This is a genomic window from Kribbella sp. NPDC054772, assembly GCF_053611945.1.
This window is the reverse complement of the sequence record NZ_JBSHBJ010000002.1, coordinates 183,582-239,843: the sequence shown is the minus strand read 5'-3', so window position 1 is coordinate 239,843 and position 56,262 is coordinate 183,582. Positions and strand designations below refer to the sequence as shown.

The window sequence follows — 56,262 nt, the reverse complement described above, 5'->3', positions numbered from 1 at the left end:
TTCTCGTCATCCTGATGGGCTGGGGGATGGTGCGGCTCTTCACGCTGCCCAACGACATCGAGGCCAACGCGTCCAAGACCGCGACCGCCACGGCGACCGTCACCACACCGACCCCGAAGACATCGCCGAAGCCGACGGCCCAGCCGACCAAGAAGCCGGCGTCCCCGAAGCCGCCGGTCCTGAGGACCGCGCTGACGCTGACCGCGAAGAACGACGGCACGTACCTGACGATCCGCGACAAGAAGAACCGCCGCCTGTTCCAGGGCCGCCTCAGCCCCGGCATCGCGCAGTCCGTCACCAGCTCCGGCGACATCCGCGTGACGGTGGGCAACCCCGGGAACCTGATCATCGTCCTCAACGGCAACCGCCTCGACACCAAGCTCTACAAGTTCACCGCCCACCCGAACGGGACGCTCAGCAAGACCGCCTCCTGAGTTCGGGGTGTGAGATCGGTTGGTGAGTTAGGTCGCGGCGTGTACCGCGCGTCATACTCGTAGCGATGACTACGCCACCCACCACCGTCGCCCTGGTCACGCTGGGCTGTGCCCGCAACGATGTCGACTCCGAGGAGCTGGCCGGCCGGCTCGAAGCCGGTGGCTTCCGCCTCGTCGACGACGCCGCCGAGGCGGACACGGTGGTGGTGAACACCTGCGGCTTCGTCGAGGCCGCGAAGAAGGACTCGGTCGACACCTTGCTGGCGGCCGCCGACTACAAGGACTCCGGCCGCACCCAGGCCGTCGTCGCGGTCGGCTGCCTGGCGGAGCGGTACGGCGAGCAGCTCGCCGAAGCCCTCCCGGAGACGGACGCGGTCCTCAGCTTCGACGACTACGCCGACATCTCGGACCGCCTCCGCGCGATCCTGTCGGGTACGAAGCATCAGGCCCACGTCCCCCGCGACCGCCGCAAACTCCTGCCGCTGGCCCCCGCCGCCCGCCACACCACCGAGGGCGTAGCCATCCCCGGCCACGGCAACCCAACCCCCGCCGCAGATGCCCCAGCCACGAACTCTCCTGCGGGCGCCTCTGCTGCTGCCGCCGGCGACCTCATCACGGGCCACGCGGCTGCTGTCGCCGCGGATGCGTCCGCGACCGGCCGCGGCGCGGCCGCAGTTGCTTCCGGTGCCGCTCTCGGTGACGCAGCGCCGGCGCCGGTTCTGGGCGACCACATACCCGCCGCGCTGCGTCCGGCGCAGCCGGACGGCGCTGCACCCGAGCCCGCCGGCCTCAAGGGACGCTTCGTCACCGGCGCCCCCGAAGAACTGAAGATCGACGCCCCCGACCTCGAACTCGCCCCCGCCAGCGGCCCCCGCGTCATGCGCCGCCGCCTCGACGGCGGCCCGATGGCCCCGCTGAAGCTCGCCTCCGGCTGCGACCGCCGCTGCGCGTTCTGCGCCATCCCGATGTTCCGCGGCGCCTTCATGTCCCGCCGCCCCGCCGAGGTCCTCCGCGAGGCGGAGTGGCTCGCGGAGAACGGCGTACGCGAACTGTTCCTCGTCTCCGAGAACTCCACCTCCTACGGCAAGGACCTCGGCGACCTCCGCCTCTTGGAGACCCTCGTCGGCGAGATCGCCCAGGTCACCGGCATCACCCGCGTCCGCGTCTCGTACCTGCAGCCCGCCGAGATGCGCCCGACCCTCATCACCGCGATGACCTCCACCCCCGGCGTGGTCCCGTACTTCGATCTCTCGTTCCAGCACGCCTCGGGCCCGCTGCTCCGCCGGATGCGCCGCTTCGGCGACTCCGAGCGCTTCCTCGAACTCATCGCCCAGGTCCGCGCCGCCGCCCCGACCGCCGGCATCCGCAGCAACGTCATCGTCGGCTTCCCGGGCGAGACCGAGGAAGACGTCGACATCCTCTGCGACTTCCTGTCCCGCGCCGGTCTGGACGCGATCGGCGTCTTCGGCTACTCCGACGAGGACGGCACCGAGGCGGAGACCTACGACGGCAAACTCGACGAGGACACCATCGCGTCCCGCCTCGACCGAGTCACCCGCCTCGCCGAAGACCTCACCTCCGCCCGCGCCGAATCCCGCATCGGCGAACTCCTCGAAGTCCTCATCGAGTCCCTCGACCCCACCAACGAAGCCGTCAACACCGACGCCGGCGCCGACGCCGACGCCGACGCGGACGCTACCGACGCAGCGAACGCCTCGGCCGACGCAGCTGACGCGTCTGCGGACGCAGATGACGCCTCCGCCGAGGCCGCAGAAGCCGCTGACGCTGCACGCGCGGGCGCTGACTTCGGGCAGCGCCCGGCCGACGAGTTGGCGGACAGCGGACTGCTCGGCACCGGTCGGACGGCCGAGGGTCGCGCCGCGCACCAGGGTCCTGAGGTGGATGGGATCACGACGCTGACGGGTCTCCCGGACGGCATCAAGGTCGGCGATCTGGTGTCCGCGAAGGTGGTGGCGAGCGACGGTGTCGACCTGATCGCCGAATTCGCGGCGCTCGTGACGGCGCCGGACGCCCGTTCGGCAGTTAACCTGACCGCGTGACCAACCCGCCGACGAACCCGGCGCCACGCGCTGCCGGCAGTCATCTCCACGCGCCCAGCGCCTGGAACCTGCCGAACGCTCTCACGGTTCTCCGGCTGGTCCTGGTACCGCTTTTCGTCTGGCTCCTGCTCCGCGAGGGCGGCCACACCACCGACAACCGCCTGCTCGCCACGGCCGTGTTCGTCGTCGCGATCGTCACGGACCGCTTCGACGGCGACATCGCCCGTCGCTGGAACATGGTCACGAACTTCGGCAAGGTCGCCGACCCCATCGCCGACAAGGCCCTCACCGGAGCCGCCTTCCTGGGCTTGTCCTACCTCGGCGAACTCCCGTGGTGGGTCACCATCCTCGTGATGGTCCGCGAATGGGGCGTCACCGCCCTCCGCTTCTGGGTCATCCGCCACGGCGTCATGCCCGCGAGCCGAGGCGGCAAACTCAAAACCGTCCTCCAGGCAATCGCCCTGGGCCTGTACCTCCTGCCCTGGCAGGACGTCGCCATCCTCCACTGGACCGCCGTAACCATCATGGCCGCCGCAGTCCTGGTCACCGTGGTAACCGGCATCGACTACGTAGGCCGAGCCCTCCGCCTCCGAGCCGCCGCCAAACGCCCCCTCCCATAACCCGATAGCCCGGTCACGCCGGCCCCTCAGCGGCCCCGCGCCCTCCACCCAGCGCCCTCGCCCTAGCGCCACCTCGCCCCAAGGCCTGCGCCCACTGCACGCGCCCCAGCGCCCGCGGCTCGGCGCCCCCGGACCAGCGCTCGCTCGACCTAGCTCGCCATCGGTACCGCGCGGCTCCCACCCCACCCTCGGCCCGCACCGCCTGCGCCAGGCATCCTCCGTTCGCCTACCCCGGCATGCCTCGCCCGGCCGACTCCGCCTGGTTACGCTCCGCGTCGCGCACGTCGGCGCCTGCTGGTGGTGCGCCGCGCATCTCGGAACCCCGCCGTTGGGCGGCGCGGGCTGAAGATGCGTTTGTCAGCGGCTGGTTACAAGTGGGGTGGGGGAGAGGGCTATGAGTCCGCCAGCCAGGAGAGCATCTTGCCTCGGGACCAGGTACGGCCGACTGACTCGGTGTGTAGAGAGCCGTGTCTGAAGACTGCGAGGCTGATGATGCTGTGACCTGAGGCCCGGCGGTCGCCGAAGGTTGGGATCGCGGGGGCGACTCCGACGCCTTCCACCGAGACCCACGCGATCGGCCGGAGGGTTGCCGCGTCGTTCAGGTGCTGGAGGAACCGCAGCCGTCCCTCGAGCGGAACATTCGACAGTGCCCAGGTCGTAGTGACGACCGGCAACACACCAGCAGGCACCTGAGCGAGCGCATCGGGCAGGACATCAACAGGATCACCGCGCACCAGCGTTGGTGCCGTAGTGGCCGCCAGTTCGAGTTCGGCGCCGAGCAGTGCCAGCGCGTCCACCTCATCCGGAGGCAGACATGCACGCAACCACCGCGCCTGATCCACATCTGTGACGTCTACCGGATCAACGTCCACGACGGCTCGACTAACGACCTCAGGAATCGCCCGCGTCGGCACACCCCGGTCACCCACCATCGAAGCCGCCACCTGCAGCGACGAACCCGAGTCACCCAGCGACTGCCCGTCGCTGTAAGCAATCCCAACCCGATCGACAGTGAGATTGAGCCCAGCCGCCCGCCCCACATCGATCAGCCCGATCGCGTCCGCGCCGACCCGCTGAGCGACCTCCGCAATAGCCGGGTACAAGACGGCGTACCGCCCGCTCTCGTTCGAACGCACAGTCCGGCTCTCGGCAAGCGAGACCACCGAGTCCCGCATCCGCACCACGACATCGACCGCCACAGTCCCCGCCGCATCGCCCCGTTCGTGATCAGCTGAGGCGTTCGGTGCGGGGGCGAACGCCTCTGCTAAGTCAGGGGCTTGGCCGGTGAGGGCGAGATAGTGGAGGACCGCGAGGATGATCGTTGGACTGCGCTTGCGCGGTGACGCTGTCTCGATGACTGCGAGAGCCTCGTCGGACTCGCTCAAGGCGAGCGCGATCCGGGTGCTGAGCGGAGAGGTCTTACTCGCGTCGCTCTCTGCGAAGCGGCGATAGATCTGAGCGAGTGAGCGGCCGTGACGCTCCGGCTTGGATCCTTGAGCGGTCGGCATCGGCACCTCCAGGAGTTTAGCGATCGTCCAGCACGTCAGGGACGTGCTTGGGGTGTGTTGGTGGGGTGGGGCACGGGCGTTGGTGTTGAGTACAGGTACTGGTCGGAGTGAGGGAGGTGGCGGGTGGCTGGTGATGGGGTAGACGCGGCAGTTGGACGGTTCGTGGAGCTGCTCCTCGAGCGGGGCGTGACGGTTGCGACGGCTGAGTCGTTGACTGGGGGGATGGTTGGGGCTGTTCTCACGGACGTGCCGGGGGTGTCGGCTGTGTATCGGGGTGGCTTGGTGGTTTACGCGACTGACCTGAAGGCCAAGCTTGCAGGCGTGCCTGAGGATCTGTTGGCGGCTGTAGGCCCCGTGCATCCGGATACGGCTGCAGCCCTGGCCAATGGAGTGCGAGAGCGTTTGGAGGCCGATTACGGGCTCGCGACGACGGGTGTGGCCGGTCCGGACCCGCAGGCGGGGATCGAGGCCGGCACGGTGTACGTCGCGGCGGCCGGCGCGGGGTCCGTCCAGGTCCGGAAGCTGCAGGTCGCCGGTGATCGGGCGGTTGTACGCCGGGCGAGTGTCCAGGCTGTCCTCGAACTCGGAGCCGCAGTTGTGGCGGAAGAACTCGACTGAACGGGGTGTTGAGACCAGCATGGGACAGGTAAGGCAGACTGGCACGGCGCACCGAAGGTGGACATTGCGTCGGGGAGTGACCCAGCAACAGGTACCGTTGGTTCCTACGGTCGCGCTACCGTGCGAGTAGACGTGGCCGGACAGGTGGAAGGGAGAAACCCTATGGTGCTGGTTCGTGGCCTGTTGGGCGACGTGCTGCGGCGTAAGCGGCTGCGCCAGGGGCGCACTCTCCGCGAGGTGTCCGCTGACGCTCGGGTGAGCCTTGGCTACCTGTCCGAGGTGGAGCGCGGCCAGAAGGAAGCCTCCAGTGAGCTGCTGGCAGCGATCTGCATGGCGCTCGAGGTGCCGCTGTCGACGGTCTTCGCCGAGGTGAGCGAGGACCTGGCGCGCGAAGAGGCTCTGGTGCTGGCGCACCCGACCATCGAGTCCGAGGTCGTGGCCTCGGCCGCGTGAGCTCCGAGTCATCGGACACCGCCCTCGGGCGCTGGAGTGCTGCACGGCTGGATCAGTGCTGTCCGGCTCGGCCAGAGGAGCTGCAGCGCCGGCAAGGGCGGGAAGCCCGGCTGCCGGAACATCTGGTTCGCCGTGTATAGGTGCGTTGCTGAGTCGGGGAATCGGAGCAGTTCCGCCGTCTCGGGCGGTGGGAAGAAGGCGGACAGGTCGTCGCCCTCGTCGAACTCCGCGCCCTCCATCACCGCCCAGGCGAGCGGCTTGAGCCCGAGGTACGCCGAGCACGGCTCCGGGTCGAAGACGATGATCTCCGGATGTCGGTACAGGCTGAGACCGAGCGTGTACCCGAAGGCTGGATTACGGGCGCCGCCGCCCTCGACGTACTGCATCGTCCAGCCGTAGGTCCGGATGTTCTGCTCGATCTGCCGTGAGTACTGCTCGTCGGTCACACCGCCGCACGCCTCGCACATCGCCTCCTCCTCTCGCTCGAACATGTGTTCGATGTGTCAGAGAAGATATCGGTGTTCGATCCCGCCGCTGGGGTTTTCCACAGGGCAGTTCTGTGGGTCAGATTTCCGGCTGGCAGGCCGGGCACCAGTAGGTGACCCGCTCCCGGGTTGGTTCGCCGAGCATCGCGGAGAGGATCGTCGTACCGCAGCGTCGGCAGGATTTGCCGGCGCGTTCGAACACCCAGGAGCGTTGCCCGGGACGGTCGACGCCGGTACTGACCTGGGTGCCGTTGCGCACGTTGGCCTTCATCAGCTTCCGGCTCAGGTCGACCGCGGCAGGGACATCGACCGCCGAGACCGGACGCCACGGGTGCAGACCGAGCAGGAAGCAGACCTCGACGCGATAGAAGTTCCCGATTCCGGCGAGGTTGCGCTGATCGAGCAACGCCCCGCTGATCGTCCGTCCGGGATCGGACTCGACGTTGGAGATCGCAACCGATCGGTCGAACGACGGTGAGAGCAGATCGGGCCCGAGATGCCCGACGACGCTGTCCTCGTCGTCGGTGGCCACCAGATCGAGGACCGGCAGCCGGTAGCCGACGGCCGTCCAGGGAGCGGTTTCGAGCACCGCGCGGACCTGATGATCAGGCCCGCCGTGCCACCGTTCGCCGGGGCGGTACAGATGCCAACTCCCGTCCATCCGGAAGTGGCTGTGCAGCGTCAGGCCGCCGGAGATCCGCATCAGGATGTGCTTGCCCCGTGCAACGACCTCGTTGATCGTCCGACCGCTGAGGTCCGTCGTCGCGAGTGTCGGAACCCGGAAGTCGGTACGGACCAGTTCCTGCCCCGCCAGCGCCTGATTCAGCCGCTTGCAGGCCCGCCAGACGGTGTCCCCCTCAGGCATGGCTGACCGCCGCGACCGTCAAGCCCGCAGCCGCAGGCCGCGCGGCGTCGCGTGGAATCCGGCCTTCGCCAACGCATCGCCGAACGCGGTGTGCCGAACTTGCTCGCCGTCAGCTGTCTCCACACTCAACTTCCCGAGCTGCCCGTCCCGGATCGCCAACGCCAGCGCATCCACGGCCGGCTGCAGCAGGTCAGAATCCTCGGTGAAGCTCAGCACGGTCCGCCCGCCCCGCTCGACGTACACGATCAGTTGGCCGTCGACCATCACGACCAACGCACCCGCCTTCCGGCCGGGCCGATGACCGCCGGCGCTTTCACGCTCGGGCCAGGACAGCGCCGCACCATACGGGTTGGCCGGATCAGAAGCAGCTAGTACGACGGCGCGCGCGGTCAGCTCCTCGTCCTTTCGGGCGCGCCCACCGTTGCCGGGCCCGAAGCGACCAGGTGGACCAAACGGCCCGTCAGGCGTCGCCGCGGACGAGGTTGGCAGCTCGGCCAGAGCTCGCAGCCGATCGACCGCGCCTGGCAGTGCGAACTGTGCAGCCCCGAGTCCCGCTACGAAGTACCCGCGCCGGCATCGCCCGGACTCCTCGAACGCGCTCAGCACCTTGTAGACGGCAGCGAACCCGCCGGGTGTGCGCTCCGTGATCACCGACCCGCGCGTGACGATCCCGTAGCGATCCAGCAGCGTCTCGGCCGCCGCATGCGCCCGCCGAGTCGCGTCCGTACTGCGTTCCGGGAGCAACGACCATCGCCCGCCCGCCGTCGGCGGCCCACTCCGCGACGGCATCGCCGGCCGCCCGGGCCGCACAGGCCGCCCTGGTCGTGCACGCGGCGTCGCGCGGCGAGTCCGATGACTGCCACGGCCGCCACCGACGAGGGACCGGACAGGCGTCAGCGTGTCGTTCGTCAGGTACCCGGACCACACGAGATCCCAGAGCACCCCAACCAGCGCCTCGTCCTCGACGACTCCGGATGCGGCACCCACCGCGTCACTCAGTTGTCTGAAGAAGAACGCACCCCCACCAGACAGCGAATCAAGAACCGCCTGATGCGTCTCACCCAACTCGACCGCCGGGTCCGGATCAGGCAGCGTCAGGTCACAGTTGTCGGCCAGATGCAGCGAGACCCACCCATCTGTCCCGGGCAGTGAACCCGCGCCGGCCCAGATCACTTCACCGGTCGCCGTCAGCTCGTCCAGCATCGACGGCTGATATCCGGGCACGCGCGATGGCAGCACGATCGACTCGAGCGCCGACGCCGGCACAGCGCATCCCGCCAGTTGCTCGACCGCTCCGAGAAGTACGTCGTACCCGCGTCCGCGGCTGCTCGTGATCCCTTGCCAAGCCGGCAGGAAGCGGGCCAGCGCCGACGGATCGACGGGCTCGACCTCCTTCCGTAGCGCGGCGAGTGAGCGCCGTCGCAACAACCGAAGGATCTCGCTGTCACACCACTCGAGCGCGATCCCGCCCGGTAGGAATTCGCCCTCGACGACGCGACCGGCCGCTGCCAGTCGTCGCAGCGCCTCCGTGACCACCGCGACCCCGATGCCGAGATGCGTCGCGAGATCGATCGCCCGGAACGGCCCATGCGTGCGCGCATACCGCGACACCAGATCGCCAAGCGGATCGGCGACCGGCTCGGCGTGCGCTTCCGCGACGCCAGGCGGCAGCGGTACGCCGAGAGCGTCGCGCAATCGAGCGACATCCTCGACGACCGCCCATCGATGCTCACCGGCGATCCGAACCCGAACGACTCGGCGAGCCGCAGCCAATGAAGTCAGCCAGGATTCCGCATCCGAACCGTCGACGCAGCGCTGCGTTGCCTCGGACAACGACAGCGGCCCGATCAGTCGCAGTACGTCGAACAAACCCTCGGCATCGCGGGCGCGGCGGTCCTCGGCGAGCCGCTGCAGCTCAGCCTCAGTGCGCAGCACGACCTCTGCGTCTAGCAACTCGCGCAGCTCGGTCCGCCCGAGCAGCTCGGCCAAGAGGCTCTGATCGAGTGCCAGCGCCGCAGCACGCTTTTCCGCGAGCGGACTGTCGCCCTCGTACATGAAGGCGCCCACGTAGCCGAACAGCAAGGACTTCGCGAAAGGTGACGCCTCTGACGTCTCCACCTCGACAACCGAGATCCGGCGTTCACCGATCCCGGTCAGCAGGTCCTTCAACGCCGGCAAGTCGTAGACGTCCTGCAGAACCTCGCGCAACGTCTCCAGCACGATCGGGAACGACCCGAACTTGCTCGCCACGCTGAGCAGCTGGGACGCCCGCTGTCGCTGCTGCCACAGCGGCGATCGTCGCCCGGGATTCCGTCGCGGCAGCAGCAAGGCCCGCGCGGCACACTCGCGGAATCGCGCCGCGAACAACGCCGACCCACCGACCTCGGTGGTCACCAGATCCTCGATGTCCGCCGGATCGAACAGCACCAGATCCGCTCCCGGCGGCGCCTCGTCGGTCTCCGGCAGCCGCAGCACGATCCCGTCGTCGCCCGAGACCGACTGCGCATCCGTCCCGTACCGATCGCGCAGCCGTGCCGCGATCGCCAGCGCCCACGGCCCGTGCACCTGACCGCCGTACGGCGAATGCACGCACACTCGCCAGTCGCCGAGCTCGTCGCGGAACCGCTCGACGACGATCGTCACGTCGTCCGGGACCCGGCTCGTCGCTTCACGTTGCTCGGCCAGGTACGAGACGAGATTGTTGGCGGCGTACTCGTCCAGGCCAGCGGCTCGTGCGCGGTCGACCGCCTTGCCGGCTGGCAGTGACGCCATCTTGCGGACGAACGCGCCGGTCGCCGCACCGAGCTCGGCCGGGCGCCCGACCGCGTCGCCCTTCCAGAACGGCAGCCTGCCCGGCTGACCCGGCGCGGGGGAGACCAGCACCCGGTCATGGGTGATGTCCTCGATCCGCCAGCTCGAGGCGCCGAGCGTGAAGACGTCACCGACCCGCGACTCGTAGACCATCTCCTCGTCGAGCTCGCCGACCCGATGGTTCGTCGATTCGCCGACCAAGAACACCCCGAACAACCCGCGGTCCGGGATCGTCCCGCCGCTCGTCACCGCGAGCCGCTGCGCGCCCGGCCGACCCGAGACCTCGCCGCTGACCCGATCGAACACGATCCGCGGCCGTAGCTCCGCGAACTCGTCCGACGGATAGCGACCGGACAGCATGTCGAGCACCCCGTCGTACGCCGAGCGTGGCAGCGTCGCGAACGGGGCGCAGCGTCGTACCAGAGAGAAGAGGTCGTCGACGTTGACGGAATCGAGGGACACGATCGACACGATCTGCTGGGCGAGCACATCCAGCGGGTTGGCCGGAATGTGCAAGCTCTCGATCAGTCCCTCGCGCATCCGCTGCACGACGACGGCGGTGTCGATCAGATCGCCGCGGAACTTCGGGAACAGCACACCACGCGACACCGCGCCCACCTGGTGACCCGCGCGACCGACACGCTGCAGACCGCTCGCGACGGAGGGCGGCGCCTCGACCTGGATGACCAGATCCACGGCGCCCATATCGATGCCGAGCTCGAGGCTGCTCGTCGCCACGACACACGGAAGCCGACCGGATTTCAGGTCCGCCTCGATCAGCGCGCGCTGCTCCTTGCTCACCGATCCGTGATGCGCCCGCGCGATCAGTGGGGGAGCCGCGAGTGATCCGCCTGACTGCGCCATCACTTGTGCAGGTGATCCGAGCTCCTGCAGCTCCAGCTCGGCACGCTCGGCGGCGATCTCGTTCAGCCGGGCGGTCAGTCGCTCGGCCAGGCGGCGTGAGTTCGAGAAGACGATCGTCGACTGGTGCTGGCTGATCAGGTCGAAGACCTGCTCCTCGACGTGTGGCCAGATCGAGGCGTGCTGTTGTGGACCCGCCGCGGAGCCGGAGGTCTCGACCTCGGTCGCAGCCAGCTCCGCCATGTCCTCGACCGGTACGACGACGCTCAGATCCCATTGCTTGGTGAACTTGGGCTGCACAACGGTCACCGGTCGCTCACCGCCGAGGAACCGCGCGACCTCTTCGACCGGTCGCACGGTCGCCGACAGACCGATCCGTTGCGCCGGCTTCGGCAACAACTCATCGAGTCGCTCAAGGGTCAGCGCCAGGTGGGCGCCGCGCTTCGTCCCGGCGACTGCATGGACCTCGTCGACGATGACGGTCTCGACCCCGCGCAACGCCTCCCGGCCCTGCGACGTCAGCAGCAGGAACAATGATTCCGGCGTCGTGATCAGTACGTCGGAAGGTCGCGAGGCGAACCGCCGTCGCTCACCGGCCGGGGTGTCGCCCGACCGCACCGCGACCTCGACGTCGATCGGCGCCTCACCGAGCCGGCGCGCGGTCTCGCGGATGCCGATCAGGGGCGCGCGCAGGTTGCGCTCCACGTCGACAGCGAGCGCCTTCAGCGGGGACACGTACAGCACCCGGCAGCGCAGCTTCGGATCGGACGGCGGCGGGATCGAGGCCAGTCGGTCGAGCGCCCAAAGGAAGGCCGCCAGCGTCTTGCCGGAGCCGGTCGGCGCGACAACCAGCGCGTCCCGGCCCGCGGTGATGGCGTCCCACGCCTCGAGCTGGGCCGGGGTGGCCGCCTCGAAGACGTCGCCGAACCACGCCCGGGTCGCGGGCGAGAACCGGCTCAACGCGCTGGTTTTCTTCACGCCGACCATCTTGCCGGGTCCCGCCGACAGTTTTCACGGAGGCTTTATGGAGGCGGCCGCCGGCCCTCGTCGCCGACCGTGAGCACGCGCTTTCCGTCCGACGCCGAGCTTGTCCCCTTCGTCTGCAATGATCGGCCACATGATGAACCGCGTACGTGCAGCCCTCGTCGTCGTGGCCTGCCTCGTCGGGTTGACCGGGTGCGTCAACCTCGACGCCGACCTGAAGGTCGGGTCGAACGAGACGGTCTCCGGGACCATGAAGATCGGGGTCGACAAGCAGCTGCTGCAGTCCAGTGGCCAGTCCCTCGACAAGGTCCGCCAGCAGATCGAGAGCGGCATCAAGGAGACGACCACCGAGGGCGTCACCTGCAAGTCGTACGAGGACGACAAGTACGTCGGGTCCAACTGCACGTTCGAGAGCGTGCCGTTCGACAAGATGGGCAGCTCCAGCGGCGACGGCGTCAGCTTCCGCAAGGACGGCGACAAGGTCACGGTGACGGTCAAGGCAGACAACCTCGGCAACGTCCCGTCCGGCAGTCAGCCGCAGGTGAACTTCAAGATCACCATGCCGGGCAAGATCCTCGAGCACGACGACGGCGCGAAGATCAGTGGCCGGACGGCGACGTACGACAGCCTCGACAAGCTCGGGAAGATCTCGCTGACCTCGCAGGCCGGCGGTGGCTTCCCGACGTGGGCGCTGATCCTGATCATCGTGGTGGTGTTGCTCGCGATCGCCGCGGCGGTGTTCTTCGTGCTGCGCAGCCGCAAGGCGAAGGGGCAGCAGGGCTACGGGCAGCAGTTCCCGGGGCAGTACCCAGGGCAGCCGGGTCAGTACGGCGGTCCGGGGCAGTACCAGGGGCAGCAGGGATACGGGCAGCAGTACGGTCAGCCTGGTCCCGGTGGGCAGTACCCGGGCCAGCCTGGGCAGTACGGCGGTCCGCAGGGCCAGCCTGGTCAGTACGGCGGTCAGCCGGGGCAGTACCCGGGTCAGCCGCAGCAGGGCCAGCCGGGTCAAGGTCAGCCGCCGTACGGTGGTCAGCCTGGGCCGCAGGGACAGCCTGGTCAGCAGCAGTACCCTGGGCAGCCTCAGCAGGGCCAGGGCCAGTGGGGTCCGCAGCAGCAGCCGCCTCGACAGGGGCAGCCGCCGCAGCAGGGTCAGGGCGGCTGGGGACAGCAGCCCGGCCAGGGACAGCAGCCTGGCCAGGGACAGCAGCCTGGCCAGGGACAGCAGCCTGGCCAGGGACAGCAGCCTGGCCAGGGACAGCAGCCTGGCCAGGGACAGCAGCCCGGCCAGGGACAGCAGCCTGGCCAGCAGCCGCCGCAGCAAGGCGGTTGGGGACAGCAGGGTGGTCCGTCAGCGCCTCAGCAGGGGCAGCAGGGCGGTTGGGGGCCGCCGCCGAAGGATGACGACGGGCAGGCATGAGACTGACGGAATTCTGGGCACGGATGGATCACCATCTCGGGCCCGCGTATGCACGGACCTGGGCAGAGACCCAGGTGGTTCAGGAACTCGGCGGCCGCACGGTCGTCGAGGCTCTGGACGACGGTGAGGCGGCGAAGATGGTGTGGCGTGCCGTCTGGGCGCACCTCAACCTCCCCGCCAGCGAACGCTGATGCCTAAGGCAACAAATCGCTTCAGCCGGTCCAGCCGGTGCGCGCCGCCCATTCCTCGGCCGGCAGGTAGATGAGGTCGCAGACCGGGTCCTTGAGGTCGGAGTAGTCACCGATCTCGAGCCGGAGGGCGGCTGCGTGCTGCTTGAACGCGGCGTACGCACGCGCCGTCTCCGGATGACTGCGCAGGTAGTCGCGGAAGAGCAGTGCGTACCGCTGGTTGGCCCGGCCCGTCACACGGATGTGGAGATTGACCCGGCGCCGGTACATCGGCTCGACCAGCATCCGCTTCACCCACTGGGCCTCGTCCGTGGGCAGTCCGGGCACCGGGTGGTCACGACGCGGTGGACGGAGCTCCCAGTCCGCGGCGGCCATCCGTTCCGCCACCGCGTCCAACTCGGACTCCGTACCCACTGTCACCTGGATGTCGATGATGTCCTTGGCCGGCAGCCCGGGCACCGAGGTGGAACCGATGTGGTCGATCCGCTGGGCGAGCTCGCCCAGCAGTCCGCCGATCGTGTGGGCTGTCTTCTCGTACTGCGCCGGCCAGCTGTCGTCAGGGCGGGCGATGACGATCCCAGTCATGCCGAGATCATCCCAGGAGTCCGTGGGGTCAGACAGGCTTGAGCCGGAACGCACCGTTGGTGAGCAAGTCGGCCGCCTCGTACGCCGCCTTTCGGATCGCTTTGCGCTCGTCGAAGTACCCGCCGACCACCCCGACGCCTGGGAGCTTCCCGACGAACCGGGCAGCCAGACCGCCGCGTGGACGCTCCTCGAAGATCTCGTTGAGCCCACCGAACAGCTTGCTGATCCGCCAGATCATCCGGACGCCCTGACGCAGCCCCTTCTCCTCGGTCTCGTCGCCGAGGCCGAGTTGCTTCGCTACGTCCTGCCCAGCGACGGTCGGGTCGTCGTACTTGAGTACCTCGTCCGGTGTGATCGGCCGGTCGGTCAGTACACGAGCGATGATCGCCGTACGGTCGGCATGCGCCTCAACGCCGTACTCACGGCAGACCGCGCCGATCACCATCGCCTGGACGGCCGCACCGAGGGTGTCCTTGATCGGGAGCCGGTCGGCGGCCGCACCGAGGGTGTCCTTGATCGGGAGCCGGTCGGCGGCCGCACCGCTGAGCCGGGGGAGTGCCGCGACGACGGCCGCGAACCCGCCCAGCCGGGCCACCCACCAGTCGCAGCGCTTGGCGAGCGGCAGCATTGGCCACTCCGAGTGCCCGGGCACCTTCATCTTCAGCAGCCGATCGATCGCGAGGATCAGGGCCTTCTCCGCGAGGTTGGGCTTCTCCTGGCCGGAGTACTCCGTCAGGATGCTGCGGACGCCGAACGGGTCCTGGGTGCGGAGTGCGTCGAGTACGGTGTCGATGCCGAACTCGACCCGGCTGAGAGCCAGAATCACGGCTGAATCGGGCACGTCGGGACGGTCTGTCACGCCCGCAAGGGTAGGGAGCGCACGGGTCAGGATGGTTGCCCGGGCAGGGTTCGGCGTGTCAGTTGTGATTCGAACACGTGTTCGGGATACTTTGGTGCTCTGAAGGTGCGTGGACGGGCCGAGTTGTCCACAGATTCGAAGTCGCGACGAAAACTGTCGGTGCGGACGAATACCTTCTCTGGCGACAACGAAGTTCCTTCGGGCGGCCGGCTGGCGGCCCCGGATTATCAGATGGGTCAGGTGGCAGTCACATGGCGGGTGCAGCGAGCGCGGCGGCAAGTGCGGAGCGTGCGGCGGCCGATCGCGAGAAGGCGCTTGCGACCGCGCTGACGCAGATCGAGCGGCAGTGCGGCAAGGGATCGGTGATGCGCCTGGGGGAGCAGAACAAGCCCCCGATCGAGGTCATCCCGACCGGGTCGATCTCGCTCGACATCGCACTCGGGATCGGTGGTCTGCCGCGCGGTCGCGTGGTGGAGATCTACGGCCCGGAATCCTCCGGTAAGACGACGGTCGCCCTGCACGCGGTCGCGAATGCCCAGCGGGCCGGCGGGATCGCGGCGTTCATCGACGCCGAGCACGCCCTCGACCCGGAGTATGCGCGGAAGCTCGGTGTCGACACCGACGCGCTGCTGGTCTCGCAGCCCGACTCCGGTGAGCAGGCCCTGGAGATCGCCGACATGCTGGTCCGCTCCGGCGCGATCGACATCGTCGTGATCGACTCCGTGGCCGCGCTGGTGCCGCGCGCCGAGATCGAGGGCGAGATGGGCGACAGCCACGTCGGTCTGCAGGCCCGGCTGATGAGCCAGGCGCTGCGGAAGATGACCGGCGCGGTCAGCGGGACGAACACGACCGCGATCTTCATCAACCAGCTGCGCGAGAAGATCGGCGTGATGTTCGGCTCCCCGGAGACGACGACCGGTGGTAAGGCGCTGAAGTTCTACGCGTCGGTGCGGCTGGACGTCCGCCGGATCGAGTCGCTGAAGGACGGCACCGACGTGGTCGGTAACCGGACCCGCGTCAAGGTCGTGAAGAACAAGGTGGCCCCGCCGTTCAAGCAGGCCGAGTTCGACATCATCTACGGCCAGGGCATCAGCCGTGAGGGCAGCCTGCTCGACCTCGGCGTGGACCAGGGCTTCGTCCGCAAGGCCGGCGCCTGGTTCACCTACGAGAGCGACCAGCTCGGTCAGGGCCGGGAGAACGCGCGGAACTTCCTGCGTGACAACCCCGATCTGGCCAACGAGCTGGAGAAGAAGATCAAGGAGAAGATGGGCATCGGCCCGACGCTCGACGCCCCGGCCGACGAGGCCGCCAAGGCCGAGGTTGATGTCGACTTCTGATCGACCCACCGCGGGCGGCAGCGTGGGTCGGCAGTCGCCAACTGCCGACGACGCTGCCCCCGCGGCGCTGTCTCTACCCCACGAGGAACGCCTGGCCCTCGCCCGCAAACTCCTGGCCGAAGGCCCACCGTCGACCGCGTTGAGTTCATCAACGTGGCCATCGGCGTCTTCACCAACGTCATCGTCATCAGCAGCGTCAGTGTCTTCGGCCGCGAATCGGTCTGCAGCCGCGAAACGCGGGGCCGAGGCGTCGACGGGTTCTAGATCTGGCTCGGGCCGACGGAGTCGGCGTACCGGTGGTCGCAGCTCGACCGCAAAGCGGGGAAGTGCCCAGGACGACTCCGACGACTTTCTGTCTGCGGACGACTCGGGTTGGGAAACCTCGCGGCGTCCCGGCTCCATCAGGCGAACCGTCGGCACAGTCGACCCCTGGGACGAGCCCGACACCTCTCGCGACAGCATTCGAGAGTCTGAAGAAAAGTCTGCGCCCGGGGCTCGGTCCCGGCGAGTGCGGACCGAACCGTCCCCTGCTTCGACATCGTCCCGGGCGGAGAACGTTCGGCAGGTACCTCGGCGTGACGCCTCGCGCCGTAGCTCCGCTGTGAAAGCGGTCGATCCGTGGGGCGATCAGGACGAGCGCTTGGCCGAGGCTTTCGAAGCCCAGGCCGCCGACAGGCAGGCCGAGGCACGAGCTTTCGCCGATGACGCCGAAGCCCCTCCCGCACCCCGCGCCAACCGCGGTCGCTCTACCGGCAGCCGGTCCACCGATAGCGAGTCCATCGATCGCCAATCCACCGATCGTCGGTCCATCGGTAGCGGGTCTGCTGACAGCGAGTCCGACGACCGCCAGTCCGACGACCGCCAGTCCGCCGACGGCGAGTCCATCGATGGCGATTCCGTCGAGCGCCAGTCAGTGCATCCTCGATCCACCGATGGTCGGGTCGATCGCGGCCGGTCGAGCAAGAGTGGCTCAAGTTCGGGTCGCTCTGACCTAGACAGCTCTGGTCGGAGCCGTTCTAGGCGTGGGCGTTCCATGGGCGGCGATCGATCGGCTGACGCACCTGATGCGTCGGCTGACAGGTCGTCGACGACTGCGTTTGAGCGGAACCTTCGTTCGGCTGCTGGCGGACTCGATCCGTGGGGAGATTCGGACGACTCCGCGGCCAGTTCGCGTCGAGTTCAGCCGGCCAAGCCCGATCACACACTCGCCGACGCATCGAGCGGGCAGTCCTTTGCCCGCCACGGCGAGACCGCCGGCGATACGTCCAGCGAGACCTCACCTGAGACATCCACTCCGCCGTTGGGTGAGACATCCACTGACCGAGGCAGGTCTGCTGAACACAGCGGGTCTGCTGAACAGGCCGGGTCCGCTCAGCACGGCGGGTCCGCTGACCGCGGCGGGTCCATCGACCACGACACGGCCACTGAGCACGGCGGGTCCATTGAGCACGGCGCGTCCGCTGAGCACGGCGCGTCCGCTGACCGACGTGGACCCTCTGCGGTTAGCGCGTCTGCCGAGACCGCTCCGCCTGTTCGAAGTGCAGTGTCTGCTTGGGCTGGTGTGTCCGGTGTTGACCCGAGTGGTGAGGTCGCGGCTGAGGGTGGCCGGTCTGGGCGGGGTGCGGGGACCGGCGGGTCCAGTGGTGGAAGTGCGCGTCGGGGGACGGGGCGGCGGCGTGTTGGGGGTGGGTTCGGGCGGCGCGGGAGGTCGCGGTCCGCGGAGGGAGCCGAGCCTCGGGATTCTGCGTTGGATGGTGATTCGGATCCGTACGCGGTGGCCCGGACGATCTTGCTGGACAAGCTGACCGGCCAGCCGCGGACGCGGGCTGAGTTGGCCGATGTGTTGGCTGATCGGGAGATTCCGGACGACGTCGCTGATGAGGTGCTGGATCGGTTCACTGACGTCGGGTTGATCGATGATGCGGCGTTCGCGAAGGCGTGGGTGGAGTCGCGGCATCGAGGGCGCGGGCTGGGCAAGCGATCGCTCGCGCAGGAGCTTCGGCGGCGTGGCGTCGATGATGAGTTGACGCGGGATGCGCTCGAGGAGCTGGCTCCGGAGCAGGAAGAGGAGACGGCCCGCGAGCTGGTACGGCGGAAGTTGCGGTCGATGCGTTCGCTGGAGCGACAGGTGGCGATGCGCCGGTTGCTCGGAATGCTTGCTCGCAAAGGCTATCCGGGTGGTCTTGCCATGAGCATCGTCAAGCAGGAACTCGATGCGAGCCACGAGGAGTTCCCGATGTTGGATTCATCCGGGTTGGAGCCTGAATGAATCACGCTGAGTCTCGCGAGGGGGTGGTGGTGCGCGAGGCTGGGGCGGTTGATGCCGGGGCGATTCGGGTGTTGCTGCGGGAGTTGCATGGGGACGCGGCCGAGGCTGCCACGCTGCCGGCGGTGCGGCAGGAGGCTCGGACATTTGTCGCGGCTGATGGCGATGACGTCGTCGGGGTGATCGTCGCGACGTTTGTCGACTACGGGCACGAGCCGTACGGGATGGTGGAAGAGCTGGTGGTGGCTCCGGGTCGGCGTACTGCCGGAACGGGTGCGGCGTTGCTGGGGCAGTGCCGTCGGTGGTTGGCGGGGCTGGGGGCCGAGGTTGTGTTCGTGTCGGCGGTCAGGGATGAGGTGGCCGAGTTCTACCTGGCCGCCGGGTTCCAGCGCTGCGTCGGCCCGTGGTTGTGGGCCGGTTAGCCGGTAGGCAGGTTCCAGCGCTGCGGGACCGTGGGATGTCGGTTGTGGATTCACGAGGGTTGGGCGGGGCGGGGGTAGCGTCGGGGGATGGTGAGTTTTGGGGATGTGGAGCGGTTGGTGGGGGAGTTGCCGGGGACCGAGGAGACGAGTCGGTATGGGCAGCGGACTTGGGCGGTTGGGGGTAAGGGGTATGCGTGGGAGCGGCCGTTCAGTAAGGCTGATCTGAAGCGGTACGGCGACGAGACGCCGCCGGCTGGGCCGATTCTGGCGATCGTGGTGGAGGACCTCGCCGAGAAGGAAGCGGTGCTTGCAGCGCGGGCTGGGGACGGGTTTTTCACGATTCCACATTTCAACGGGTACGCCGCGGTGCTTGTCGAACTGGAGAAAGTGTCCGAGCCGGTGTTGCGGGAGGCGCTGCTCGACGGGTGGTTGGTGCGTGCTCCGGCGGACATCGCGAAGGCCCACCTGGACGGGCAAGCGACCGAACGCTGACCCGCGGGATCGACGGAGCTTTGATAGGCGGGCCGGCCGGGCGCTGGCCCGCGGGAAAGTACTGAGTGGGTGATCGTCGAGCGTCGACCAGGTGATCCGGAGGCGTCGACGGGGTATCGGCGGGGCGCCGACCTGGCGATCCGGGGCACGTCGACCGGGTGATCGGCGTCGCGCTGGCTGGGTGATTCGTAGCGCGTAGACCGGGGATCGGTGGCGGGCTGACCGGGTGATTGGAGCGGGGTGGGTCTGGGGCGGGCGTGTTGGGGTGGGCGGGATCTGGTCGGTTGGGGGCGGCGTTGTTACGTTGCGTGAGGTGGGTTCGGGGTCGGGCTCGCGGCGAGGGGCGTTGACGGGTGCGGGATGACGGTGTGTTATCCGAAGTAGGACTGGTATTTGGGCCGGTCCGTAGGCTGGGATTTTCCGTCGATCCGCCCCAGACACCGCGGAGGGTGCAATGAACGATTTTCAGGAACAGGCGAAGAACTGGCTCCGGAATGTCGTCAAGCAGAACCCGGACAAGATCAAAGCCGGCGTCGAGAAAGCCGGCGATCTGATCGACAAGCAGACCGGCGGGAAGTACGCGGAGAAGGTCGACGCTGTCCAGCAGAAGGTCGGCGGCTTCGTCGACAAGCAGAACACCGACGAGAGCCCGAGCGACGCAACAACCGAGGCGCCATCCGACTCAGCAACCGGCTCGGCATCTGACGCAGGATCCGGCTCCGCGAGCGCGGAAACAGCCGAGAACGCGGCGACCAGCCAAACGCCGAGTTCCGATGAGGCGACCGGGAACTCCGCGACCTCGGCCGGCACCGCTAGTTCCGACCGCCCGACGCCCGGACCAGGCCCGGCCGCCGGCTAGCGCCCGCCGCCCGACGCACCTCGCGAGCGGTGCTGTCACGCCGCCGCACCTTGGCAGTTGCTGACACGCTCCCCGCGCACCCCGGCTAGCAGGTCCTGGTCTTTCGACCAGCCGACCTGTCAGTGCCGGGGCGCGGTGGATGCGTTGCTCGGCGCCTGAGCGCATGGCGCCCGACGCACCTTGGCGAGCGAGGCTGTCAAGCCGTCGCACTTTGGTGAAAGTTGTGTGTCATGCTCCCCGCCCACCCGGCGAAGCGAGTCCTGGTCGTTCGACTAGCCGAGCTGGCGGTGCTGGGTCGCGGTGGATGTGTTGCTCGGCGCGTGAGCGCCCGCCGCTCGGCGCACCTCGGCGAGCGTGCCTGTCGGGCCGCTGTGCGTCGGCGAGCCACGATGGTGACGTCGGCGCACTTTGGTGAGGGTTGGTGTTGCTCGTGCGGTCGCGTGTCGGTGCGGGGTGTTGTGGAGGGGACCATTGGGTGGGGTGGTCTGGTTTGGTGGGGTGGGGTGGGGGATCGGTGGGGGCGTGCGTGAGTGTCCGCTTGACCGGGTGGTGGGGCGCGCTTAGCCTCAGGACCAAGAAGGGACGAACCCACCGCATCGGTGGCGGATATAAGGATCGGTGGGCCGGTGAAACGGCCGGCCGGAAAAGACGCAACCACGCTCGACCGAGCTGAAGGAAGGACGACGGCGCCCGAAAGCGCCGTCGGATAGGCGGCACCGCACGCACATCCCGGACGGCAGCGCGAGCGAGCCGAACCGGGCGCGAGGCGGGCCCATCGTGGTCTCCGGTTGTCAGCGGTGACTCACGGTGAGTAAACGAGGCAAACAACGCTGGCCAGCCGCGTACGCGGCCGCCAGGCAATCCGCGGACGGGGGTTCGCGGACCGCGACCAGCGAGTGCGCAGCGACACCGTCGTCACGGCATCGCAGGAAACGGCAACGCATTGGTACCGCCTCACCGAGGTGGCACCCGTCCAGCCGTACCCCGGCGGCGCCGTACCGTCTCCTCGACCGTATGAGTGGTAGTCCCTTCGACCGACGGCCACAGTCCCGCGTGGGACTCGAAGGAGAGGGGAGACGCCGATGACCGCGATGTCCGTTGGCCTGGCCCTGATCGGATTGCTGATCGCCGGACTGCTGGCGTGGATCGGCTTGACCCTCTCCCGCCGAAAGGCCGTCGACAACTCGACCGCCCGAGTCGAGGTGGAGCAGGCGGCCAAGTCCGCCGCTGACCAGGTACGTCGGCAGGCCGAGGAGGACGCCGCCGTACTGCGGACCCGCGCGGAGGCGGCCGAGCAGCGGGGCGAGGAGATTCGCCGTGCCGCCGAGGACCGGGCCTCCGAGGTACGACGGGACGCCGAGCAGCGAGCGTCCGACGTACGGCGGGAAGCTGAGGCTGAGGCGCAGTCGATCCGGGATGATCTGCGTGAGCAGCGCCTGGAGATGGAGCGTCGCGACCACCGGCTGACCGAACGTGAGGAGCGGCTCGACGAGCAGCACCGCGCGGTCGAGGAACGCCACACCGAGGTCACCGCGCAGCTGGCCGAGCTGGACCAGCGCAAGCAGGAGATCAAGGACCTGGACGACGAGCGCCGCCGGATCCTCGAAGGTGTCGCGAACCTGACCGCCGAGCAGGCGAAGACCGAGCTCGTGTCCGCGATCGAGGACGAGGCCAAGCGGCACGCGCACACGATCGTTCGCGACATCGAGCGGCAGGCACTGGACGAGGGCGAGACGAAGGCCCGCAAGATCATCACCGGCGCGGTGCAGCGGCTCGCGTCCGAGCAGACCAGCGAGTCCGTGGTGTCGGTCGTCCATCTGCCGAGCGACGACATGAAGGGCCGGATCATCGGCCGCGAGGGCCGCAACATCCGGTCGTTCGAGCAGACCACCGGCGTGAACCTGATCATCGACGACACCCCCGAGGCAGTGCTGCTGTCCTGCTTCGATCCGGTACGCCGGGAGACCGCGCGCCTGACCCTCGACTCGCTGGTGCTCGACGGCCGGATTCACCCGTCCCGGATCGAGGAGATCTACGAGCGCAGCAAGGGCGAGGTCGCCGAGCTGTGCGAGCGGGCCGCCGAGGACGCGATGGCGGAGGTCGGGATCACCGACCTGCACCCGGAGCTCGCCCGGACGATGGGCCTGCTGCGGTACCGGACGTCGTACGGGCAGAACGTGTTGAAGCATCTGGTCGAGTCGGCGCACATCGCGGGGATGATGGCGGCCGAGCTCGGGTTGGATCCGAAGCTGTGCAAGCGTGGCGCGTTCCTGCACGACATCGGCAAGGCGCTCACGCACGAGTCCGAGGGCAGTCACGCGATCGTCGGCGCGGAGCTGGCCCGCAAGTACGGCGAGAGCGACGACGTCGTGCACTGCATCGAGGCGCACCACAACGAGGTCGAAGTACGGACGGTCGAGGCCGTGCTCACCCAGGCCGCGGACGCGGTGAGTGGTGGACGGCCGGGCGCGCGGCGGGAGTCGCTGGAGGCGTACGTGCAGCGACTCGAGCGGCTCGAGGAGATCGCGATGCATCACGACGGCGTCGAGAAGGTGTTCGCGATGCAGGCCGGGCGCGAGATCCGCGTGATGGTGCTGCCGGACGCGGTCGACGACATCGCGGCGCAGGTGATGGCGCGCGACATCGCGAAGCAGGTCGAGGAGGAGTTGACGTACCCCGGTCAGATCCGCGTGACCGTCGTACGGGAGTCTCGCGCTACCGAGGTGGCGAAGTAGCGTACTTCGCGCGCCACTGCGGCGCCTCGAACGGGGCGCCGTAGATGCGCGTCTCGCGGGCGATCCGGCCGTCGCGGAACTCGACGACGTTCGCGACGTAGTAGATGTCGCCGCCGTAGTCCGAGCGGCCGAGGACGACGAAGTGGTCGCCGGCGCCGGCGATGCGCAGGATCTGGATCGACGGCGGGTTCGGGTACTCCTGCTGCATCTCGCGCATCAGGTCTCGGCCGACGATGCGTTCACCGGACTGCGGCATGTCCAGCACGTAGTCGTCCGTGCGTAGCTCGTGCTCGGCCTCGGCCGAGAGCGCGAGCCGGCCGTCGGTCGGCCACAATCGCTCGAGCACTTCCCGGTTCCTGTCCATGATTCACAGTGCCATGGACTGCTGGTTCAGGCCACGCTGGCGGCCGACGCGGTGTAGGTGTTGCAGGCCGACGGTGCCCCCGCGTCGAAGCCGCGACGGGTCCACTTGCTGTGGCTGGAGCTGTCGCCGTGGTCGCGGACCGTGCCCCATTCGTCGCCGCGGTGGCGGATGGTCCAGACCCACTTCTCTTTCCAGCTGCCTGAGACGGGGAAGTACCGTCGATCGGCGCCGAGGTAGACGCCACTCAGGCAGGACGCCTGCAGCTCGAGGCGACGCCTGTCCTGCAGGTTCGCCTCGACGCCGTTCAGGTACGTCGCGCGCTCGGCTGCGGCTGCCGAGATTCCGGTGAGTGCCTGGATGTGATGGGCGTACTCGTGGGCGACGAGGTGGGCCATGGTCGTCCGTGTCCAGAGCTTGTCGTACTGGCGGTAGTTCTTGAGGTCGAAGTCGGCGCTCATCGAGATCACGCCCCCGCAGTACGCGGCCGAGTCGGTGACGGAGCACAGGGTCCGTGAGGGGCCGGTGAAGACCTCGACACGCGGTGACCGGAACGTGAAGCCGGCCTTCCGGACCACCGGCGCCCACGCCTTGTCGAGGCAGCGGACGAACTCGGCGTAGTACTTGCGCACGTTCGCGACCGAGGTCGGCCGGACGGTGGGCTCCTTGCAGTGCGAGGCCGGGAGGCGCCCGACGCCGTACAGCGGGTTCCGCAGGAGGATGCGGTTCTGCGCCGCGAGCGCCGCCGTGGTCGCGTTGACGGTCGGGGTGCTCGCGGTCGGGGTGCTGACAGGCGGCGTACTGACTGTCGGCGTACTGCTGGGCGTCGACGGCTGCGCGGTCGGAGTAGGCGAGGTGGTCCCCGGCGTCGTCTGGGCGACAGGTCGATCCGAACCGGAACCAACCGCGCGTACGACGACAACTCCGGCCGCTGCGAGGACAACGACCAGCGCACCGACCACCCCAACCCGCCTGATCACGGACCGGATGCTAGCCGGTGGCCGAGGTCAGCGGCGGCGGTGGTCCGGTTGCTCGCGAAGATGGGTCGGCGTGACGTCGATCGGCTCCTCGCCGACCTGGCGCAGAGGAGCGGTGCGGTACTGCTTCTCGACGTCGGGGTCGATCACGGGCCGCGCGCCTCGCCGGCGTTGGTTGGCGAGGCGGTAGGACAGCCAGATGCCGGCCGCGCCGCCGAGCATGATGATGATTCCGAGCGCCCGCAGGTTGAACACGTCCGAGTGGATCCGGACGGCGAAGGCGATGACGGCGCCGACCACGACGAGTGCGATCCCGGCCCCGATCCGCATAGATGCTCCTTCCTGAGCAGTTTGCAATCCGGTGCCCAGGAGTCGCGGAGCGTATTCGTCAGCGGAAGGCGGACTGCCCGGTCAGCGCTTGGCCGATCACCAGTTGGTGTACCTCGGACGTGCCCTCGTAGGTGAGGACCGACTCGAGGTTGTTGGCGTGCCGCATGATCGGGTACTCGCCGCTGATCCCGTTCGCCGCCAGGATCGTGCGGCACTCACGGGCGATCGCGATCGCCTCGCGGACGTTGTTGAGCTTGCCGACCGAGACCTGCTCCGGGCGGAGCGTGCCCTTCTCCTTCAGTCGGCCGAGGTGGACGGCGAGCAGGATGCCCTTGTTCAGCTCGACCGCCATGTCGGCCAGTTTCGCCTGGGTCAGCTGGTACGCCGTCAGCGGTTTGTCGAACACGATCCGCTCACCGGCGTAGGCGACCGCGGTCTCCAGGCAGTCCCGGGCCGCGCCCATCGCGCCAAAGATGATCCCGAACCGGGCCTCGTTCAGGCAGCCGAGCGGACCGGACAAACCACGGGCCTCGGGCAACATCGCGCTCTCCGGAAGCCGCACGTCCTCGAGCACCAGCTCCGACGTCACGGACGCCCGCAACGACATCTTCTGCTTGATCTCCGGTGCCGAGAAACCGGGCGTCGACGTCGGTACGACGAAGCCGCGGACACCGTCGTCGGTCCGCGCCCAGACCACCGCGACGTCGGCGACCGAACCGTTGGTGATCCACATCTTCGAGCCGTTCAGCACCCAGTCGGCGCCGTCGCGGCGGGCGTTCGTGCGCATGCCGGCCGGGTTCGATCCGAAGTCGGGCTCGGTTAGGCCGAAGCAGCCGATCGCCTCGCCGGCGGACATTCGGGGCAGCCACTCGTTCTTCTGTTCCTCGCTGCCGTACTTCCAGATCGCGTACATCGCCAGCGATCCCTGCACCGACACCAGCGACCGCATCCCCGAGTCGGCCGCCTCGATCTCCAGACACGCCAGCCCGTACGCGACCGGCCCGACGCCGGCGCACCCGTACCCCGTCAGATGCATCCCGAGAAACCCGAGCGCACCCAGCTCCTTCGCCAGCTCCCGCGCCGGGATCGACCCCGTCTCGAACCACTCCGGCAACGAAGGCCGCAACCGCTCGTCCGCGAACCGCCGCGCAGCCGCCCGAACGTCGACCTCCTCCTCGGTAAGCAAGGAATCAACATCAACGAGATCCAGCGAAGCAGTCATAACTGAACGCTAACGGCAATCCGGCCGGGGAGAGAGGAGGTGTGGATCACTTCCGGTACCAGGGCCACCACCAGTGCCTTTTGCGGGCGTGGCGGACGATGATGTTGGAGTGCCGGGCTTTGCCGGTGACGACCAGGCGGACGCCGCCGGGCCGCGGCGGGCCGGCCTTGTTCTTCGCGCTGCTGTGTACCGCCTCGACCTGGTCGACGTCGACGCTCCAGCCCTCGGGGATCACCATGATCACGGGGCTGTGTTTGGTGTGCGCGTCGACGTGGACAACGCCCCAGTGCACGATCGCGTCGGTGAAGTCGAGCTTGACCGGTGAGTGCTCCGCGATCGCGGTCACCCGCTCGGGCACGACCCACTTGCCTTCGCGCTTCTGGGCGCTGTGGCGGGCGCGCAGCGTCAGTTCCTGCGTGCTGCCGTGCGCGACCGGGATCAGGTCGGCGGTCGCGTTGCGCAGCTCGAGCTGGGTCTTGGCCGAGTAGACCTAGGTCAGCCGCTCGTCGAGCTCCTGGATGTCCAGCCGCCCGTCGGTGTGTGCTTCCTGGACCACGGCGGCGGCACGCTCACGGTCGTTGTCGGATGCCCGGTGGCCGGGCGGCGGCTGCTCCAGACTCATGCCCCCAAAGGTAGCGCTGAGTCAGGCCGTGAGATCGAGAAATCTCCCGACGACCGTGGACCAGGTTTTGTCGAGTTCCACGGCGTACTGCTCGGCGTCGGCGACGACCGTCTCGGGGTCGAATCCGAGCGACCGCAGTCGCTCCGGGTTCCAGCGCCGTACCCGGTCCGCTGTGACCTCCGGGTGGAACTGCACGCCCCAGCTCCGGCCGATCCGCAGCATCTGGTTCGGGCAGCGTTCGCTGGACATCAGCAGCACGGCATCCGCCGGCAGCCGGGTGATCTGGTCCTGATGACTCTCCACCGCCCGCACCGTTGACGGCAGCCCCGCCAGCAGTACGTCGTCCGCCGCGGCAGGCAGCACCGTCAGCGGCGTCACACCCTTCTCGGGCAGTCCGTACTTCCCCTGCACCTCACCGCCGAAGGTGTGCGCCAGCAACTGTCCACCGAGGCAGATGCCGAGCACCGGCACCTTGCCGTGCGCGTCGCGCAGCAACGCCCGCTCGTCCGCCAGCCAGGGCGACCGCTCGTCCTCGTCCGGCAGCATCCCGCCGCCGAGCATGATCAGCGCCGCATGGCCGTCGACGCTCCGGGGCACAGGTTCACCGTCCCAGGCCCGGACGACGACCGGCGAGATCTCACGATCGTCCATCCAATCGAGGATTTTGCCTGGACCGCTGTCGCGGTCGTTCTCGATGATGAGTACGGAAGCCGGAACTGGGGTCACCGGGCAACGGTACGGCGGCACACCGAGCACCGCCGTACCGGAGTGGCGATTCCTGGATACTGATGCACTGGGGGTGCCGATGGAACCTGTCAGTGGATTCGTGCGAGCCGTGGTGGGCGACGTCGCCTTCATCTTCGGCAAGGGCATGGTCAGCGCGTACCTGCTCGCCCGGCGCAACGGGTGGACGCGGCCGCAGCTGGACGTCCTGGTGCGGTCGCACGGTCAGTACGTGCCGCTGGACATCCCCACCGGTGCGGTGCCTGTGGTCGGGCGGCTGGTCGGCCTGGACGAGATCGGTCCGGCGCCGATGGTGACCGTCGAGTTCACCCCGGGCGACACCGGCGCCGAGGCGCACCTCACCGCGAACAACCCGGTCCTGATCACCATCACCGACGTGAGTCACCGCGAGTACGACGCTGTGGTTCTCACCACGTCGCTCGGCGCCGCGGCGTACGCGCAACTGCCTCCTGGGTACTACCACGTCTCCGCGGTCGTCATCGACGAGCACGGCGACCTCCTGCAGGGGTACGGCGCTCAGCACAACCTGCACGTGGACAAGGGCGACGACCTGATCGTGTCGCTGTCGATCCGGACGGCCGGTGTGGGTGGGATCGCAGCGGCGCTGGAGACCGGACCGCAGCCCGTGCTCGTCGGGGAGGCCGGTGACGTCGTACCGCTGCTCGACCTGGTCCGGATCGGGCGGGCTCCGGACTGCGATCTGATCCTGGACCGCCCGGAGGTGAGCCGGCACCACGCGGAACTCCTGCGGATCGACGCGACCACCTATGAGTTGCGGAACCTGGCGGCGACCAACGGGACGTTCGTGAACGGTGAGCGGATCGACACCGCAGCGGTCGGGCACGGTGACGAGATCGGCCTCGGAGCCTTCCCGTTCCGCCTGTACATCAGCTGAACGAGGCCTGGTCGTCACGATGGGTGCGCACCTGGAACAATGGCGCCGTGAACCCGCGCAGCGTCGTCATCCTCGGCTCCACCGGCTCGATCGGTACCACGGCGCTCGAGCTGATCGGGCGTAACCGGGACCGCTTCCACGTGCTCGCGCTGTCCGGCGGCGGCGGCAACGTCGCGCTGCTGGCCGAGCAGGCGCTCGACTTCGGCGTCGAGGTCGTCGCGGTGGCGAAGGCCACGGTCGCGCAGGACCTGCAGCTCGCCTTCTACGCCGAGGCGCAGCGCAAGGGATACGCGCAGGGCGAGTTCCGGATCCCGAAGATCGTCACCGGGCCGGACGCTTCCAGCGAGCTCGCGGCGATGCCGTGTGACGTGGTTCTCAACGGCATCAACGGCTCGGTCGGGCTGCACGCGACCCTGGCCGCCCTGGACGCCGGGAACACGCTCGCGCTGGCCAACAAGGAGTCGCTGGTGATCGGCGGCCCGATCGTCACGCGGCGGGCCAAGCCGGGGCAGATCGTCGCGGTCGACTCCGAGCACAGCGCGATCGCCCAGTGCCTGCGCGGCGGCGGGCCGGACGAGGTCCGCAGACTGCTGCTGACCGCGAGCGGCGGCCCGTTCCTCGGCAAGCCGCGCAGTGAGATGGAGACCGTCACGGTCGAGCAGGCCCTGGAGCACCCGAACTTCGCGATGGGCCCGGTCGTCACGATCAACTCGGCGACGCTGGTCAACAAGGGCCTCGAGCTGATCGAGGCGCACCTGCTCTTCGGGATCCCGATGGACCGGATCGACGTCGTGATCCACCGGCAGCAGGCCATCCACTCGATGGTCGAGTTCTTCGACGGCTCCACGATGGCGCAGGTCGGCGTACCGACGATGACGGTGCCGATCGCGCTGGCGCTCGGCTGGCCCGACCGGATAGCGGACGCGTCGCCGCCGTGGGACTTCACCCAGGCGAGCACCTGGACGTTCCAGCCGGTCGACGACGCCGAGTTCCCGTCGGTCCAGCTGGCCCGCGAGGCAGGTACCCGCGGCGGGACGGCCCCGGCGGTCTTCAACGCCGCCAACGAGGTCTGTGTCCAGGCGTTCCGGGACGGCCGGTTACCGTTCGTGAGAATCGTCGACACGGTGGCCCGGGTGGTGACCGACCACGACGTACCCTCATATGAGGAACTGTCCGTCGACGACGTGCTCGCCGCGGACGCGTGGGCCCGAACCCGGGCTCGTGAGATCACCGGCGTACGGGAGAACCAAGAGGCATGAGCGTGCTCCTCACCATCCTCGGCATCGTGCTGTTCGTCGCCGGGGTCCTGATCTCGGTAGCACTGCACGAGATGGGTCACATGCTCCCGGCCAAGGCGTTCGGGATGAAGGTCACGCAGTTCTTCGTCGGCTTCGGGCGCACCGTGTGGTCCACGAAGCGCGGCGAGACGGAGTACGGCATCAAGGCGATCCCGGCCGGTGGTTTCGTCCGGATCATCGGGATGATGCCGCCCGCGAAGGGCGAGGACCCGACCCGGATCCGCAAGGCCAACACCGGCCCGATCCAGTCGATGGTCGAGAACGCGCGCACCGCGGAGTACGAGACGATCGCGCCCGAGGACGACGGCCGGCTGTTCTACCAGAAGGTGTGGTGGAAGAAGCTGATCGTGATGGCGTCCGGGCCGCTGGTCAACGTGCTGATCGCGGCGGTGCTGTTCACGGGCCTCTTCACGCTGTACGGCGCGCACGTTCCGCAGACCACGATCTCCACCGTCACGGACTGCGTGATCCCCGCCGACCAGGCGTCGGCGAACCGCAAGTGCCAGGACGGCGACAAGCTCTCGCCCGCCAAGCAGGCCGGGTTCCAGGTTGGCGACCGGATCGTGTCGTTCAACGGCACCACGATCGACAGCTGGGACCAGCTGACGCCGCTGATCCGGGCGAACACCGACAAGGCCGCCACGATCGTTGTCGAGCGCAACGGTCAGCAGCTGACCCTGCACACCAGCACGATCGTCAACCAGGTGCTGGACAAGCCGGGCTCGGACAAGTACGTCTCGGTCGGGTTCCTCGGTGTGTCGCCGGAGGACAAGCTCGAGCGGCAGAGCGTCGGCTACGCGTTCGACCAGATGGGCACCTACACGGTCGCCACGGTGAAGGCGCTCGGCCAGTTCCCGGAGAAGCTGGTCGGCGTCGCGAAGTCGATCACCGGCGGCCAGCGCGACCAGGACAGCCCGATGAGCGTCGTCGGCGCCAGCCGGGTCGCCGGCGAGATCGCCTCCTCCAACGCCCTCGACGTCGGCGCGAAGTTCGCGAGCTTGATCATGCTGCTCGCGTCGCTGAACCTGTTCCTCGCGCTGTTCAACTTCATCCCGCTGCTGCCGCTGGACGGCGGGCACATGATCGGCGCGATCTGGGAAGGCATCCGGCGCGGCTTCGCGAAGCTGTTCGGCCGGCCCGACCCCGGGTACGTCGACGTGGCCAAGCTGCTCCCGATCGCGTACGTCGCGGCGAGTGTGATCGTGGTGATGGGCGTCCTGCTCGTCATCGCCGACATCGTGAACCCCATCAAGTTGTTCAACGGATAAGGACACATGAGCATCAACCTGGGCATGCCCGCACTGCCGCCCCCCACGCTGGCTCCGCGCCGGAAGACGCGGCAGATCAAGGTGGGCAGCGTGCTGGTCGGTGGCGACGCGCCGGTCTCGGTGCAGTCGATGACCACCACCCCGACCAACGACGTCAACAAGACGCTGCAGCAGATCGCCGAGCTGACCGCGGCCGGCTGCGACATCGTCCGGGTCGCCTGCCCGCGGCAGGAGGACGCCGACGCGCTCCGGGAGATCGCGCAGCACTCGCAGATCCCGGTGATCGCCGACATCCACTTCCAGCCGGGCTACGTGTTCGCCGCGATCGAGGCCGGCTGCGCCGCGGTCCGGGTGAACCCGGGGAACATCCGCAAGTTCGACGACCAGGTCAAGCAGATCGCCCAGGCGGCCAAGGACCACGGTACGTCCCTGCGGATCGGCGTGAACGCGGGTTCGCTGGACAAGCGGCTGCTGGAGAAGTACGGCAAGGCTACGCCGGAGGCGCTGGTCGAGTCGGCGGTCTGGGAAGCCTCGCTGTTCGAGGAGCACGACTTCCACGACTTCAAGATCTCGGTCAAGCACAACGACCCGGTCGTGATGGTGCAGGCGTACGAGATGCTCGCCGAGCGCGGCGACTGGCCGCTGCACCTCGGGGTCACCGAGGCCGGTCCGGCGTTCCAGGGCACGATCAAGTCCTCGGTCGCGTTCGGTGCGCTGCTGTCCCGCGGGATCGGCGACACGATCCGCGTCTCGCTGTCCGCGCCGCCGGTCGAGGAGGTCAAGGTCGGTCTGCAGATCCTGCAGTCGCTGAACCTGCGGGAGCGCAAGCTCGAGATCGTCTCCTGCCCGTCGTGCGGTCGCGCGCAGGTGGACGTGTACACGCTCGCCGAGCAGGTGACCGCCGGTCTGGAGGGCATGGAGGTGCCGCTCCGGGTCGCCGTCATGGGCTGCGTCGTGAACGGTCCGGGTGAGGCCCGTGAGGCCGACCTCGGCGTCGCGTCCGGCAACGGCAAGGGCCAGATCTTCGTCAAGGGCGAGGTGATCAAGACCGTCCCCGAGGCGGCGATCGTCGAGACCCTGATCGAAGAGGCGATGCGGATCGCCGAGCAGATGGGCGAGGCCGGAGAAGCCGGCGAGCCCACCGTCAGCGTCGGGTGACCAACTACCTGGTAGTCAGCGCGATCGCGGGCGAGGCGCGGTACGTGCCGGAGTCGATCCCGGTGGTCCTCACCGGGATCGGTAAGACCCAGGCGGCCGTCGCCGTCACCCGCGGGTTGTCCGAGCGCGACACCACGGACCTGGTCGTCCTGAACGTCGGCACCACCGGCGCGCTCCGGGACGGCCTGTCCGGTCTCTACCTGCCGAGCAAGGTCATCAACCACGACGTGAACGCGGACGCGTTGCGGGCGATCGGCGTCGACCCGCAGGATGAGCTGCCCGTCGAGGGCGGTGACGGGTCGGTCCTCGCGTCGGGCGATGTGTTCGTCGCCGATCCCGCCGTCCGCGATCGCCTGGCCGAGCGCGCGCACCTGGTCGACATGGAGGCGTACGCGGTCGTGTACGCGTGCCGCGAGTACGGCGTACCCGTGCGCGTCGTGAAACACGTCTCCGACTCGGCCGACGAAGCCGCGCTCGACTGGCCTTCGCTCGTCGACGCCAGCGCGAAGGTCCTGGGGGAGTGGGTCAACCAGAACGCCCGCTGAGCCACTCCAGCACAGCAGTCTCCCGCACCAACCACCGCATCACCCCGACGCCGTCGTCCAACACCGCGCGATTGGCGTCGAGCGCTTGGCCGACCGTCACCCAGCGGGGCGTGAGTCCCAGGCCCGCCTCGTACGCCTCGAGGTGTTGCCCGCCGATCGGCGTGCCGCCCGAGCACGTGAAGTAGTACGACGTCATCGCGAACACGTCGTAGCCCGCATCCACCGCGGGCACCTCTTCGCGAGTTGTCACAAGTTCCGGTCCGACGAGCACCCCGCCGTACCCACACTCCTCGTCGAACTCGCGGCGGAGGGCCTCCTCGAGGGTCTCGCCGACCTCGACTCCACCGCCCGGGAACTTGTAGTCGCCGTGCTTGGACAACAGCAGCAGCAATTCGTCGTCGCGGGAGAGCACGCCTCGGACCGCGGTCCGCTCGATCGTCCGGCCGCCAGGTGCGAGACCTTGCGCGCGGAAGGTGTCCAGCTGCATGCGGGTCATGCTGGCGCGACCTGTGGGTGGTATCAAGAGTCGGTGGGATGCTTTACGGGGGGTTGGTCGGCGGCTTAGTTTCAGGTGCTTCGTACGCCACTCCTGGAGGTCGGGATGACTGACTCGTCGCCCTTGTCCGTACTGGTCGCAGCCCTCGCCGACGGGTCGGTCGAGATCGTCGACCTGACCTCGCCGTTGAGCGCGTCGACGCCGGTGATCCAGCTGCCGCCGGAGTTCGGGCAGACGGCGCGGTTCGAGCTCGAGGAGATCAGCCGGTACGACGATCGCGGGCCGGCCTGGTACTGGAACAACTTCACCAGCGGCGAACACACCGGCACCCATTTCGACGCACCGAACCACTGGGTGACCGGCAAGGATCTCGCCGACGTCGCCTCGGTGCCGGCGCAGCGGCTGATCGCGCCGGCCGTCGTACTCGACTTCACCGCCGAGGTCGCGAAGAACCCCGACTTCCTCGTCGAGATCGACCACATCCAGGCCTGGGAAGCGGACAACGTGCCGCTGCCGGACGGCGGCTGGCTGTTCGTCCGCACCGGGTGGAGTGCGCACTCCCATTCACAGGAGGCGTTCCTCAACGCCGACGAGAACGGGCCGCACACACCCGGCCTGTCACCCGAGTGCGCCCGGTGGGTCGCACAGGAGACGCCAGTACTCGGCATGGGGGTCGAGACCGTCGGCACCGACGCGGGCAAGGCGCACTCGTTCGACCCGCCGTTCCCGTGCCATTCGTACCTGATGGGCAGCGACAAGTACGGGCTGACGCAGCTGCAGAATCTCGATCAGTTGCCGCCGACCGGTGCCGTGGTGATCGCCGGACCCTTGCCGATCGTGAGTGGATCCGGCGCCCCGGCTCGGGTGCTCGCGTTGGTCGAACGCCGGTGAACGTCGCGGCCGCGGTTGGCCGCGCGTTGGCCGACGCGGGGATCCGCCAGGTGTTCGGTGTCGTCGGGTCCGGCAACTTCCACCTGACCAACGCGATGCTGGCCGCCGGCGCGCGATTCGTCGCCGCGCGGCACGAGGGCGGCGCAGCGACGATGGCCGACGCGTACGCGCGGATTAGTGGAACGGTCGCCGCGCTGTCGGTCCACCAGGGCTGCGGTCTGACGAATGCGATGACCGGGATCGCCGAGGCCGCGAAGAGCCGTACGCCGATGGTCGTGCTGGCGGCCGAAGCCACCGAGCCGCGCTCGAACTTCTTTGTTGACCAGGACGCACTGGCCCGTTCGGTGGGTGCGGTGCCGCTGCGCATCACGTCGGCGGAGACGGCGGTGGCCGAGGCGGTCGGGGCCGTGGCGACCGCCGTTCGCGAGCGCCGAACCGTACTCCTGAACGTCCCGCTGTCCTTGCAGGCATTGGAGACTGAAGAGCATGCGGTGGAGCCGCCGCCCGCTCGGGACGCCGTGGTTCCGGACGACGTCGATGCTCTGGTCGACCTGTTGAGGCGTGCCTCCAGACCTGTGTTCGTCGCCGGTCGGGGCGCTCGTGGATCGCGGGAACCGCTGGAAGAGTTGGCGGAACGGTGTGGCGCGTTGCTCGCGACGTCGGCGGTCGCGCACGGGCTGTTCCACGGCAACCCGTGGTCGCTCGGCATCTCCGGCGGCTTCGCCTCACCACGCACCGCCGAGCTGATCCGTGGCGCCGACCTGATCGTCGGCTGGGGCTGCGCGCTGAACATGTGGACGATGCGCCACGGCCAACTGATCGGACCGGACGCGACAGTCGTCCAGGTCGACGACGACGCCTCCGCACTCGGTCTCCACCGCGAGATCCACCTGGGCATCACCGGCGACGTCGACCGCACCGCCACGCTGACCCTCGACGCTCTGAGCGAGCAACGACCCGGCTATCGCACCATCGACATCGGTAGCGTGCGTTGGCGGGACGTCGACTACGACGACACGAGTACGGCGGACCGCATCGACCCGCGGACGCTCAGCATCGCGCTGGACGACGTACTCCCGGACGAACGCGTACTGGCCGTCGACTCCGGGAACTTCATGGGCTACCCGAGCGCCTACCTCGACGTACCGGACGAGAACGGGATGTGTTTCACCCAGGCGTTCCAGTCGATCGGGCTTGGGCTCGCCACCGCGATCGGGGCGGCGCTGGCACAACCGGACCGGCTCCCGGTCGCCGCGCTCGGCGACGGGGGTGCGCTGATGAGCGCCGCGGAGCTCGACACGGTACGCCGGCTCGGTCTGCCGATGCTGGTGGTGGTGTACAACGACGACGAGTACGGCGCCGAGGTACACCACTTCGGCGGGCAGCGGATGGACACGGTCACGTTCCCTCCGACCGACATCGCCGCCATCGGCCGGGGTTACGGCTTCGAGGCGGCGACCGTTCGCACCGTCGCCGACCTCGCCGCGGTCGAGGACTGGCTGCGCGGTCCGCGCTCCGCCCCGATGCTCGTGGACGCGAAAGTGGTCGCCGATCATCCGTCGTGGTGGTTGGAGGAAGCATTCCGCGGTCACTGATTAAGCTGGCTTGACCTTGACCCCGGGGTCAAGGTTTAGCGTCGTCGGTGAAGGAGGCGGGATGCGGATCAGCGATCTGGCGGCCGAGGCCGGTGTGACGGTCAAGGCGGTGCGGTACTACGAGGCGCAAGGCCTGCTCAAGCCGCGCCGGGAGGCCAACGGCTACCGGGCGTACGAGGCGGACGACGTGGTCGTGGTGCGTGAGGTGAAGGCGTTGCTGAGTCTCGGGCTGACCGCGGAGCAGACGTACCCGTTCATCGAGTGCCTGCGAGCCGGCAATGCGCGCGCCGACGTGTGCCCGGCGTCGCTGACGGCGTACCGGACGCGGATCGCGGAGGTGGACCGGCGGATCGCCGAGCTCACCGACCTGCGGGCCCGGCTGACCGACCTCCTGACCGATGCCGAGAGCTGGAGGAACCAACGATGACTGATCTGCTGACCGTCGACGAGGCAACCTTCGACGAGGTGGTACTGCGCTCCGCGAAGCCCGTACTCGTGGACTTCTGGGCCGAGTGGTGCCCGCCCTGCCATCAGATCGCCCCGGTGCTGGCACAGATTGGTGCCGACCGCAACGAACAGCTGACCGTCGTGAAACTCAACTCCGACGAGAACCCGGCCGTCTCCGCCCGCTACCGCGTGATGGCCCTGCCGACCCTGATCCTCTTCCACCACGGCGAGATGATCTGGTCCGTCGTCGGCGCCCGGCCGAAAGCCAAACTCCTGAAAGAGATCGACGACGCCCTGCTCGCCGCCGTGTGATCCGGCCCAGCCGCACCGCCCGCCCTGGTCCCCGAAAGCAGGCAGGGTTGTCGTAGATCTGCATTTCGACAGGAGGTGTCAGCTGCCTGGGTAGTGCAGTTGAGCGTGACCGGGCCTGCGTGTACAGCGTCTCGCCGGTGCACTACCTGTCGAACTGCCGACTGACTACTGCGGCTGGTTGAACTTGTAGAGCTCGACCAGCACGCCGTGGGGGCCGGCGACGTACGCCGAGGTGGTGCCCCAATCGGTGTCGGTCGGCTCGAGCGCGATGGTGCCGCCGCGGCGGCGGATCTCCTCGATGTCGGCGCGGACGTCGTCGCTGCTGAACTGCAGGAGCGTCCCGCCGATCGCGCCGAAGTCGTCGACCATCGCGCCGGTGTGCAGCGCGATGGTCATTGCGCCGGCCTTCACCTCGGCGTACCCCTCGTTCGCGGTGCCGGTGATCTCGAGGCCGAGGACGCCGCCGAAGAAGTCGGCCAGGTCCTGGTTCTGCTCGCGGGTGCGGCTGAGCAGGCCCATGTGGTCGAAGCGGAGGTTCATCGTCGGAGCTCCCTCTCGGTTGACGGTTAGCTGTCTAGGATGCTAGCAATATAGCCATGGCTGATGACGGTGGCAAGAAGGTGCAGTTCAACGTGTATCTGCCGCCCGAGCTGGTGCGGCGGGTGAAGCACAAGGCGATCGACGAGGCCGCGAGTCTGTCCGCGCTGGTCGAGCAGGCGCTGGCGGAGTACCTGGACAACCATGGGGAGGCGCGAGGATGAACGACGTGGTGATCAGGCCGTTGCGGTTCACGGCCGATGTCGATGCGATGCAGGTGTTTCTGGAGACGCTGGGGTTGCGGTCGCGGATCGAGTCCGAGCGCGGCGGCTGGGTCGACATGCTGACCGGTCGCGGGATGGTCGCGTTGCACGACGCGGCGTCGAGTTCGACCGGCGGGCAGCCTGGGCAGACGACGCTGTCGTTCGAAGCCGACGAGATCGACCAGCTGCGGGATCGGCTGGAGCAGGCCGGGTTCGAGGACGCGACGGTCTTCGACGAGGCGTACGGGCGAGTGTTGTCGGTGACCGGCCCCGACGCGGCCGTGATCTGGGTCGACGAACGCAGCGAGGACCTCTACGGCTACAAGTTCCACGACGCGAGTCCTGACGCGCGCTGGTCAGTCACGCCGTACCTGACCGGCGCCGACGAGACCGCGTGGCGCACCTTCTTCCAAGCGGTCGGGACGGATGCGACCGCGCTGTTCGGCTCGGCCGAAGGCGCGTTCACCGTTCGTCTCGACCTGACGACGACCGAGGATCTGGACGAGGTGCGGAGCCGCCTGGGCGATCTTCAGGTCACGCGCACCGAGGCCGGTCTGGAGATCACCGACCCCGACGGCCGGCTCGTGGTGGTGCACGGATGAGTTGTACGGCCGATCGGGATCTGGGTGCGGGATGTGGATGGGGCTTGACCTCCAGCCCACGTGAGGTTGGATCATGCCCGTCATGACGACGGGGGCGCCTGAGCGGCTGCGCGACGATCCGGACTTCCGGCGGTACTGGTTGGCTCGTGCGTTGTCGGTGACCGGGTCGATGGTGACGGCGATCGCGCTGCCCGTGCTGGTGTACCGGCTCAGCGGCTCGACGGTGCTCACCGCGGTGGTGACTGCGCTGGAGTCGGCGCCGTACCTGCTGGCTGGTTTGTTCGCCGGTGCGCTCGCCGATCGGTGGAACCGGCGACGGGTGATGGTCGCCGCGGACACCGTGAACGCGGTACTGGTCGGGTCGGTGCCGGTCGCGCATCTGCTCGGCGTGCTGACGGTCGCGCAGGTGCTGGTGGTCGCATTCACGGTGCAGGCCGTCTACACCTTCTTCGACGGTGCGAACTTCGGCGCGTTGCCGGTGCTGGTCGGCCGGGCGCGGGTCGCGCAGGCCAACTCGGCCGTCTGGACCGCGTCGAGTCTGATCGAACTGTTCGTGCCGCCGCTGACCGGTCTGCTCCTTGCCGTTTTGGATCCGGCGAGTCTGCTGACGCTCGATGCGCTGAGTTTCGCGGCGTCCGCGTTCGCCGTGCGCGGGATCGTGCGGGTGATGTCGGAGGCGCGCGACGGGCGGCCGCCGCTGCGCCCGCGGGTGGTACTGAACGACATCCGCGACGGACTGCGCTACTTGGTCCGGCACGCCGGCGTCCGCACGATGACGATCGTCGGCAGCGTGCAGTCGTTCGCCGGCGGTGGGTTCATGGCGCTGATCGTGGTCTGGTGCGACCGCGTCCTGCACGTCGGTACGTCGGGACTTCGGTTCGGACTCGTCTGGGGAACGTGGGGGATCGGCGGTCTGATCGCGGCACTCAGCCTGCCGCGGTTGCTGAAGCGCGTCTCGCCCGCCGCGATCACGCTCTACGCGTTACCGGTCTCGGCGTTGCTCGGTGTGTTGGCGCCGCTGTCGCCGCACTGGGTCGTGGCCGCGCTGGCGTTGCTCGTCTGGGGTTCGGCGTACGTGCTGGTGATCGTGAACGCGGTGTCGTACCGCCAGCAGGTGACACCGGAGAACCTGCTCGGCCGGGTCAACACAGCGGGCCGGATGCTGTCGTGGGGCGTCGGGTGGACGTTGGGTTCGGTGGTCGGCGGAGTGCTCGGCAACGCCTTCGGACCGCGGACCGGGATGGTACTGATGGGCCTGTGCGGATTCGCCGGAGTCGTGGTCGCCTGGACCTCGCCGCTGCGCCGGATCGCGGCCGGTGCCGATGCCGGTGCCGATGCCGGTGAGGATGCCGGTGAGGATGTCGGGGTCGGCTGAGTCGGCCCCGTTGCATACGGGAGCCCGGGTCATCCGCTAGGTTCTGCGCGTGGGCGTACGGGTTCTCGGTCCTCGTGACCTCGCGGCGGCGCGCGCGGTCATCGCTCGCGATCCGGTGGTGAACGTGTTCGTGGACAGCCTCGTGCAGGCGTCCGGGCTCGACCCGCGGCGTGGTGCCGAGGTCTGGGGGTACGTCGAGAAGGGCGCGCTCGAGGCGCTGTGCCACGCGGGCGGCAACATGGTGCCTGTCGGTGCGGACGATGCCGCGCTGCGGGCGTTCGCGGCGTACGCGATGCGGCGCGGGCGGAACTGTTTCCAGATCCTCGGCCAGGCGCGGGCGGTCGCGCAGCTGTGGGAGATCCTCGAGCCGCAGTGGGGACCGGCGCGCGAGGTGCGTGACGACCAGCCGTTCATGGTGATCGACGGGTCGCCGTCGGTCACGCCCGATCCGCTGGTCCGGGCGGTGGAACCGGTCGAGCTGCCGATCCTGTACCCGGCGTGCGTGGCGATGTACACCGAGGAGGTCGGCGTACCGCCGCAGACCGGGCCGGACGGGACGTTCTATAGGTCCCGGGTGGCGGAGCTGATCCGGACCGGGCGGGCGTTCGCGCGGATCGAGGGCGGGCGGGTCGTGTTCAAGGCCGAGGTCGGCTCGGTCGGCACCGGGGTCTGCCAGATCCAGGGGGTCTGGGTGGATCCGGAGTACCGCGGCCGAGGGCTGGCCGCGCCGGGGATGGCGGCCGTGGTCGAACTGGCGCGGCAGATCGCGCCGGTCGTGACGCTTTACGTGAACGCGTTCAACCTGCCCGCGCGGGCGGCGTACGAACGCGTCGGCTTCCGCACGATCGAGACCTTCGCGACGATCTTGTTCTAAGCTCCGGCCCATGCCATCGCGAAGCACGAAGGGTCTGGCCGTTCTTTTCGGGGTCCTCGGGGCGCTGCATTTCGCCAAACCCGAGCCGTTCGAGAAGATCGTGCCGAAGGTGCTGCCCCGCAAGAAAGAACTCGTGTACGCCTCCGGTGTCGCGGAGTTGGCCTGCGCGGCCGGGCTGCTGCACCCGCGGACGCGGCGGTTGGCCGGGCTGGCGAGCGCGGGGCTGCTGGTCGCGGTGTTCCCGGCGAACGTCCAGGTGGCCGCGGACCTGCGGCGAAAAGGCTCGCCGGGGGCGCAGGCAATCGCTTTCGCACGGTTGCCGCTGCAGATTCCGTTGATCCGGTGGGCGCTGAAGGCCTCCCGCGAGGTGTAGCCGGTGTGGCCTTGTGGATAACGTGGTGAGACCATGTCCGGCGGACAGATATTCTCTGTGACGTCCTGATTTCGACTTTTGCACGCTTGGAGACTCCCGTGATTTTGCGTATGTCGTCGTTGTTCCTCCGCACGCTTCGCGAGGACCCGGCGGACGCGGAGGTCCCGAGCCACAAGCTGCTCGTCCGCGCCGGGTACATCCGGCGGGCCGCGCCCGGCATCTACACCTGGCTGCCGCTGGGTCTGCGGGTGCTGCGCAACGTCGAGCGGATCGTCCGTGAGGAGATGGACGCGATCGGCGCGCAGGAGCTGGTGTTCCCGGCGCTGCTGCCCCGCGAGCCCTACGAGGCCACCGGCCGCTGGACGGAGTACGGGCCGAACATCTTCCGGTTGAAGGACCGCAAGGGCGCCGACATGCTGCTCGGTCCGACGCACGAGGAGATGTTCACCCTCGTCGTGAAGGACCTGTACTCGTCGTACAAGGACCTGCCGCTGTCGATCTACCAGATCCAGAACAAGTACCGCGACGAGGCGCGGCCGCGGGCCGGCGTGCTGCGCGGGCGCGAGTTCGTGATGAAGGACTCGTACTCCTTCGACGTCGACGACGAGGGCCTCGCCACGTCGTACGAGAAGCACCGCGACGCCTACATCAAGATCTTCGACCGGCTCGGTTTCGACTACGTGATCGTGCAGGCGATGTCCGGCGCGATGGGCGGATCCCGGTCCGAGGAGTTCCTGGCGATCGCGGAGAACGGCGAGGACACCTTCGTCCGCTCGCCCGGTGGGTACGCCGCGAACGTCGAGGCGGTCGTGGTTCCGCAGGCGGCGGCCGTCGACGCGTCCGCCGTACCCGCCGCCGAGGTCGTGGACACGCCGGACACGCCCACCATCGACACCCTGGTCGACGCGCTGAACGCGAAGCACCCGCGCACCGACGGGCGCGAGTGGGCCGCGGCCGACACGCTGAAGAACGTGCTCGTGATGCTCGTGCACCCGGACGGCTCGCGCGAGCCGCTCGCGATCGGCGTTCCCGGCGACCGGGCGATCGACGAGAAGCGGCTCGGCGCGCAGATGGAGCCCGCCGAGATCGCGGCCTTCGAGGAGGCCGACTTCGAGAAGCACCCGGCGCTGGCGAAGGGGTACATCGGCCCCGGCGTACTGGGCAAGGAGAACACGTCCGGCATCCGCTACCTGCTCGACCCGCGGGTCGCTGAGGGTTCGGCGTGGGTGACCGGCGCGGACAAGTCCGGGTTCCACATCATCAACCTGGTGCACGGGCGCGACTTCACCGCGGACGGCACGATCCAGGCCGCCGAGGTCCGCGACGGTGACCAGGCCCCCGACGGCTCCGGCCAGCTGGAGACCGCGCGCGGCATCGAGATGGGCCACATCTTCCAGCTCGGCCGCAAGTACGCCGACGCGCTCGACCTCAAGGTCCTCGACCAGAACGGCAAGCTCGTCACCGTCACCATGGGCTCGTACGGCGTCGGCGTCACCCGCGCCGTCGCCGCGATCGCCGAAGGCAACCACGACGAGCTCGGCCTCGTCTGGCCCCGCGAGATCGCGCCGGCCGACGTACACCTGGTTGCCACCGGCAAGGACCCGGAGGTCTTCGCGAAGGCCGCCGAGATCGCCGCCGAACTCGAGTCCCGCGGCCTCACCGTCATCTACGACGACCGCGAGAAGGTCTCGCCCGGCGTCAAGTTCAAGGACGCCGAACTGCTCGGCGTCCCCACCATCGCCGTCGTCGGCAAGGGCCTCGCCGAAGGCACCATCGAGGTCAAAGACCGCCGCACCGGCACCCGCTCCGACATCCCAGTCGCAGACGTCGTCAACCACTTGGTCACCACCGTCCGCAACTGACCTGCCCGCCGCCCAGCGCGAGCGGGGCGGCGACCACTCACCTTCAAACCCGCGCAGCTCGAGCCGATCCGGATCCACGGACCCCGGCCCGAGCTGCTCCGGGTGCATAGACCTGGGCGCGCGCGCATCTGAGTGCACAGACCCCGCATCGCGCCGATCCATGAACACCGACCTGGGTCTGGCTGATCCCGTCACGCGGAGCTCGCCTCGGACCGATCCGGTGCACGTTTCGCGGCGCCCGTTTAGCGGAGCGCTCGGCATCGAGTCGTGGCGTTTGGCGGGTCTAGCGAATCGCGAGTCGTGACTCGTGGCTGTCGGAACACGACCGATCCCCACGACTCGGCAACCAGCGGCCGCTCGCCTCGCCGGTGCACGGTTCGCGGCACCTGCTGTACGGCGCTCGGTTCGCCGCGCTCGGTTGTGCAGCAGTCGGCTTGCTTCGCGCGGTTCCCGGCGTCGGCTCGTCGCACTTGCAGCCTGAGGTGTGGCGGTTGGACCGGGTTCCACGAGTCGGCGAATTCTTGGGCTGATTCGGCTGTGTGTGGGACTGCTTTGGAGACCGTGGATAGGCCGTGGGGACTGGGCGCTTGGTATTGCTTGTTCACAGTGCTCGGCGCCTGTGCTCAGTGCCGGTCGGTGAACGCGGTCCGCACCATGCCGACGTCGAGCAGACGGTCTTAGATGTCCGGCACATCTCGGGTGTGGCGTGGGGCTGGTGGAAATTTGTTTGGTGGGGGATGTCGAGGGGTGGGGGGTGGTTTCGATCCCTGGGTGAGGCGCCGTGGGGGCGTCTGGAGCTAGGGAGTTGTGATGAGGGAATCTGTGGTGGCTCGGGGTGGGCTGGATGGGCTTCGTGGGGTTGTGGTGGGGGAAGTGCTCGCCGGCGGGGATGCGGGGCTCGCCGAGGCCGGGCGGGTGTTGACGGCTGAGGGGCGGCCGCGGGTGGTGGTGCGGTGTGCGGGGGCCGGTGATGTGGTTGCGGCGTTGCGGTACGCCGAGGCGCAGGATCTGCCGATCGCGGTGCGCAGCGGTGGGCATCACGCCGCCGGGTTCGGGACGAGTGACGGTGGGGTCGTGATCGACGTACGGCCGATGGATGAGGTGCGGTTGCTGCCGGACAACGTCGTCCGTATCGGCACCGGGGCGACCTGGGGTCAGGTGGCCGCGCGGCTCGCGAAGGTTGGCCTGGCGATTTCGTCGGGGGACACGGCGGCGGTCGGTGTCGGTGGGTTGATGGCGGGCGGTGGCATCGGCTGGATGGTGCGCAAGCACGGGCTGGCGATCGACAACGTGGTCGCCGCCGAGATCGTCACCGCGGACGGTGCGGTACGCCGGGTCGACAGCGCGACCGAGCCGGAACTGTTCTGGGGACTGCGTGGCGCAGCGGGAAGTCTTGGCGTCGTCACGTCGTACGACATCGTCGCCGTACCGCAGAAGACCGTGCATTTCGGGACGCTGTTGTATCCGTGGACGCAGGCGGAGCAGGTGCTCGCGAAGTGGGCGGAGTACATGAGCGATGCGCCCGAGGAGCTCACGTCGTCGCTGCAGTTGGCGCCGACGATGATGGCCGATCGGCAGGTGCCGGTCGCGGTCGCGGTGTGTGCGACCGGCGACGGCGCGGTCCTCGAACCGCTGCGCAACCTCGGTTCGTTGCTGACCGACAAGGTGGTCGAGATCCCGTACGCCGAGGTGTTCAGCGACATGTCGATGCCGCCGGGGATGCGCCCGCGGATCCGCAACGGGTTCTACGACCGTTGGACGCCGGATCTCGGTCAGCGACTGCTGGACGCCCGTCCGCGGATTCCGGGGCTGGCGATGGAGGTCCGGGCACTCGGTGGTGCGTACGGCGCGATGCCGGCGGACGCGACCGCGTTCGGGCATCGCGATGCGCGGTTCTTGATCAACTCCGTGTTGATGGGATCGCCCGAGCAAGCTGACGACTTCGACGCGCTGTGGAAGTCGCTGCGGCCGGAGGGGGCGTACCTGAACTTCCTGTCCGACCCGACGGACGCCGACGTGGACCTCTGCTATCCGAAGGCTCACCGCACCCGGCTCGCCGCGTTGAAGCGGTCTGTCGATCCGGGGCACGTGTTCCGGAGCGCGGTGAGTGTTCCGCCGCAGCCGGAGTGGACCGGCGGCCGGCGTCACTTGATGAGGTGGGCGATGCGCTCGCGGAGGTAGTTCTGTTCGGCCGTGTTGCGGGTGCGATCGAGGGCCGCGAGGTAGTTCTCGCGGGCGAGGTCCGGGCGGCCGGCGAGTTCGTGGAGGTGCGCGAGGACCGACAACCGGCGGTGATGGTCGCCGAGGTACCGGTCGCCGGCGAGCCCCTCGACGATCGCGATGCCGGCGTCCGGACCTTCGGTCATCGCGACCGCGACGGACGCGCCGAGCGTCACCATCGGACTCGGGTCGACCTTCTCGAGGATCCGGTAGAGGCCGGCGATCTGTTCCCAGTCGGTGGTCTCGACCGAGTCCGCCTCGCCGTGCACCGCGGCGATCGCCGCCTCCAGCTGGTACGGCCCGACGGCGCCGGAGCGCAAGGTCTCCTCGACGAGCCGGGTGCCTTCGGCGATCTCGTCGGCGTACCAGCGGGAGCGGTCCTGGCGGTCGGCGGGGATCAGGTTCCCGCCGGGGCCGGTGCGTGCGTCGCGGCGGGCGTGCGTGAGGATCATCAACGCCAGCAGCCCGGTCACCTCGCCCGATCGACCGACGGCGTGCTGGAGCAGCCGCGTGATCCGCAACGCCTCCTCGGCGAGGTCCACCCGCTGCAGTTCGTCACCGGCGCTCGCCGTGTGGCCCTCGTTGAAGATCAAGTAGAGAACGTGCAGTACGGCGCGGAGTCGTACGTCGTACTCGTCGGCTGTCGGCAACTCGAACCGGGCGCCCGCGTCCTGGATGAGCCGCTTCGCCCGGCTGATCCGCTGCGCGACGGTGCTCTCGCCGACCAGCAACGCCGCAGCGACCTCGGCCGTCGTCAACCCACCGACCGACCGCAGCGTCAGTGCGACCTGCGATGCCGGGGTCAGCGCGGGATGGCAGCACAGCACGAGCAGCCGGATCGTGTCGTCGCTGTCCTCGTGGTACTCATCGGGATCGAACTCGGTCGGCGCGCGCAGGAAGTCGTTCAGCTCGCGCTGCCGCCGCGCGTTGTCCCGCCGCCAACCGTCCATCATCCGCCGCGACGCCACACTGATCAGCCACCCGATCGGCTGCTCCGGTACGCCGTTCGCGCCCCACTGCACGATGGCGTCGAGCAACGCCTCCTGGACCGCGTCCTCGCACTGGTCGAACGCGTCGTACCGCCGGACCAGCGCCGCCAACGCCCGCGGCGCCGCAGCCCGCATCGCACCCTCGAGCTCCGCCCCCGTCACGCCGCCCACCTCAGGCCGCGCGCCATCACGCCGCCCACCTCACGCAGCGCACCTCACAGATCGAGCGGTCTGCCTCACAGCTCGGCGATCTGCGCGAAGAAGTCCTGCTCGGTGGCCAGCACCTGGCGGATCTCCACCCGGCGGAACTCCACCAGCGGGATCCGGGCCGCGATCTCCACCGCTCGCTCGACCGACACGCAGTCCAGTACGAGCGCGCCGGCCAGGTACTCCTTCGTCTCCAGCAGGGATCGGTCGGAGATCACCGGCGTACCGGCGGCGAACTCGACGTCGGTGATTCCGCGGGACTCGCCGAGGTTGAGGATGGAGACGAGTTCGCCGCTGTCCCGCAGTTCGCGCGCGGTGGCGGCGACCCGCTCCCGGCCGCCGGACATCGCGATCAGCTGCTCCTCGGTGAACGCTTCGAGGGCCTCGGCATTGTTGTGGATCAGCAGTAGGAACTTCACCAGACCATTCTGCCGATCCGGGTGTCAGACACCCGGCCTGATCGGGTGCGGATGTGGTGTCGCTCTCAGTCAGCGGTGTAATGGTTGAGCGGGACAACGCCCTTACCTGATCATCGGGGCGTGAGGACGTGCTGCGGTGCCTGATGTTTCGTTGTGGACGTTGTTGTTCCTGGTGGTCGCGGCCTTCGCGGCGGGGTGGATCGACGCGGTGGTCGGAGGCGGTGGGCTGCTGCAGTTGCCGGCGATGCTGCTCGGGCTGCCGAACGCGTCGCCCGCGCAGATCCTGTCGACGAACAAGATCTCGTCGTTGTGCGGTACGACGACCAGCGCGGTCACGTTCGGTGTAAAGGTGCGGCCGGACCGTAAGACGGTGCTGCCGTTGGCGATCCTGGCCGGCCTGGGGGCCGCGGCCGGTGCGTTGGTGGCGACCAAGATCCCGATGTCGTGGTTCAAGCCGATCGTGCTCGTGCTGCTGGTGGCGGTCGGGATCTACACCGCGGTGAAGCCGTCACTCGGCGCCCGGACGGCGCTGCGGTTCGACGGGCGCGACCATTACCTCGCGGCGAGCGGGGTCGGCGTACTGATCGGGTTCTACGACGGCGCGGTCGGGCCGGGGACCGGTTCGTTCCTGATCTTCGCGTTGGTCGGCCTGCTCGGGTACAACTTCCTGCAGGCGAGCGCGAAGGCGAAGATCGCCAACGTCGCCACCAACCTGGGCGCGATCGCAGTGTTCGCGCTGCACGGCGCACCGCTGTGGGGTCTCGGGCTGATCATGGGGGCGGCCAACATGCTCGGCGGCCTGCTCGGCGCCCGGACCGCGGTGGCCCGCGGCAGCCGGTTCGTCCGGGTGATCTTCCTGGTGGTGGTGTCGGCCCTGATCGTCCGGCTCGGGTTCGACGTCTTCTGAGTTTCGCCTGCTGATCAGGTACGGCGGCTGAACGTGGGCGCCCACGGGGCGTCGTCGAGGCCGATCCGTTGAATGGCGGCTGCGGTCTGGTTCGCCAGGCTCTGGAGCGCGGCGACTTCCTCGGGCGAGGCCTCGTAGTGACGCGACCAGTACGCTCCGATCGCCGCCACCGGGGTCGGCGAACCGACCGGGACCATCGCGAGGCTGCGGACGAAGGTCGGCAGGTAGGCCTCGAGCGGGATCCGGTCGTCGACGGAGATGTCCGGGATCACGGCCGTCTCGTCGTGGAGCATGGCCCAGCCGCTGACACAGGACGTGATCGGAAAGCGTTGTCCCTTCCACAGCGGCGCGATCGCGTCCTCGTCCGCGTAGAAGCAGTGGTTCTCCTCGCGCAGCACGAACGTCGCCCCCTGCGCGCCGGTGCAGCTCCGAGCCTCCCGCCGGACGATCTCTCCGACCTCGTCCAGGGTCGTTGCCGTCTCCAAGGCCGCCACCATCTCCGTCATTCCGACATTGTGCTCCCGTCCGGCCGATGTCAAAAGCAGCACTCCGTAGTCGAGCGCCGTCGAGCGGCCACGGCCGCCGCGCGCCCGGCCTGCACACCGGGTACGTCGCGTTGCGGGTCGAGCACACCGAGCAGCCGCCGCTCGGTAGTGTCGTGCCATGGTCGACTACAACGGTCGGATCGGCAGTGTGTACGCGGCAGGTCGGGGTATGCCTGCTGCTGAGGTACGGCGCTGGACGGCAGCGCTCGCCACGCATCTCCCGGAGCATCGCCCGCTCGACGTCCTCGACCTCGGAAGCGGAACCGGCCGCCTGACTCCCGGGCTGGCCACGGAGTTCCAGGGCGAGGTGTACGGCGTGGAGCCGTCGGACCGGATGCGGGACACCGCCGAGCAGGCGCCGCACCCGGGGGTGACCTACCTGAAGGGCAGCGCCGAGGACATTCCGTTGCCCGAGGCCTCAGTCGACGCGGTGCTGATGTTCCTGTCCTTCCACCACTTCCGGGACCCGCTGCAGGGGCTCCGGGAGGTACGCCGGGTGTTGCGGCCCGGGGGAGTGGCGTTCCTGCGCAGCCAGTTCTCCGACCTGATGCCGGACCTGTTCTGGTACGAGTACTTCTCCTCCGCACGCGACGTCGACGCCGCGTTGTACCTGTCGCTCGGCGCGGCGAAAGCGCTCGCGACCGAGGCAGGGCTCGCGCCGGCCGATGACGTCGTACGGATCACTGCGGAGACTCCGCGGACGCTGCGGGAGAGCTACGAGCGGATCAGCCTGCGGGCGCTGTCGACGTTCGAGCACCTGCCGACGGACGAAGTCGAGACTGGGTTCGCGAGGTTCGCCCAGGATGCGGAGCGCGATCCGGAGCGCGAGATGCCGGTGCACGCCGCGACGATGCTGGTGCTCAGCCGTCCCAGGTGACGCGGAGTGCCGCCGGCTTGCGGAACACCAGCCCGTACGGCGGTGGCGAGTCATCGGCCAGCCGGAGACCCGGAAGGCGAAGGACTGCTTCCAGCGCGGTGAGGGTCTCCAGACGGGTCAGGTGCATGCCGAGACAGATGTGCGGCCCACTGGCGAACGCGAGATGACGGCGGGCGTTGGCCCGGCGTACGTCGAAGGTGTCTGGCGACTCGAACAGCTCGGGATCCCGGCCCGCGCCTGCGAGTGACACGGTGACCATGTCGCCGCGACGGATCTGCGCGCCGGCGAGCTCGATGTCGCGGGTGGCGTAGCGGTCGACGACGGCGGCGGCCGGTTCGAGGCGGAGCGACTCCTCCATGGCGTTCGGGAGCAGCGACGGATCGGCGAGGACCAGGTCCAGCTGGTCGCGATGGGTCAGCAGGTGCCAGAGCGCATTGGTGATCATGCCCTCGGTGGTCTCGATGCCCCCGAACATGAACACCGCGGCGTTCGCGACCACCTCGTCCACACCGAGCCCGGCATGGGCGGCGACCGCGAGCAGCGAGTCGGCGGAGTCGATGCCCCCGGCAACATGCTTGTGCAACTCCGCGAAGGCGGCCGCGCCGTCGGCGGTGACCGGTTGGCCGGCGGAGACGCCTGACACGGAGGTCGAGATCGCCGTGTACCAGTCGAGCACGGTGGAGGCCGACGCCGGCGGCAGTCCAAGCGACAGCGCGACGACCGCGACCGACAACGGCCCGGCCAGTCCGGTCCGGAGATCAGCAGGTGACGCCAGCTCGGCCATCAGTGCATCGACCGTTTGCTGCACCGGCTCCGTGAACCGGCGGCGGGTCTCGGCCAGAGCGAAGGGGGACTCGAACGGATCGCGATGCGCCTTGTGTGGAACGCCGTCCAGCGACAGCATCGACGGCCCGACGACCTGTGCCGTGGAGAATCGCGGATCGTCCACGGTGAACCTCCCGGGATCGCGGAGCACCTGGACGGCCAGCGCGCGGCCGGTCACGACCCAGGAGCTCAGGGGCTCGATCCAGCCGATCGGCCGGATCCGCGCCAGGGTCGGATGAGGGTCGACGGCAAGCTCCGCAACGGTCACCACGCGGACAGCCTAGGCGTAGGACCACTTGTTATACTGGTATTGCTGAGACAGATCGATTTCAAACGACTCAGGAGGGCTCCGGGTTACGGTTCTCTCAGCAACGCCCTCTAGGGTGTGGGCCATGTCAGTGTCCGATTCAATCCCCGCCCCTCCGCCCCGGTCAGGGAACCTGGTGCTGCTGCCTGCCGTCGATGTGGCGGACGGGCAGGCGGTCCGGCTCGTGCAGGGTGCGGCCGGTAGCGAGACGTCGTACGGCGATCCGCTCGCGGCCGCGATGGCCTGGCAGGACGCCGGGGCGGAGTGGATCCACCTGGTCGACCTCGACGCGGCGTTCGGCCGCGGCAGCAACCGTGAACTCCTCGCCGAGGTGACCGGCAAGCTCGACGTCCAGGTCGAGCTGTCGGGTGGCATCCGCGACGACGAGTCCCTCGAAGCTGCGCTTGCCACCGGTGCCCGCCGGGTAAACATCGGCACCGCCGCCCTCGAGGACCCGGAGTGGTGCGACCGGATCATCCAGCAGTACGGCGACCGCGTCGCGATCGGCCTGGATGTCCGCGGCCGCACGCTGGCGGCCCGTGGCTGGACCAAGGAAGGCGGCGACCTGTACGAGGTACTCGCCCGGCTGGAAACGGCCGGCTGCGAGCGGTACGTGGTCACCGACGTCACCAAGGACGGCATGCTCCAGGGCCCGAACCTGGATCTGTACCGCGACCTGTGCGCGCGCACCGACAAGCCGATCATCGCCTCCGGCGGTGTCTCCAGCCTCGACGACCTGCGCGCGCTCAGCACGCTGGTCGGCGACGGCGTAGAGGGCGTCATCGTCGGCAAGGCGCTGTACGCCGGCGCGTTCACCCTGACCGAGGCACTCGAGCTCACGCGTGGAGGCGACAAGTGAGTCTGGCCGACAAGCTCAAGGACAAGAAGGTCCTGGTCACCGGCGTTACCGGCTTTGTCGGTGAGGCGCTGCTGCACCGGATCATCGGTGATCTCCCCGGGACCACCGTGGTCGCGATCATCCGTCCGAAGGGCTCGCTGACCGGCACCGACCGGATGGCGCAGTTGCTCCGGAAGGACATCTTCAAGCCGTTCTACGGCGAGGGCACCGAGCACGCCGACGCCGAGGCGCTGACCGCGGCCCGGATCCAGGTGATCGACGGCGACCTGTCCGACGTACCGGAGCTGCCGAAGGATCTCGACATCGTCGTGCACTGCGCCGGCGACGTCAGCTTCGACCCGCCGATCCACGAGGCGTTCAACACCAACGTGCTCGGCACCAAGAGCCTGCTCGAGCGGATCGTCGAGACCGGGCGCCCGGTGCACTACGTGCACATCTCCACGGCGTACACGGCCGGTCGCCGCCGCGGCGCGATCCCGGAGGCCCCGGTCGACCACTTCGTCGACTGGCGGACCGAGGCCGAGGCCGGGATGGCGATGAAGGCCCGGATCGAGGAGCAGTCCCGGTCCGCGGGGATGCTGGCGAAGTTCCGCAAGGAGGCCGAGAAGCTGCACCGCCGCGCGGGTCACCTGACCGCCGCGGCCGACACCGAGCGGCGCCGTACCGAATGGGTCGCGAAGAAGCTGGTGGAGACCGGCACCGAGCGCGCCCGCAGCCTCGGCTGGACCGACTGCTACACGTTCACCAAGGCGCTCGGCGAGCGCGTCGTCGAGGAGTTCGCCTCGACGCTGCCGACCTCGATCGTCCGGCCGGCCATCATCGAGTCCGCGGTGCAGAGTCCGCACCCGGGCTGGATCGAGGGCTTCAAGATGGCCGAGCCGCTGATCCTGGCCTACGGTCGCGGCGAGCTGCCGGAGTTCCCGGCGTCGCCGGACTCGGTGATCGAGATCATTCCGGTCGACCACGTGGTCGGTGCGATCTGCGCGGTGATGGCGACCGAGCCCGAGCTGAGCAAGCCGGAGTACTACCACATCGGTTCCGGCGCCCGGAACCCGCTGACCTTCGAGCAGCTGTACGCCGGGGTTCGCGCGTACTTCTCCAAGCACCCGTTCGACCTGGGCGAGCGCGGCGCCGTACGGCTCCCGGTCTGGAAGTTCCCCGGCGGCGACTCGGTCGAGACGATGCTCAGGTACGGCGAACGCGCGCACAAGCTCGCGGACGCGGTCATCACCCGGGTCCCGCGCGGCGAGCGGACCCGCAAGTACGCGCGCGAACTCGACGTACAGAAGCGCCGTCTGGACTTCCTGCGCCGCTACATGGACCTGTACTCCGAGTACGCGCAGGCCGAGCTGCAGTTCATCGACGACAACGTGCTCGCTCTGCACAACGCGCTCGAGGGTGACGACAAGGAGAAGTTCGCCTGCGACACCTCGGTCGTCGACTGGCAGTACTACCTGCAGGAGCTGCACTGCCCGAGCGTCACCGAGTCGATGCGCCGGCTCGACGTCGTCCGGAAGAAGCGGAACAAGGCGCTCGCCGAGTCCGCCGGGGTGCTCAAGAAGGTCGAGCCGAACCAGGACTCGCAGGTGATCGCGGCGTTCGACATGGACGGCACGCTGCTGTCGTCGAACGTGATCGAGACCTACCTGTGGATGCGGCTGCCCGAGCTGGACGGGCCGCAGCGGGTCGGCGAGGTCGGCGCGATGCTGCGCAAGCTGCCGAAGCTGATCGCGGCCGAGCGCAAGGACCGTGGCACCTTCCTCCGGACCATCTACCGCCGGTACGCCGGCGCGGACCTGGAGGAACTGAACCAGATCGTCGACGAGATCCTCGCGGAGCACGTCCTCGAGCGGTTGAGCGGTGCCGCCGTACGCCGGATTCGCGAGCACCGCGCGGCGGGGCACAAGACGATCCTGATCACCGGCGCGGTCCGGCCGCTGACCCGGCCGCTCGAGCCGCTGTTCGACGAGATCGTCGCGGCCGAGCTGGCCGTCGACGACCGCGGCCGTTGCACCGGGTTCCTCTCGGGCCCGCCGCTGGTCGGCGAGTCGCGCGCGGCGTGGATCAAGCACCACGCCCGGGTGACCAACATCGATCTGTCCAAGTCCTACGCCTACGCCGACAGCCACTCGGACCTGCCGATGCTGTCGGTGGTCGGCAACCCGGTCGCGGTCTCGCCGGACGTATCGCTGTTCCGGGCCGCCCGGGCCGCGCGCTGGCAGATCGTGGACTGGAAGACCTCGTCCACCACGTCCCGTCTGGAGCTCCCAGGGGTGAACGCCCGATGATGCTCGCTCTCGAGATGTACCGGTCGCCTGCGAAGTACCTGGCGGCCAAGGCGGTCGGCGGCCGCATCCCCGGCATCCTCACCGGGCCGGCCGCGCCGCTGCGCCTCGTCACCATCAACGAGCCGAAAGCCGACCGGGAGGGCTGGGCGCGGATCCGCCCGATCCTGTCCGGGATCTGCGGCTCGGACCTTGGCATGGTCACCGGCTCGACCAAGCTGTACTTCTCGGCCGTCGTGTCGATGCCGTTCGTCCCGGGCCACGAGGTGGTCGGCGAGCTGCTCGACGACTGCGAGGACCTGCCGAAGGGCACCCGCGTAGTGATGGACAGCGTCCTGACCTGTGCGGCGCGCGGCGTCGAGCCGTGCCAGGGCTGCGTGTCCGGCAACACCAACCGCTGCGACCGGATCACGGTCGGCCACGTGGCGCCGGGGCTGCAGACCGGGTTCTGCCAGGACACCGGTGGTGGCTGGGGCAATCTGATGGTCGCCCACCGCAGCCAGCTGTACGCCGTACCGGACGAGATGTCCGACGAGCGCGCGGTCCTGGTGGAGCCGCTGGCCGGTGCGGTGCACGCCGCACTGCGGGCCAAGGTCGAGCCAGGCCAGTCGGTGCTGGTCAGCGGCGCCGGCGCGGTCGGGCTGTTCGCGACGCTCGCGTTGCGGGAGCTGACCCAGGCCGGCCGGATCACCGTGGTCGCCAAGCACGCGAAGCAGCGCGAGCTCGCCCGCGCTTTCGGAGCCAGCGATGTCGTCGCGCCGGACGAGGTGTTCCGGGGCGTCCGCCGCTCCACCGGTGCCTTCCGGCTGAAGCCGGACTTCGGCGCTCCCGAGTTCCTGCTCGGCGGCGTCGACGTCGCGGTCGACGCGGTTGGCAGCAAGGACTCGATCGACACCGTGCTGCGGGTCACCAAGGCCGGCGGCCGGGTGGTGCTGTCCGGGATGCCGGCCAGTGGCGCCGACCTGTCGCCGGTGTGGTTCCGCGAGCTCGAGGTCACCGGCACGTACGCCTCCGCGCGCGAGGAACCGAACGGCCGCCCGGCGTTCGAGACCGCGCTGGAGCTCGCCGGTCACGCCCCGCTGGACGGGATCGTCGGCGCGCGGTACCCGCTCTACCGCTGGCGCGAGGCGCTCGACCACGCGCACTCCGCCGGCCGACTGGGAACAGTCAAGGTCGCATTCGATGTGAGGGCCTCATGAGGGCAGTGATGACGGCAGTGACGATGCAGTTCGTACGACGAGAGAGGTTCTGACATGTCCCGGCCAGGTTTCGTGCTCGAGGTGGACGACCGGACGCCGCCGCTGCTGGTGCACAACGGTGAGGGCTTCCTGCTGGAGCGTTTCCCGCAAGGCACCCGCGTGGTGTACCCGCCCGAGGCGCTGCCCGCTGTCCGCGACGTCGACGAGGCGATCCAGAACGCGCTGCTGAACCCGATCGACTCCGAGCCGCTGCCCGAGCTGCTGCGTGCCGGGATGAAGCTGACGATCGCGTTCGACGACATCTCGCTGCCGCTGCCCCCGATGAAGAAGCCGGACATCCGGCAGCGCGTCATCGAGGCCGTGCTGGAGCTGGCCGCGCAGGCCGGTGTCGACGACGTCGAGCTGATCTCGGCGAACGCGCTGCACCGCCGGCTGACCCCGAACGAGCTGCGCGAGATCGTCGGCGAGCGGGTCTTCCGGTCGTTCTTCCCGGACGGGAAGCTCTACAACTTCGACGCCGAGGACGCCGACAACCTGACCCACCTGGGTCAGACCCGGCACGGCGAGGACGTGGAGATCTCCAAGCGGGCGGCCGAGTCCGACCTGCTCGTCTACGTGAACGTGAACCTGGTGGCGATGGACGGTGGCCACAAGTCCACCTCGATCGGGCTGGCGTCGTACAAGTCGCTGAAGCACCACCACAACAGCCACACGATGATCCACTCGCGGTCGTTCATGGACCACAAGGCGTCGAAGATGCACCACTCCGCCTGGCGGATGGGCGAGATCCTCACGCAGCACGTCAAGGTGTTCCAGATCGAGACCACGCTGAACAACGACATCTTCGGCGGGCCGCTGGAGTTCCTGCAGAAGCGCGAGTGGGAGTGGTCGATCAAGGACCAGGCCTCGATGCTCGGCACCAAGCGGGCGCTCGCGGCCGCGCCGGCCAAGCTGCGGCACAAGATCTTCACCGACGTCCGCTCGAACTACGGCCTGACCGGGATCAACGCCGGCGCCATCGAGCCGGTGCACGAGAAGACGATCGAGGCCGTGCACCGCCAGCACCTCGTCGAGGTCCAGGGACAGTCCGACGTCGCGATCATGGGCGTGCCGTTCATCGGCCCGTACAACGTGAACTCGGTGATGAACCCGATCCTCGCCGCCTGCATGGGCCTCGGGTACTACTTCAACTCGTACCGGGGCAACCCGGTCGTCCGCAAGGACGGCGCGGTGATCCTTTACCACCCGGTCGACTACGAGTTCAGCCAGCTGCACCACCCGTCGTACGTCGACTTCTTCGAGGAGGTGCTCTCGGAGAGCACCGACCCGGCGACGATCGAGGCGAAGTTCGAGAAGCAGTACGCCGAGGACCCGTGGTACATCCACCTGTACCGGACGTCGTACGCGTACCACGGCGTGCACCCGTTCTACATGTGGTACTGGATCTCGCACGCGCTGGACCACTGCGGCGACATCGTCTGGGTCGGCGGGAACCGCAAGACCGTCGAGCGGATGGGCTTCCGGTCCGCGTCGACGCTGCAGGACGCGCTCGAGATGGTCAGCCACTCGGTCGGCCGGTCGCCGTCGATCACCTACCTGCACAACCCGCCGCACCTGCTCGCGGACGTGCGCTGATGGGCACCAGTCTGGTGAAGTTCGGCCGCGACACCGCGCGCGACGTGAAGCAGGTCGCGCGCGGCTGGCGCTGGGGCCGGCGCCCGCAGGTGCCGCGGTCCGCCGAGCCGTACGTGATCCCGAAGGAGACCACGGTCTTCCCGACCAAGTGGGCGCGGACGCCGGCCGCGATCGCGGTCCGGGACCTGATCCAGAAGGGCCCGCTGAACGCCGTACTGAACTTCGAGGTCAGCCCGCAGGTCAGCGGACTGGACTCGCTGCTCAAGCTCGACGGCCCGGCGATCATCGTCGCGAACCACTCGTCGCACCTCGACACCCCGTTGCTGCTGCTGTCGCTGCCGGACGCGATGCGCCGCAAGACGGCGTTCGCGGCCGCCGCCGACTACTTCTTCGACACCTGGTGGCGGGCGGCCGGCTCGGCGATCGTGTTCAACACGTTCCCGATCGAGCGCCGCGGCGGCAAGATGAGCTCCACCCCGGGCGACCTGCTCGCCGACGGGTGGAACGTCGTCGTGTTCCCGGAGGGCACCCGCTCACCGGACGGCTGGGTGCAGCGGTTCCGGATGGGAGCGGCGTACCTGGCCGTCGAGCACGACGTGCCGATCATCCCGGTCGGGATCAAGGGCTCGTTCGCCGCGATGCCGCGCGGCCGCGGCTGGCCGATCCCCGGTCGCCCGGCAGTGCACGTCCGGTACGGCGACCCGCTGCGCCCCGCCGAGGGTGAGAGCGCCCGCGACTTCGCGCCCCGCATCTCGGCCGCGGTGTCGGCCCTCCTCGACGAGGAATCGACCACCTGGTACGAGGCCCGCCGTCGTGCGGCGATCGGCGCGTCCCCGTCGCAGACCGGCCCGGAAGCCGCGCGCTGGCGCCGCGTCTGGGAGTCGACCCGCCCGATGAGGTCCACGGACGACCGCCGCCGGGCCTGGAAGTAAGTGTCACCGACAGTCCTCCGGCCGAGCATCGCCACGGCCGGAGGCTCGGGCTGGTTCCTGCGCGGGTGGTAAGCCGGGATGCTCGCGATCGGGTGCGTGTCAATGGCCTCCAGGGCCGTGTGGCCCGGTCTCGTTAAAAAAACAGACGCA

55 protein-coding genes (1 of these 55 cut by a window edge) are annotated in these 56,262 nt (G+C 68.9%); 36 read left to right on the top strand and 19 right to left on the bottom strand.

The genetic code is table 11. The annotated features are described in order from the left end of the window. The 3 genes from ACWGID_RS04035 to pgsA form a co-directional block, all read left to right on the top strand. Positions 1–434, top strand: the 3' portion of a protein-coding gene (locus tag ACWGID_RS04035; protein WP_452194212.1) for a helix-turn-helix domain-containing protein. 325 nt of this gene lie to the left of the window's left edge; the window shows 434 of its 759 coding nt (coding positions 326–759); the start codon falls outside the window, past its left edge; its stop codon occupies positions 432–434. 65 nt (positions 435–499) lie between these two features. Next, on the top strand, positions 500–2,494 hold the full coding sequence (locus tag ACWGID_RS04030; protein ID WP_452194211.1) for a radical SAM protein: 1,995 nt from the start codon (positions 500–502) through the stop codon (positions 2,492–2,494). Continuing rightward, positions 2,491–3,114 carry a CDP-diacylglycerol--glycerol-3-phosphate 3-phosphatidyltransferase gene (pgsA, locus tag ACWGID_RS04025; RefSeq protein WP_452194209.1) on the top strand — a complete coding sequence of 208 codons (624 nt, stop codon included), beginning with the start codon at positions 2,491–2,493 and terminating at the stop codon, positions 3,112–3,114. Before ACWGID_RS04030 ends, pgsA begins: the two co-directional genes overlap by 4 nt. A gap of 392 nt (positions 3,115–3,506) precedes the next feature. On the opposite strand, the gene ACWGID_RS04020 is transcribed toward pgsA, so the two are convergent. Continuing rightward, entirely contained in the window at positions 3,507–4,622 is a 1,116-nt protein-coding gene (locus ACWGID_RS04020; RefSeq protein ID WP_452194689.1) for a DUF2332 domain-containing protein, read from the bottom strand. Positions 4,623–4,784: 162 nt separating this feature from the next. Here ACWGID_RS04020 and ACWGID_RS04015 point away from each other — a divergent pair, with 162 nt between their 5' ends. Together ACWGID_RS04015 and ACWGID_RS04010 are read left to right on the top strand one after the other, a co-directional pair. Next, positions 4,785–5,240: a CinA family protein gene (locus tag ACWGID_RS04015; protein WP_452194207.1), complete on the top strand. Its 456-nt coding sequence runs from the start codon at positions 4,785–4,787 to the stop codon at positions 5,238–5,240. A gap of 162 nt (positions 5,241–5,402) precedes the next feature. Then, complete coding sequence (locus ACWGID_RS04010) at positions 5,403–5,693, top strand: helix-turn-helix domain-containing protein (protein WP_452194205.1); 291 nt, start codon at positions 5,403–5,405, stop codon at positions 5,691–5,693. Between the two features lie 8 nt (positions 5,694–5,701). Here the strand turns inward: ACWGID_RS04010 and ACWGID_RS04005 are convergent, their stop codons facing one another. The 3 genes from ACWGID_RS04005 to ACWGID_RS03995 all read right to left on the bottom strand — a co-directional run bounded on the left by ACWGID_RS04005 (position 5,702) and on the right by ACWGID_RS03995 (position 11,702). Continuing rightward, on the bottom strand, positions 5,702–6,184 hold the full coding sequence (locus tag ACWGID_RS04005; RefSeq protein WP_452194204.1) for a DUF4262 domain-containing protein: 483 nt from the start codon (positions 6,182–6,184) through the stop codon (positions 5,702–5,704). Between the two features lie 73 nt (positions 6,185–6,257). Beyond that, positions 6,258–7,043: an Fpg/Nei family DNA glycosylase gene (locus ACWGID_RS04000; RefSeq protein WP_452194202.1), complete on the bottom strand. Its 786-nt coding sequence runs from the start codon at positions 7,041–7,043 to the stop codon at positions 6,258–6,260. A gap of 18 nt (positions 7,044–7,061) precedes the next feature. Continuing rightward, positions 7,062–11,702 carry an ATP-dependent helicase gene (locus tag ACWGID_RS03995; protein ID WP_452194200.1) on the bottom strand — a complete coding sequence of 1,547 codons (4,641 nt, stop codon included), beginning with the start codon at positions 11,700–11,702 and terminating at the stop codon, positions 7,062–7,064. Between the two features lie 130 nt (positions 11,703–11,832). Here ACWGID_RS03995 and ACWGID_RS03990 point away from each other — a divergent pair, with 130 nt between their 5' ends. Both ACWGID_RS03990 and ACWGID_RS03985 read left to right on the top strand, forming a co-directional pair. Then, positions 11,833–13,116 (top strand): LppM family (lipo)protein, encoded by a 1,284-nt coding sequence (locus tag ACWGID_RS03990; RefSeq protein ID WP_452194198.1) that lies wholly within the window; start codon positions 11,833–11,835, stop codon positions 13,114–13,116. After that, the gene (locus ACWGID_RS03985; RefSeq protein ID WP_452194196.1) at positions 13,113–13,307 is read left to right on the top strand and encodes a DUF3046 domain-containing protein; all 195 of its coding nucleotides are present in this window, start codon (positions 13,113–13,115) and stop codon (positions 13,305–13,307) included. The genes ACWGID_RS03990 and ACWGID_RS03985 overlap by 4 nt, the downstream gene beginning before the upstream one ends. A gap of 21 nt (positions 13,308–13,328) precedes the next feature. Here the strand turns inward: ACWGID_RS03985 and ACWGID_RS03980 are convergent, their stop codons facing one another. Both ACWGID_RS03980 and ACWGID_RS03975 read right to left on the bottom strand, forming a co-directional pair. Next, a complete protein-coding gene (locus tag ACWGID_RS03980; RefSeq protein ID WP_452194194.1) occupies positions 13,329–13,889 on the bottom strand; it encodes a GrpB family protein in 561 nt (186 codons plus the stop codon). 28 nt (positions 13,890–13,917) lie between these two features. Then, a complete protein-coding gene (locus ACWGID_RS03975; protein WP_452194192.1) occupies positions 13,918–14,730 on the bottom strand; it encodes a hypothetical protein in 813 nt (270 codons plus the stop codon). Positions 14,731–14,999: 269 nt separating this feature from the next. Here ACWGID_RS03975 and recA point away from each other — a divergent pair, with 269 nt between their 5' ends. The 6 genes from recA to rny all read left to right on the top strand — a co-directional run bounded on the left by recA (position 15,000) and on the right by rny (position 22,859). Further along, positions 15,000–16,085 carry a recombinase RecA gene (recA, locus tag ACWGID_RS03970; RefSeq protein WP_452194191.1) on the top strand — a complete coding sequence of 362 codons (1,086 nt, stop codon included), beginning with the start codon at positions 15,000–15,002 and terminating at the stop codon, positions 16,083–16,085. A gap of 1,789 nt (positions 16,086–17,874) precedes the next feature. Next, a complete protein-coding gene (locus ACWGID_RS03965; protein WP_452194189.1) occupies positions 17,875–18,354 on the top strand; it encodes a regulatory protein RecX in 480 nt (159 codons plus the stop codon). Beyond that, the gene (locus ACWGID_RS03960; RefSeq protein WP_452194187.1) at positions 18,351–18,773 is read left to right on the top strand and encodes a GNAT family N-acetyltransferase; all 423 of its coding nucleotides are present in this window, start codon (positions 18,351–18,353) and stop codon (positions 18,771–18,773) included. Before ACWGID_RS03965 ends, ACWGID_RS03960 begins: the two co-directional genes overlap by 4 nt. An 87-nt stretch (positions 18,774–18,860) precedes the next feature. After that, positions 18,861–19,265, top strand: a complete 405-nt coding sequence (locus tag ACWGID_RS03955; RefSeq protein ID WP_452194186.1) for an MmcQ/YjbR family DNA-binding protein — start codon at positions 18,861–18,863, stop codon at positions 19,263–19,265. 454 nt (positions 19,266–19,719) lie between these two features. Next, a complete protein-coding gene (locus ACWGID_RS03950; protein WP_452194184.1) occupies positions 19,720–20,124 on the top strand; it encodes an Rv0909 family putative TA system antitoxin in 405 nt (134 codons plus the stop codon). A 1,082-nt stretch (positions 20,125–21,206) separates the two neighbouring features. Continuing rightward, positions 21,207–22,859: a ribonuclease Y gene (gene rny, locus ACWGID_RS03945; RefSeq protein ID WP_452194182.1), complete on the top strand. Its 1,653-nt coding sequence runs from the start codon at positions 21,207–21,209 to the stop codon at positions 22,857–22,859. Here the strand turns inward: rny and ACWGID_RS03940 are convergent. The 7 genes from ACWGID_RS03940 to ACWGID_RS03910 all read right to left on the bottom strand — a co-directional run bounded on the left by ACWGID_RS03940 (position 22,840) and on the right by ACWGID_RS03910 (position 27,022). After that, the gene (locus ACWGID_RS03940) at positions 22,840–23,223 is read right to left on the bottom strand and encodes a nuclear transport factor 2 family protein (protein WP_452194181.1); all 384 of its coding nucleotides are present in this window, start codon (positions 23,221–23,223) and stop codon (positions 22,840–22,842) included. The genes rny and ACWGID_RS03940 overlap by 20 nt on opposite strands. A 26-nt stretch (positions 23,224–23,249) precedes the next feature. Beyond that, the gene (locus ACWGID_RS03935; RefSeq protein WP_452194179.1) at positions 23,250–24,200 is read right to left on the bottom strand and encodes a neutral zinc metallopeptidase; all 951 of its coding nucleotides are present in this window, start codon (positions 24,198–24,200) and stop codon (positions 23,250–23,252) included. A gap of 27 nt (positions 24,201–24,227) precedes the next feature. Further along, complete coding sequence (locus tag ACWGID_RS03930) at positions 24,228–24,527, bottom strand: DUF6458 family protein (protein WP_452194177.1); 300 nt, start codon at positions 24,525–24,527, stop codon at positions 24,228–24,230. A gap of 58 nt (positions 24,528–24,585) precedes the next feature. Then, positions 24,586–25,749 (bottom strand): acyl-CoA dehydrogenase family protein, encoded by a 1,164-nt coding sequence (locus ACWGID_RS03925; protein ID WP_452194175.1) that lies wholly within the window; start codon positions 25,747–25,749, stop codon positions 24,586–24,588. A 46-nt stretch (positions 25,750–25,795) separates the two neighbouring features. Continuing rightward, on the bottom strand, positions 25,796–26,107 hold the full coding sequence (locus tag ACWGID_RS03920) for a hypothetical protein (RefSeq protein WP_452194173.1): 312 nt from the start codon (positions 26,105–26,107) through the stop codon (positions 25,796–25,798). Between the two features lie 132 nt (positions 26,108–26,239). Further along, positions 26,240–26,371 (bottom strand): DUF1707 SHOCT-like domain-containing protein, encoded by a 132-nt coding sequence (locus ACWGID_RS03915; protein ID WP_452194171.1) that lies wholly within the window; start codon positions 26,369–26,371, stop codon positions 26,240–26,242. A 21-nt stretch (positions 26,372–26,392) separates the two neighbouring features. After that, on the bottom strand, positions 26,393–27,022 hold the full coding sequence (locus ACWGID_RS03910; RefSeq protein ID WP_452194169.1) for a type 1 glutamine amidotransferase: 630 nt from the start codon (positions 27,020–27,022) through the stop codon (positions 26,393–26,395). A 175-nt stretch (positions 27,023–27,197) separates the two neighbouring features. Between ACWGID_RS03910 and ACWGID_RS03905 the strand changes: the two genes are divergently transcribed. From ACWGID_RS03905 to ACWGID_RS03885, 5 genes are read left to right on the top strand one after another with little or no spacing between them, the layout of a single operon-like run. Further along, the gene (locus tag ACWGID_RS03905; protein WP_452194167.1) at positions 27,198–28,010 is read left to right on the top strand and encodes an FHA domain-containing protein; all 813 of its coding nucleotides are present in this window, start codon (positions 27,198–27,200) and stop codon (positions 28,008–28,010) included. Positions 28,011–28,057: 47 nt separating this feature from the next. Next, positions 28,058–29,269, top strand: coding sequence for a 1-deoxy-D-xylulose-5-phosphate reductoisomerase (gene dxr, locus ACWGID_RS03900; protein WP_452194165.1), 1,212 nt, complete (start codon positions 28,058–28,060; stop codon positions 29,267–29,269). Beyond that, the gene (locus ACWGID_RS03895; protein WP_452194163.1) at positions 29,266–30,576 is read left to right on the top strand and encodes a M50 family metallopeptidase; all 1,311 of its coding nucleotides are present in this window, start codon (positions 29,266–29,268) and stop codon (positions 30,574–30,576) included. Before dxr ends, ACWGID_RS03895 begins: the two co-directional genes overlap by 4 nt. 6 nt (positions 30,577–30,582) lie before the next feature. Next, complete coding sequence (gene ispG, locus ACWGID_RS03890) at positions 30,583–31,734, top strand: flavodoxin-dependent (E)-4-hydroxy-3-methylbut-2-enyl-diphosphate synthase (protein WP_452194161.1); 1,152 nt, start codon at positions 30,583–30,585, stop codon at positions 31,732–31,734. Next, the gene (locus ACWGID_RS03885) at positions 31,731–32,279 is read left to right on the top strand and encodes a nucleosidase (RefSeq protein ID WP_452194159.1); all 549 of its coding nucleotides are present in this window, start codon (positions 31,731–31,733) and stop codon (positions 32,277–32,279) included. Before ispG ends, ACWGID_RS03885 begins: the two co-directional genes overlap by 4 nt. Here the strand turns inward: ACWGID_RS03885 and ACWGID_RS03880 are convergent. Further along, on the bottom strand, positions 32,260–32,766 hold the full coding sequence (locus ACWGID_RS03880; protein WP_452194157.1) for an NUDIX domain-containing protein: 507 nt from the start codon (positions 32,764–32,766) through the stop codon (positions 32,260–32,262). The two genes, ACWGID_RS03885 and ACWGID_RS03880, sit on opposite strands and share 20 nt — an antisense overlap. 114 nt (positions 32,767–32,880) lie before the next feature. Between ACWGID_RS03880 and ACWGID_RS03875 the strand changes: the two genes are divergently transcribed. The 4 genes from ACWGID_RS03875 to trxA all read left to right on the top strand — a co-directional run bounded on the left by ACWGID_RS03875 (position 32,881) and on the right by trxA (position 36,020). Continuing rightward, positions 32,881–33,666: a cyclase family protein gene (locus ACWGID_RS03875; RefSeq protein WP_452194156.1), complete on the top strand. Its 786-nt coding sequence runs from the start codon at positions 32,881–32,883 to the stop codon at positions 33,664–33,666. Then, positions 33,663–35,261: a thiamine pyrophosphate-binding protein gene (locus ACWGID_RS03870; protein WP_452194154.1), complete on the top strand. Its 1,599-nt coding sequence runs from the start codon at positions 33,663–33,665 to the stop codon at positions 35,259–35,261. The genes ACWGID_RS03875 and ACWGID_RS03870 overlap by 4 nt, the downstream gene beginning before the upstream one ends. 61 nt (positions 35,262–35,322) lie before the next feature. Continuing rightward, complete coding sequence (locus tag ACWGID_RS03865) at positions 35,323–35,688, top strand: MerR family transcriptional regulator (RefSeq protein WP_452194152.1); 366 nt, start codon at positions 35,323–35,325, stop codon at positions 35,686–35,688. Then, positions 35,685–36,020, top strand: coding sequence for a thioredoxin (gene trxA / locus ACWGID_RS03860; protein ID WP_452194151.1), 336 nt, complete (start codon positions 35,685–35,687; stop codon positions 36,018–36,020). The genes ACWGID_RS03865 and trxA overlap by 4 nt, the downstream gene beginning before the upstream one ends. A 165-nt stretch (positions 36,021–36,185) precedes the next feature. Here the strand turns inward: trxA and ACWGID_RS03855 are convergent, their stop codons facing one another. After that, positions 36,186–36,560 (bottom strand): VOC family protein, encoded by a 375-nt coding sequence (locus ACWGID_RS03855; protein ID WP_452194149.1) that lies wholly within the window; start codon positions 36,558–36,560, stop codon positions 36,186–36,188. 56 nt (positions 36,561–36,616) lie between these two features. On the opposite strand from ACWGID_RS03855, the gene ACWGID_RS03850 reads away from it, so the two are divergent. The 7 genes from ACWGID_RS03850 to ACWGID_RS03820 all read left to right on the top strand — a co-directional run bounded on the left by ACWGID_RS03850 (position 36,617) and on the right by ACWGID_RS03820 (position 44,087). Continuing rightward, positions 36,617–36,781: a ribbon-helix-helix domain-containing protein gene (locus ACWGID_RS03850; RefSeq protein WP_452194147.1), complete on the top strand. Its 165-nt coding sequence runs from the start codon at positions 36,617–36,619 to the stop codon at positions 36,779–36,781. Further along, positions 36,778–37,422 carry a VOC family protein gene (locus ACWGID_RS03845; protein ID WP_452194145.1) on the top strand — a complete coding sequence of 215 codons (645 nt, stop codon included), beginning with the start codon at positions 36,778–36,780 and terminating at the stop codon, positions 37,420–37,422. The genes ACWGID_RS03850 and ACWGID_RS03845 overlap by 4 nt, the downstream gene beginning before the upstream one ends. Before the next feature lie 82 nt (positions 37,423–37,504). Beyond that, entirely contained in the window at positions 37,505–38,797 is a 1,293-nt protein-coding gene (locus ACWGID_RS03840; protein ID WP_452194144.1) for an MFS transporter, read from the top strand. Between the two features lie 49 nt (positions 38,798–38,846). Beyond that, on the top strand, positions 38,847–39,671 hold the full coding sequence (locus ACWGID_RS03835; RefSeq protein WP_452194142.1) for a GNAT family N-acetyltransferase: 825 nt from the start codon (positions 38,847–38,849) through the stop codon (positions 39,669–39,671). Between the two features lie 10 nt (positions 39,672–39,681). Beyond that, positions 39,682–40,044: a DoxX family protein gene (locus tag ACWGID_RS03830; RefSeq protein ID WP_452194140.1), complete on the top strand. Its 363-nt coding sequence runs from the start codon at positions 39,682–39,684 to the stop codon at positions 40,042–40,044. Between the two features lie 98 nt (positions 40,045–40,142). Next, positions 40,143–41,906: a proline--tRNA ligase gene (locus tag ACWGID_RS03825; protein WP_452194139.1), complete on the top strand. Its 1,764-nt coding sequence runs from the start codon at positions 40,143–40,145 to the stop codon at positions 41,904–41,906. A gap of 810 nt (positions 41,907–42,716) precedes the next feature. Further along, positions 42,717–44,087, top strand: a complete 1,371-nt coding sequence (locus ACWGID_RS03820) for an FAD-binding oxidoreductase (RefSeq protein WP_452194137.1) — start codon at positions 42,717–42,719, stop codon at positions 44,085–44,087. Here ACWGID_RS03820 and ACWGID_RS03815 read toward each other — a convergent pair. Next, positions 44,051–45,277 carry an RNA polymerase sigma factor gene (locus ACWGID_RS03815; protein ID WP_452194135.1) on the bottom strand — a complete coding sequence of 409 codons (1,227 nt, stop codon included), beginning with the start codon at positions 45,275–45,277 and terminating at the stop codon, positions 44,051–44,053. The genes ACWGID_RS03820 and ACWGID_RS03815 overlap by 37 nt on opposite strands. A 74-nt stretch (positions 45,278–45,351) precedes the next feature. After that, entirely contained in the window at positions 45,352–45,741 is a 390-nt protein-coding gene (locus tag ACWGID_RS03810) for a YciI family protein (RefSeq protein ID WP_452194134.1), read from the bottom strand. A 136-nt stretch (positions 45,742–45,877) separates the two neighbouring features. Between ACWGID_RS03810 and ACWGID_RS03805 the strand changes: the two genes are divergently transcribed. Beyond that, complete coding sequence (locus tag ACWGID_RS03805; RefSeq protein ID WP_452194132.1) at positions 45,878–46,648, top strand: sulfite exporter TauE/SafE family protein; 771 nt, start codon at positions 45,878–45,880, stop codon at positions 46,646–46,648. A 14-nt stretch (positions 46,649–46,662) separates the two neighbouring features. Here ACWGID_RS03805 and ACWGID_RS03800 read toward each other — a convergent pair whose 3' ends face one another. Continuing rightward, positions 46,663–47,154, bottom strand: coding sequence for a GAF domain-containing protein (locus tag ACWGID_RS03800; protein WP_452194130.1), 492 nt, complete (start codon positions 47,152–47,154; stop codon positions 46,663–46,665). Between the two features lie 157 nt (positions 47,155–47,311). On the opposite strand from ACWGID_RS03800, the gene ACWGID_RS03795 reads away from it, so the two are divergent. Next, positions 47,312–48,070, top strand: coding sequence for a class I SAM-dependent methyltransferase (locus tag ACWGID_RS03795; protein ID WP_452194128.1), 759 nt, complete (start codon positions 47,312–47,314; stop codon positions 48,068–48,070). Here ACWGID_RS03795 and ACWGID_RS03790 read toward each other — a convergent pair. After that, entirely contained in the window at positions 48,054–49,166 is a 1,113-nt protein-coding gene (locus tag ACWGID_RS03790) for a cytochrome P450 (protein WP_452194127.1), read from the bottom strand. The two genes, ACWGID_RS03795 and ACWGID_RS03790, sit on opposite strands and share 17 nt — an antisense overlap. Before the next feature lie 121 nt (positions 49,167–49,287). Here ACWGID_RS03790 and priA point away from each other — a divergent pair, with 121 nt between their 5' ends. The 5 genes from priA to ACWGID_RS03765 are packed head-to-tail and all read left to right on the top strand — an operon-like array spanning position 49,288 to position 56,112. Beyond that, positions 49,288–50,061: a bifunctional 1-(5-phosphoribosyl)-5-((5-phosphoribosylamino)methylideneamino)imidazole-4-carboxamide isomerase/phosphoribosylanthranilate isomerase PriA gene (priA, locus tag ACWGID_RS03785; protein WP_452194125.1), complete on the top strand. Its 774-nt coding sequence runs from the start codon at positions 49,288–49,290 to the stop codon at positions 50,059–50,061. Beyond that, positions 50,058–52,349 carry an HAD-IB family hydrolase gene (locus tag ACWGID_RS03780; RefSeq protein WP_452194123.1) on the top strand — a complete coding sequence of 764 codons (2,292 nt, stop codon included), beginning with the start codon at positions 50,058–50,060 and terminating at the stop codon, positions 52,347–52,349. Before priA ends, ACWGID_RS03780 begins: the two co-directional genes overlap by 4 nt. Continuing rightward, positions 52,346–53,545: a zinc-dependent alcohol dehydrogenase gene (locus tag ACWGID_RS03775; protein WP_452194121.1), complete on the top strand. Its 1,200-nt coding sequence runs from the start codon at positions 52,346–52,348 to the stop codon at positions 53,543–53,545. The genes ACWGID_RS03780 and ACWGID_RS03775 overlap by 4 nt, the downstream gene beginning before the upstream one ends. Positions 53,546–53,599: 54 nt before the next feature. Further along, a complete protein-coding gene (locus ACWGID_RS03770) occupies positions 53,600–55,180 on the top strand; it encodes a lactate racemase domain-containing protein (RefSeq protein ID WP_452194119.1) in 1,581 nt (526 codons plus the stop codon). Next, the gene (locus tag ACWGID_RS03765; RefSeq protein WP_452194118.1) at positions 55,180–56,112 is read left to right on the top strand and encodes a lysophospholipid acyltransferase family protein; all 933 of its coding nucleotides are present in this window, start codon (positions 55,180–55,182) and stop codon (positions 56,110–56,112) included. Before ACWGID_RS03770 ends, ACWGID_RS03765 begins: the two co-directional genes overlap by 1 nt. Positions 56,113–56,262 lie beyond the last annotated feature (150 nt).

Bases quoted from the DNA above. Each gene is read 5' to 3' on its own strand.
- ACWGID_RS03840 (WP_452194144.1), top strand. From the start codon at position 37,505: ATGACGACGGGGGCGCCTGAGCGGCTGCGCGACGATCCGGACTTCCGG.
- ACWGID_RS03875 (WP_452194156.1), top strand. From the start codon at position 32,881: ATGACTGACTCGTCGCCCTTGTCCGTACTGGTCGCAGCCCTCGCCGAC.
- ACWGID_RS03925 (WP_452194175.1), bottom strand. From the start codon at position 25,749: ATGACTGCTTCGCTGGATCTCGTTGATGTTGATTCCTTGCTTACCGAG.
- ACWGID_RS03865 (WP_452194152.1), top strand. From the start codon at position 35,323: ATGCGGATCAGCGATCTGGCGGCCGAGGCCGGTGTGACGGTCAAGGCG.
- ACWGID_RS03775 (WP_452194121.1), top strand. From the start codon at position 52,346: ATGATGCTCGCTCTCGAGATGTACCGGTCGCCTGCGAAGTACCTGGCG.
- ACWGID_RS03765 (WP_452194118.1), top strand. From the start codon at position 55,180: ATGGGCACCAGTCTGGTGAAGTTCGGCCGCGACACCGCGCGCGACGTG.
- ACWGID_RS03795 (WP_452194128.1), top strand. From the start codon at position 47,312: ATGGTCGACTACAACGGTCGGATCGGCAGTGTGTACGCGGCAGGTCGG.
- ACWGID_RS03800 (WP_452194130.1), bottom strand. From the start codon at position 47,154: ATGACGGAGATGGTGGCGGCCTTGGAGACGGCAACGACCCTGGACGAG.
- ACWGID_RS03880 (WP_452194157.1), bottom strand. From the start codon at position 32,766: ATGCAGCTGGACACCTTCCGCGCGCAAGGTCTCGCACCTGGCGGCCGG.
- ACWGID_RS03770 (WP_452194119.1), top strand. From the start codon at position 53,600: ATGTCCCGGCCAGGTTTCGTGCTCGAGGTGGACGACCGGACGCCGCCG.
- ACWGID_RS03930 (WP_452194177.1), bottom strand. From the start codon at position 24,527: ATGCGGATCGGGGCCGGGATCGCACTCGTCGTGGTCGGCGCCGTCATC.
- priA (WP_452194125.1), top strand. From the start codon at position 49,288: ATGTCAGTGTCCGATTCAATCCCCGCCCCTCCGCCCCGGTCAGGGAAC.
- ACWGID_RS03950 (WP_452194184.1), top strand. From the start codon at position 19,720: ATGAACGATTTTCAGGAACAGGCGAAGAACTGGCTCCGGAATGTCGTC.
- ACWGID_RS03960 (WP_452194187.1), top strand. From the start codon at position 18,351: ATGAATCACGCTGAGTCTCGCGAGGGGGTGGTGGTGCGCGAGGCTGGG.
- ACWGID_RS03955 (WP_452194186.1), top strand. From the start codon at position 18,861: ATGGTGAGTTTTGGGGATGTGGAGCGGTTGGTGGGGGAGTTGCCGGGG.
- ACWGID_RS03915 (WP_452194171.1), bottom strand. From the start codon at position 26,371: ATGAGTCTGGAGCAGCCGCCGCCCGGCCACCGGGCATCCGACAACGAC.
- ACWGID_RS04000 (WP_452194202.1), bottom strand. From the start codon at position 7,043: ATGCCTGAGGGGGACACCGTCTGGCGGGCCTGCAAGCGGCTGAATCAG.
- rny (WP_452194182.1), top strand. From the start codon at position 21,207: ATGACCGCGATGTCCGTTGGCCTGGCCCTGATCGGATTGCTGATCGCC.
- ACWGID_RS03845 (WP_452194145.1), top strand. From the start codon at position 36,778: ATGAACGACGTGGTGATCAGGCCGTTGCGGTTCACGGCCGATGTCGAT.
- trxA (WP_452194151.1), top strand. From the start codon at position 35,685: ATGACTGATCTGCTGACCGTCGACGAGGCAACCTTCGACGAGGTGGTA.
- ACWGID_RS03850 (WP_452194147.1), top strand. From the start codon at position 36,617: ATGGCTGATGACGGTGGCAAGAAGGTGCAGTTCAACGTGTATCTGCCG.
- ACWGID_RS04030 (WP_452194211.1), top strand. From the start codon at position 500: ATGACTACGCCACCCACCACCGTCGCCCTGGTCACGCTGGGCTGTGCC.
- ACWGID_RS04020 (WP_452194689.1), bottom strand. From the start codon at position 4,622: ATGCCGACCGCTCAAGGATCCAAGCCGGAGCGTCACGGCCGCTCACTC.
- ACWGID_RS04005 (WP_452194204.1), bottom strand. From the start codon at position 6,184: ATGTTCGAGCGAGAGGAGGAGGCGATGTGCGAGGCGTGCGGCGGTGTG.
- ACWGID_RS03990 (WP_452194198.1), top strand. From the start codon at position 11,833: ATGATGAACCGCGTACGTGCAGCCCTCGTCGTCGTGGCCTGCCTCGTC.
- ACWGID_RS03980 (WP_452194194.1), bottom strand. From the start codon at position 13,889: ATGACTGGGATCGTCATCGCCCGCCCTGACGACAGCTGGCCGGCGCAG.
- ACWGID_RS03855 (WP_452194149.1), bottom strand. From the start codon at position 36,560: ATGAACCTCCGCTTCGACCACATGGGCCTGCTCAGCCGCACCCGCGAG.
- ACWGID_RS03985 (WP_452194196.1), top strand. From the start codon at position 13,113: ATGAGACTGACGGAATTCTGGGCACGGATGGATCACCATCTCGGGCCC.
- ACWGID_RS03820 (WP_452194137.1), top strand. From the start codon at position 42,717: ATGAGGGAATCTGTGGTGGCTCGGGGTGGGCTGGATGGGCTTCGTGGG.
- ACWGID_RS03830 (WP_452194140.1), top strand. From the start codon at position 39,682: ATGCCATCGCGAAGCACGAAGGGTCTGGCCGTTCTTTTCGGGGTCCTC.
- recA (WP_452194191.1), top strand. From the start codon at position 15,000: ATGGCGGGTGCAGCGAGCGCGGCGGCAAGTGCGGAGCGTGCGGCGGCC.
- ACWGID_RS03895 (WP_452194163.1), top strand. From the start codon at position 29,266: ATGAGCGTGCTCCTCACCATCCTCGGCATCGTGCTGTTCGTCGCCGGG.
- ACWGID_RS03995 (WP_452194200.1), bottom strand. From the start codon at position 11,702: ATGGTCGGCGTGAAGAAAACCAGCGCGTTGAGCCGGTTCTCGCCCGCG.
- ACWGID_RS03940 (WP_452194181.1), bottom strand. From the start codon at position 23,223: ATGGACAGGAACCGGGAAGTGCTCGAGCGATTGTGGCCGACCGACGGC.
- ispG (WP_452194161.1), top strand. From the start codon at position 30,583: ATGAGCATCAACCTGGGCATGCCCGCACTGCCGCCCCCCACGCTGGCT.
- ACWGID_RS04010 (WP_452194205.1), top strand. From the start codon at position 5,403: ATGGTGCTGGTTCGTGGCCTGTTGGGCGACGTGCTGCGGCGTAAGCGG.
- ACWGID_RS03910 (WP_452194169.1), bottom strand. From the start codon at position 27,022: ATGGACGATCGTGAGATCTCGCCGGTCGTCGTCCGGGCCTGGGACGGT.